The organism is Mesorhizobium sp., from assembly GCF_017306585.1.
Classification (GTDB): Bacteria; Pseudomonadota; Alphaproteobacteria; order Rhizobiales; family Rhizobiaceae; genus Mesorhizobium.
On the sequence record NZ_JAFKIC010000113.1, the window covers coordinates 1 to 55,875 of the forward strand.

General features: G+C 66.0%; 53 protein-coding genes and 1 pseudogene (1 of these 54 only partly in view). 31 read left to right on the plus strand and 23 right to left on the minus strand.

From position 1 onward, the window contains the following. From ligD to xth, 8 genes are all read left to right on the plus strand, one after another. On the plus strand, positions 1-990 hold a 990-nt coding region (gene ligD / locus J0I79_RS06905; RefSeq protein ID WP_292855966.1), incomplete at its 5' end, for a DNA ligase D. Between the two features lie 403 nt (positions 991-1,393). After that, positions 1,394-2,299 carry a Ku protein gene (locus J0I79_RS06910; RefSeq protein WP_292855968.1) on the plus strand — a complete coding sequence of 302 codons (906 nt, stop codon included), beginning with the start codon at positions 1,394-1,396 and terminating at the stop codon, positions 2,297-2,299. Continuing rightward, positions 2,296-3,420 carry a tetratricopeptide repeat protein gene (locus tag J0I79_RS06915; protein WP_292855969.1) on the plus strand — a complete coding sequence of 375 codons (1,125 nt, stop codon included), beginning with the start codon at positions 2,296-2,298 and terminating at the stop codon, positions 3,418-3,420. Before J0I79_RS06910 ends, J0I79_RS06915 begins: the two co-directional genes overlap by 4 nt. A gap of 187 nt (positions 3,421-3,607) precedes the next feature. Then, complete coding sequence (locus tag J0I79_RS06920; protein WP_292855971.1) at positions 3,608-7,123, plus strand: CHAT domain-containing protein; 3,516 nt, start codon at positions 3,608-3,610, stop codon at positions 7,121-7,123. Positions 7,124-7,132: 9 nt separating this feature from the next. After that, entirely contained in the window at positions 7,133-7,822 is a 690-nt protein-coding gene (locus tag J0I79_RS06925) for a peptidoglycan-binding domain-containing protein (RefSeq protein WP_292855973.1), read from the plus strand. 24 nt (positions 7,823-7,846) lie between these two features. Next, entirely contained in the window at positions 7,847-8,188 is a 342-nt protein-coding gene (locus J0I79_RS06930; protein ID WP_292855974.1) for a DUF2147 domain-containing protein, read from the plus strand. Between the two features lie 134 nt (positions 8,189-8,322). After that, positions 8,323-8,964 carry an alpha/beta fold hydrolase gene (locus J0I79_RS06935; protein ID WP_292855976.1) on the plus strand — a complete coding sequence of 214 codons (642 nt, stop codon included), beginning with the start codon at positions 8,323-8,325 and terminating at the stop codon, positions 8,962-8,964. A gap of 302 nt (positions 8,965-9,266) precedes the next feature. Next, positions 9,267-10,037, plus strand: coding sequence for an exodeoxyribonuclease III (gene xth / locus J0I79_RS06940; RefSeq protein WP_292855978.1), 771 nt, complete (start codon positions 9,267-9,269; stop codon positions 10,035-10,037). 48 nt (positions 10,038-10,085) lie between these two features. Here the strand turns inward: xth and J0I79_RS06945 are convergent, their stop codons facing one another. After that, positions 10,086-10,643 (minus strand): GNAT family protein, encoded by a 558-nt coding sequence (locus J0I79_RS06945; protein WP_292855980.1) that lies wholly within the window; start codon positions 10,641-10,643, stop codon positions 10,086-10,088. A 194-nt stretch (positions 10,644-10,837) separates the two neighbouring features. On the opposite strand from J0I79_RS06945, the gene J0I79_RS06950 reads away from it, so the two are divergent. The 3 genes from J0I79_RS06950 (at position 10,838) to J0I79_RS06960 (ending at position 14,902) form a co-directional block, all read left to right on the plus strand. Next, the gene (locus J0I79_RS06950; RefSeq protein WP_292855982.1) at positions 10,838-12,418 is read left to right on the plus strand and encodes a WD40 repeat domain-containing protein; all 1,581 of its coding nucleotides are present in this window, start codon (positions 10,838-10,840) and stop codon (positions 12,416-12,418) included. Between the two features lie 460 nt (positions 12,419-12,878). Next, the gene (locus tag J0I79_RS06955) at positions 12,879-14,078 is read left to right on the plus strand and encodes an amidohydrolase family protein (protein WP_292855984.1); all 1,200 of its coding nucleotides are present in this window, start codon (positions 12,879-12,881) and stop codon (positions 14,076-14,078) included. A 104-nt stretch (positions 14,079-14,182) separates the two neighbouring features. Beyond that, the gene (locus J0I79_RS06960) at positions 14,183-14,902 is read left to right on the plus strand and encodes a GNAT family protein (protein WP_292855985.1); all 720 of its coding nucleotides are present in this window, start codon (positions 14,183-14,185) and stop codon (positions 14,900-14,902) included. A gap of 12 nt (positions 14,903-14,914) precedes the next feature. On the opposite strand, the gene J0I79_RS06965 is transcribed toward J0I79_RS06960, so the two are convergent. Then, positions 14,915-15,853 carry a DUF535 family protein gene (locus tag J0I79_RS06965; protein ID WP_292855986.1) on the minus strand — a complete coding sequence of 313 codons (939 nt, stop codon included), beginning with the start codon at positions 15,851-15,853 and terminating at the stop codon, positions 14,915-14,917. A 55-nt stretch (positions 15,854-15,908) separates the two neighbouring features. Here J0I79_RS06965 and J0I79_RS06970 point away from each other — a divergent pair, with 55 nt between their 5' ends. Then, complete coding sequence (locus tag J0I79_RS06970) at positions 15,909-16,172, plus strand: hypothetical protein (protein ID WP_292855987.1); 264 nt, start codon at positions 15,909-15,911, stop codon at positions 16,170-16,172. Between the two features lie 23 nt (positions 16,173-16,195). On the opposite strand, the gene J0I79_RS06975 is transcribed toward J0I79_RS06970, so the two are convergent. Further along, positions 16,196-17,332: a helix-turn-helix transcriptional regulator gene (locus J0I79_RS06975; protein ID WP_292855989.1), complete on the minus strand. Its 1,137-nt coding sequence runs from the start codon at positions 17,330-17,332 to the stop codon at positions 16,196-16,198. 223 nt (positions 17,333-17,555) lie between these two features. Here J0I79_RS06975 and J0I79_RS06980 point away from each other — a divergent pair, with 223 nt between their 5' ends. Together J0I79_RS06980 and J0I79_RS06985 are read left to right on the plus strand one after the other, a co-directional pair. Then, positions 17,556-18,719 (plus strand): YadA-like family protein, encoded by a 1,164-nt coding sequence (locus J0I79_RS06980; RefSeq protein ID WP_292855990.1) that lies wholly within the window; start codon positions 17,556-17,558, stop codon positions 18,717-18,719. 25 nt (positions 18,720-18,744) lie between these two features. Beyond that, entirely contained in the window at positions 18,745-19,374 is a 630-nt protein-coding gene (locus J0I79_RS06985) for a hypothetical protein (RefSeq protein ID WP_292855992.1), read from the plus strand. Positions 19,375-20,262: 888 nt separating this feature from the next. On the opposite strand, the gene yghU is transcribed toward J0I79_RS06985, so the two are convergent. Next, positions 20,263-21,132 carry a glutathione-dependent disulfide-bond oxidoreductase gene (gene yghU / locus J0I79_RS06990; RefSeq protein ID WP_292855994.1) on the minus strand — a complete coding sequence of 290 codons (870 nt, stop codon included), beginning with the start codon at positions 21,130-21,132 and terminating at the stop codon, positions 20,263-20,265. 371 nt (positions 21,133-21,503) lie between these two features. Between yghU and J0I79_RS06995 the strand changes: the two genes are divergently transcribed. Together J0I79_RS06995 and J0I79_RS07000 are read left to right on the plus strand one after the other, a co-directional pair. Continuing rightward, positions 21,504-22,409 (plus strand): S1C family serine protease, encoded by a 906-nt coding sequence (locus J0I79_RS06995; RefSeq protein ID WP_292855996.1) that lies wholly within the window; start codon positions 21,504-21,506, stop codon positions 22,407-22,409. Between the two features lie 18 nt (positions 22,410-22,427). Further along, positions 22,428-23,396, plus strand: coding sequence for a LysR family transcriptional regulator (locus tag J0I79_RS07000; RefSeq protein WP_292855998.1), 969 nt, complete (start codon positions 22,428-22,430; stop codon positions 23,394-23,396). Between the two features lie 10 nt (positions 23,397-23,406). Here the strand turns inward: J0I79_RS07000 and J0I79_RS07005 are convergent, their stop codons facing one another. Together J0I79_RS07005 and J0I79_RS07010 are read right to left on the minus strand one after the other, a co-directional pair. Continuing rightward, entirely contained in the window at positions 23,407-24,135 is a 729-nt protein-coding gene (locus tag J0I79_RS07005; RefSeq protein WP_292856000.1) for an SDR family oxidoreductase, read from the minus strand. Between the two features lie 323 nt (positions 24,136-24,458). After that, positions 24,459-24,803 (minus strand): VOC family protein, encoded by a 345-nt coding sequence (locus J0I79_RS07010; protein WP_292856002.1) that lies wholly within the window; start codon positions 24,801-24,803, stop codon positions 24,459-24,461. Between the two features lie 193 nt (positions 24,804-24,996). On the opposite strand from J0I79_RS07010, the gene J0I79_RS07015 reads away from it, so the two are divergent. Then, complete coding sequence (locus J0I79_RS07015; RefSeq protein WP_292856004.1) at positions 24,997-25,596, plus strand: YdeI/OmpD-associated family protein; 600 nt, start codon at positions 24,997-24,999, stop codon at positions 25,594-25,596. Between the two features lie 155 nt (positions 25,597-25,751). On the opposite strand, the gene J0I79_RS07020 is transcribed toward J0I79_RS07015, so the two are convergent. Together J0I79_RS07020 and J0I79_RS07025 are read right to left on the minus strand one after the other, a co-directional pair. Next, complete coding sequence (locus J0I79_RS07020; RefSeq protein WP_292856006.1) at positions 25,752-26,126, minus strand: hypothetical protein; 375 nt, start codon at positions 26,124-26,126, stop codon at positions 25,752-25,754. A 28-nt stretch (positions 26,127-26,154) separates the two neighbouring features. Further along, a complete protein-coding gene (locus J0I79_RS07025; RefSeq protein ID WP_292856008.1) occupies positions 26,155-26,442 on the minus strand; it encodes a hypothetical protein in 288 nt (95 codons plus the stop codon). A gap of 414 nt (positions 26,443-26,856) precedes the next feature. On the opposite strand from J0I79_RS07025, the gene J0I79_RS07030 reads away from it, so the two are divergent. Beyond that, a complete protein-coding gene (locus J0I79_RS07030) occupies positions 26,857-28,479 on the plus strand; it encodes an ABC-F family ATP-binding cassette domain-containing protein (RefSeq protein ID WP_292856010.1) in 1,623 nt (540 codons plus the stop codon). 65 nt (positions 28,480-28,544) lie between these two features. Here the strand turns inward: J0I79_RS07030 and J0I79_RS07035 are convergent, their stop codons facing one another. Next, complete coding sequence (locus tag J0I79_RS07035; protein ID WP_292856012.1) at positions 28,545-28,985, minus strand: hypothetical protein; 441 nt, start codon at positions 28,983-28,985, stop codon at positions 28,545-28,547. A gap of 226 nt (positions 28,986-29,211) precedes the next feature. Between J0I79_RS07035 and J0I79_RS07040 the strand changes: the two genes are divergently transcribed. Beyond that, positions 29,212-29,574, plus strand: coding sequence for a hypothetical protein (locus J0I79_RS07040; RefSeq protein WP_292856086.1), 363 nt, complete (start codon positions 29,212-29,214; stop codon positions 29,572-29,574). A 104-nt stretch (positions 29,575-29,678) separates the two neighbouring features. Here the strand turns inward: J0I79_RS07040 and J0I79_RS07045 are convergent, their stop codons facing one another. Then, entirely contained in the window at positions 29,679-30,020 is a 342-nt protein-coding gene (locus J0I79_RS07045; RefSeq protein WP_292856014.1) for a hypothetical protein, read from the minus strand. Positions 30,021-30,320: 300 nt separating this feature from the next. Between J0I79_RS07045 and J0I79_RS07050 the strand changes: the two genes are divergently transcribed. Next, the gene (locus J0I79_RS07050) at positions 30,321-30,491 is read left to right on the plus strand and encodes a hypothetical protein (protein WP_292856015.1); all 171 of its coding nucleotides are present in this window, start codon (positions 30,321-30,323) and stop codon (positions 30,489-30,491) included. Positions 30,492-30,516: 25 nt separating this feature from the next. Here J0I79_RS07050 and J0I79_RS07055 read toward each other — a convergent pair whose 3' ends face one another. Both J0I79_RS07055 and J0I79_RS07060 read right to left on the minus strand, forming a co-directional pair. Then, positions 30,517-31,158, minus strand: a complete 642-nt coding sequence (locus tag J0I79_RS07055; protein ID WP_292856016.1) for a glutathione S-transferase family protein — start codon at positions 31,156-31,158, stop codon at positions 30,517-30,519. Positions 31,159-31,475: 317 nt separating this feature from the next. Beyond that, positions 31,476-32,993: an FAD-dependent monooxygenase gene (locus J0I79_RS07060; RefSeq protein ID WP_292856018.1), complete on the minus strand. Its 1,518-nt coding sequence runs from the start codon at positions 32,991-32,993 to the stop codon at positions 31,476-31,478. A 227-nt stretch (positions 32,994-33,220) separates the two neighbouring features. Here J0I79_RS07060 and plsY point away from each other — a divergent pair, with 227 nt between their 5' ends. From plsY to J0I79_RS07075, 3 genes are all read left to right on the plus strand, one after another. After that, positions 33,221-33,904 carry a glycerol-3-phosphate 1-O-acyltransferase PlsY gene (plsY, locus tag J0I79_RS07065; protein ID WP_292856020.1) on the plus strand — a complete coding sequence of 228 codons (684 nt, stop codon included), beginning with the start codon at positions 33,221-33,223 and terminating at the stop codon, positions 33,902-33,904. After that, the gene (locus J0I79_RS07070) at positions 33,897-34,871 is read left to right on the plus strand and encodes a GlxA family transcriptional regulator (RefSeq protein WP_292856022.1); all 975 of its coding nucleotides are present in this window, start codon (positions 33,897-33,899) and stop codon (positions 34,869-34,871) included. The genes plsY and J0I79_RS07070 overlap by 8 nt, the downstream gene beginning before the upstream one ends. Before the next feature lie 415 nt (positions 34,872-35,286). Continuing rightward, the gene (locus J0I79_RS07075) at positions 35,287-35,532 is read left to right on the plus strand and encodes a hypothetical protein (protein ID WP_292856024.1); all 246 of its coding nucleotides are present in this window, start codon (positions 35,287-35,289) and stop codon (positions 35,530-35,532) included. 33 nt (positions 35,533-35,565) lie between these two features. Here the strand turns inward: J0I79_RS07075 and J0I79_RS07080 are convergent, their stop codons facing one another. From J0I79_RS07080 to J0I79_RS07110, 7 genes are all read right to left on the minus strand, one after another. Then, a complete protein-coding gene (locus J0I79_RS07080) occupies positions 35,566-36,723 on the minus strand; it encodes an ABC transporter ATP-binding protein (protein ID WP_292856026.1) in 1,158 nt (385 codons plus the stop codon). After that, a complete protein-coding gene (locus J0I79_RS07085) occupies positions 36,716-37,858 on the minus strand; it encodes an ABC transporter substrate-binding protein (protein ID WP_292856028.1) in 1,143 nt (380 codons plus the stop codon). Before J0I79_RS07085 ends, J0I79_RS07080 begins: the two co-directional genes overlap by 8 nt. Next, the gene (locus tag J0I79_RS07090; RefSeq protein ID WP_292856030.1) at positions 37,855-38,694 is read right to left on the minus strand and encodes an ABC transporter permease; all 840 of its coding nucleotides are present in this window, start codon (positions 38,692-38,694) and stop codon (positions 37,855-37,857) included. The genes J0I79_RS07085 and J0I79_RS07090 overlap by 4 nt, the downstream gene beginning before the upstream one ends. A gap of 31 nt (positions 38,695-38,725) precedes the next feature. Beyond that, positions 38,726-39,604 (minus strand): ABC transporter permease, encoded by an 879-nt coding sequence (locus J0I79_RS07095; RefSeq protein ID WP_292856032.1) that lies wholly within the window; start codon positions 39,602-39,604, stop codon positions 38,726-38,728. A 197-nt stretch (positions 39,605-39,801) separates the two neighbouring features. Further along, on the minus strand, positions 39,802-39,972 hold the full coding sequence (locus J0I79_RS07100) for a hypothetical protein (RefSeq protein WP_292856034.1): 171 nt from the start codon (positions 39,970-39,972) through the stop codon (positions 39,802-39,804). Between the two features lie 70 nt (positions 39,973-40,042). Further along, complete coding sequence (htpG, locus tag J0I79_RS07105; protein ID WP_292856036.1) at positions 40,043-41,929, minus strand: molecular chaperone HtpG; 1,887 nt, start codon at positions 41,927-41,929, stop codon at positions 40,043-40,045. 377 nt (positions 41,930-42,306) lie between these two features. Then, positions 42,307-43,191, minus strand: a complete 885-nt coding sequence (locus tag J0I79_RS07110) for a hypothetical protein (RefSeq protein ID WP_292856037.1) — start codon at positions 43,189-43,191, stop codon at positions 42,307-42,309. A 247-nt stretch (positions 43,192-43,438) separates the two neighbouring features. Here J0I79_RS07110 and J0I79_RS07115 point away from each other — a divergent pair, with 247 nt between their 5' ends. Beyond that, entirely contained in the window at positions 43,439-43,717 is a 279-nt protein-coding gene (locus tag J0I79_RS07115; protein ID WP_292856038.1) for a hypothetical protein, read from the plus strand. A gap of 104 nt (positions 43,718-43,821) precedes the next feature. Here the strand turns inward: J0I79_RS07115 and J0I79_RS07120 are convergent, their stop codons facing one another. Both J0I79_RS07120 and J0I79_RS07125 read right to left on the minus strand, forming a co-directional pair. Further along, on the minus strand, positions 43,822-45,480 hold the full coding sequence (locus J0I79_RS07120; protein WP_292856039.1) for an acyl-CoA synthetase: 1,659 nt from the start codon (positions 45,478-45,480) through the stop codon (positions 43,822-43,824). A gap of 100 nt (positions 45,481-45,580) precedes the next feature. Beyond that, a complete protein-coding gene (locus tag J0I79_RS07125; protein ID WP_292856041.1) occupies positions 45,581-46,474 on the minus strand; it encodes a LysR family transcriptional regulator in 894 nt (297 codons plus the stop codon). Positions 46,475-46,577: 103 nt separating this feature from the next. Between J0I79_RS07125 and J0I79_RS07130 the strand changes: the two genes are divergently transcribed. The 7 genes and pseudogenes from J0I79_RS07130 to J0I79_RS07160 all read left to right on the plus strand — a co-directional run bounded on the left by J0I79_RS07130 (position 46,578) and on the right by J0I79_RS07160 (position 54,740). Continuing rightward, positions 46,578-47,336 carry an SDR family oxidoreductase gene (locus tag J0I79_RS07130; protein WP_292856043.1) on the plus strand — a complete coding sequence of 253 codons (759 nt, stop codon included), beginning with the start codon at positions 46,578-46,580 and terminating at the stop codon, positions 47,334-47,336. A gap of 11 nt (positions 47,337-47,347) precedes the next feature. Further along, positions 47,348-48,242: pseudogene (locus J0I79_RS07135) on the plus strand (SDR family oxidoreductase). A gap of 27 nt (positions 48,243-48,269) precedes the next feature. Beyond that, on the plus strand, positions 48,270-48,482 hold the full coding sequence (locus tag J0I79_RS07140) for a 4-oxalocrotonate tautomerase family protein (protein WP_292856045.1): 213 nt from the start codon (positions 48,270-48,272) through the stop codon (positions 48,480-48,482). 573 nt (positions 48,483-49,055) lie between these two features. Continuing rightward, positions 49,056-49,562: an RNA polymerase sigma factor gene (locus tag J0I79_RS07145; RefSeq protein ID WP_292856046.1), complete on the plus strand. Its 507-nt coding sequence runs from the start codon at positions 49,056-49,058 to the stop codon at positions 49,560-49,562. After that, positions 49,549-50,610 (plus strand): FecR domain-containing protein, encoded by a 1,062-nt coding sequence (locus tag J0I79_RS07150; protein WP_366013946.1) that lies wholly within the window; start codon positions 49,549-49,551, stop codon positions 50,608-50,610. Before J0I79_RS07145 ends, J0I79_RS07150 begins: the two co-directional genes overlap by 14 nt. A 144-nt stretch (positions 50,611-50,754) precedes the next feature. After that, on the plus strand, positions 50,755-53,457 hold the full coding sequence (locus J0I79_RS07155) for a TonB-dependent receptor (protein WP_292856048.1): 2,703 nt from the start codon (positions 50,755-50,757) through the stop codon (positions 53,455-53,457). A 149-nt stretch (positions 53,458-53,606) separates the two neighbouring features. Continuing rightward, positions 53,607-54,740 carry a KamA family radical SAM protein gene (locus J0I79_RS07160; RefSeq protein WP_292856050.1) on the plus strand — a complete coding sequence of 378 codons (1,134 nt, stop codon included), beginning with the start codon at positions 53,607-53,609 and terminating at the stop codon, positions 54,738-54,740. Between the two features lie 263 nt (positions 54,741-55,003). On the opposite strand, the gene J0I79_RS07165 is transcribed toward J0I79_RS07160, so the two are convergent. Both J0I79_RS07165 and J0I79_RS07170 read right to left on the minus strand, forming a co-directional pair. Beyond that, entirely contained in the window at positions 55,004-55,657 is a 654-nt protein-coding gene (locus J0I79_RS07165) for a 4'-phosphopantetheinyl transferase superfamily protein (protein WP_292856052.1), read from the minus strand. Beyond that, positions 55,654-55,875: the 3' end of a GNAT family N-acetyltransferase gene (locus J0I79_RS07170; RefSeq protein WP_292856054.1), read on the minus strand. 261 nt of this gene lie beyond the right edge of the window; the window shows 222 of its 483 coding nt (coding positions 262-483); the start codon falls outside the window, past its right edge — the gene reads right to left on this strand; it ends in the stop codon at positions 55,654-55,656. Before J0I79_RS07170 ends, J0I79_RS07165 begins: the two co-directional genes overlap by 4 nt.

The window sequence follows — 55,875 nt, forward strand, 5'->3', positions numbered from 1 at the left end:
CGAACCGCCGACAACGCGCTGCGCCACGCAGTGTTCAAGGGGCTCAGGGATGTCGGCCTGTCGACGCCCGTTTCGGCCAAGCGCAAGCGGCTGATCTCGGAGGCCGATCTCGCCACCATCTGGGTGACCAATCCGGAGCGGCGTCTGTTCGGCAAGACCGGGCCGACCAAGCTCGACATCGCCGTCTACTACGCGCTGGTCGGTGATTTCATGCTGCCGCATATCCTTGGCCGGCCGGTGTCGCTGGTGCGCTGCCCGACCGGCCTGCCCAAGGACTGCTTCTTCCAGCGCCACGCCTTCACCGGCATGCCGCCCTCGGTGGTGACATTCCAGGCGACCAATTCGGAGGGCGAGACCAAATCCTATCTCTCGGTCGAAGGCGCCAAGGGCTATCTGGCGCTGGCGCAGTTCGGCGTCGTGGAATTCCACACCTGGGGCACGCACCGCACCAGCCTCGACAAGCCCGACCAGATCGTCTTCGACCTCGACCCGGGCGAGGGGATTTCGTGGCGCGAAGTGGTGGAGGCCGCCGTCCACATCAAGGGCGAGCTGGAGGGGCTGGGCCTTGTGCCCTTCGCCAAGACATCGGGCGGCAGCGGCATCCACATCACCGTGCCGGTCACATCAAAGCAGAACTGGAAGAAGCTGCACCAGGCGACGAGCGCCATCGCCACGCAGCTGGCGGCGGGCGCGCCCGACACCTTCACCACCACCATGGGCAAGGACAACCGCAAGAAGCGCATCTTCATCGACTATCACCGCAACGCGCGCGGCCACACCTACGCCGCGCCCTATTCGCTGCGGGCGCGCACCAACCTGCCGGCCTCGACGCCGGTAAGCTGGGCCGATCTGGAGGCGATCGATGCGCCGCAGGACCTGAACTATTCGTCGCTGCCGGGATTGCTGGAGACATCGGGCGATCCCTGGGCGGAGATCGATGATTTCGCGCGGGATTTGCCCTTTCAGAACCTGGGTTCCTCGCCCCCGTGAAACGGGGGAGAGGTGGCCGCGAAGCGGACGGAGAGGGGGCCAGCGCCAGCGTTTGGAAGGGTGGCTCCTTGGGCCGTCCAAGGATATGTTGGCGCCATTCCCCCTCTCCGTCTCGGCTTCGCCGAGCCACCTCTCCCCCGCTTTGCGGGGGCGAGGAACTGGCGCCTCACCATCGACGCTTCCGACAATTTGAATTATCTTCCTCTCGACCCCAAAAAAACCGCCGGAAGATTTCGTCAGCAATTTGCCTTTATCATCGGGGGTCGGTGTAGGATTTGCGCAGGCTCGTTCGTCCTTCGGACGAAAGCGCTGCAAAGAGCATGGTCCCGAAAAGTGGGAACCGGTTTTCGGACAGGACCATGCTCCAAGACAATGTCAGTGCATGGCCGCGTAGGAGTGTATCATGGCGCCCAGGGCAAGTTGGAAGGGTTATCTCAAGCTCAGTCTCGTCAGCTGTCCGGTCCGGCTCTATCCGGCGACGACGACCAGCGAGCGCATCTCGTTCAATCAGCTGCACAAGAAGACGCACAATCGCATCAACATGAAGCCGGTCGATCCGGAACTGGGGCTGGTGGAGCGCTCGGACCTGGTCAAGGGCTACGAGTACGAGGACAAGCAGTACATCATCATCGATGACGCCGACCTCGACGCGGTGCGCATCGAGTCCAACCACACGATGAACATCGAGGCCTTCGTCGACGAGGGCGAGGTGGATGTCATCTACCAGGACGCGCCCTATTACCTGGCGCCGGATGGCGCCATCGCGGAGGAAACCTTCGCGGTGCTGCGCGAAGCCATGCGCAAGTCCGGCAAACTCGCCATTGCGCGGCTGGTGCTGTCCAGCCGCGAGCGCGTGGTGACGATCGGCGCGCGCGAGAACGGCATGTTCGTGTGCACGTTGAGGAACCCGAACGAAGTGCGCGGCACGGCGGAGTATTTCGGCAACATCCCGGCCGGCAAGCCGGACGCCGAAATGCTGGAGCTCGCCGAAGCGCTGATCAAGCAGAAGGAAACCACTTTCGACCCGAAGAACTACGAGGACCGCTACGAGATCGCGCTGATGGCGATGATCCGCGAGAAGCTCAAGGGTCACAAGCCGATCATCGCGGCGGCGCCCGAGCGCGGCAATGTCATCAACCTGATGGATGCGCTGAAGGCAAGCCTCTCGCAGTCGAAGCCGCCGGCCAAGTCGAAGAGCAAGGCCGAGGAGGCGCCGGCCAAGCCCGCCAGGAAGGCGGCAGCGGGCGGCGCGGCTGAAAATCCGCTGAAGGCCAGTCTGCTGAAGGCGGTCTCCAAGAGCAAGAAATGACGGCACCGGCGGTCTCGGTCGCGGGGGCCATATTCGGCACGATCGGCGCGCTGGCGGCGTTTCCGCTCAGGCTCGCCGCGCGCGAGGTGGAGCGCCGGCACGGCCAGATCAGGCGCGGCGTCACCAGGCGCACGACCCATGTCGTGTTCGGCCGGACACTTCTGGTCAAGGCGGCGCTGATCAGGAACGGCGACTCCGAGATCGAGCGCCGCGTTGCCGCCGAGCGCGCCGCCGGGCGTGTGCTGACCAGCGAGAACGGCTTCCTGCGCCTGCTCGGGCTGATGAAGGCGCCGGAGGCGTCCTCGCTGTCGCGGCAGTCGCTCATCGAGCAGTCGCGGCTGTCTGGCGCCGACCTCGACCTGCTCAGCCTGTTCGACGCCTTCGAGCATGACCGCGAACCCTATTCCTTCCGCGACCTGATCCTGGCGCGCAAATATGCCGGGCTGGTGGCCGGCGGCGCGACATGGGGTGCGATCGCGCGCTCCGTGCACCGCTCCGGCCCGGTCGCCTCGCTCACCGCCAAGTCGCTCAATGTGGGGTCCCAGCATGGCAGGCCCGACGCCATCTATCTGGAAGGCGGCCAGAGCGAACTCGACGGGCAGTTGCTGTTCGACCTCGGCGCGGCCACCAGCGGCGACGACACGCTGGAGGACTTGTTCGCCGAGGCGGAAGCGGCGGAGGAGGGCGGCGATCATGACGGAGCCGCCGCGCTCTACCTGCGCTGCCTAGCCATCGACCCGACCGACGCCATCGCCGCCTTCAACCGCGCCAACTGCCTGCGCGCCGGCGGCCACGCCGCCGATGCCGCGCATGACTATGCCAGGGCGATCAAGCTCGACCCGTCCTTTGTCGAGGCCTGGTTCAATCTGGCCGGACTGATGAGCGAACAGGGCCGCGACGCCTCGGCGCGGCGACACCTACAGAAGGCGATCGCGCTGGACAGGAACTACGCCGATCCGGTGTTCAACCTGGCGCGGCTGGAATTCGACGCCGGTAACCTGCCGGAAGCGCGGCGGCTCTGGCTGCGCTATCTCGAACTCGACGCGGATTCGGAGTGGGCCGGGGTGGCGGCGAAGGGCGTGCAGTTCGTGGACATGCAACTGGCGCGGACGGCGGGGTGAGGGCGTGGCGCCCGTACACGCCTCGGGTCACGATGGGCCTGCATTTTGATCAGCGCTTCAACGTTACTGTTGACCGGCAGTCAGGCCGGCCGGACTGCCTTGAAATTGTCGCAAGCCCTCAGATATGTTGCACCTGGGTGGGTCAATAGCAGCTTGCGTGGGCAGCAATATGCGTTTGAGGGGTGTTATGCTGGCGCCGTTTTTGGCGCTGTGCTGGATATGTGCGTCGCAGGCTCAAAGCGATGCGGTCGAAGATTTTTCGGCGCCGCTCGCCTCTGACATTTTCTACAAGCGCTACCTGGAAGCATTGGACAAGCCGGATACGGCCGCCGATGCTGTCACATTCTTCGTGCGCGGCGAGGTCGCTGCCGGAAAATGGATGCCGCCGGCCAAAGGCAAGAAGCAGGAGTCGGGCGCCGCCAGCCCCGAAGACGCGGATGCGGAACTCGGCGCGGCCGGCCCTTTCGTAACCCATCCCTGGGAACAGGTCAGCGTCGGCGACATCGCCACGCTCACCCGCGTCGCCACGCTGGCCGGGCGCTACGAGGCCGCGATGCAGGCGTTGCGCCCCGCCCCGGCGGCGTTGCAGGTCGCCGTGGCGGAACGCCTGCTCGAAGGGACGATCGACGGGCGCAATGCTTCCGCCGCCGCACGCCTTTTCGAAATGGCGGCCGAGGCCGGCAGTCCCCTGGCGCAATCGCGCCTGGCCTTCCTGTACCTGGAGGGCCTCGGAGTCCCGAAGGACGCGGCCGCCGCCAGGCGGTGGGCCAAGCTTGCCGCCGATGCCGGCGATGGTTTCGCCATCTACCAGCTCGCGCGCATGGAAGAAGCGGACAAGACGCCCGCGGGCGTTTCGGCGGCGCTTGCCCTCTATCAGCGGTTCCTGTCGGAGCCCGCGCGTTTTCGAGGTTCGGAAGGACCAACGGCCGCGGCGCTGCTGATGGCGAACAGGATGATGTCGCCGGGAGCGGCGCTGTCATCGGAGGCAGCGGCCACCGCGATTATGAACGTGGCGGAAGTGGCGCCCGACTTCGCGCTGGCTTTGGCGCGGGTCAATCTGTGCACCGGATGCGGCGGCATCATCGATGTCAACAAGGCCGCGGAATGGCTTCGGCTGGCGCATGATTTCGGCAACCAGGACGCCGGCTACGAGCTCTATCTTCTGCTGCGGGCCCGGCCCGATCTTGCGCAGGAGCCCAATGAAGGACTGGAGCGCCTGCGCGCGGGTGGCACGGACCACATCTATTCCTTCGTCGCCGCCGCACTCGAGGAAGCCCGCGAGAAGGATGGCGAGAAGGCGGTCGCAGGCGCGGCCCGCACCTTGCTCGACCGCGTCTGCGGGGGCGACGCGGGCCCTTGCGAGGACGCCGCGCGGGTCATGGCTTCCGGCCGGCTCGATCTGGCGGCGGTGGCTCCCGGATTGGCCAAGCTCACCGAGCTCGATTCGATCCAGCTGGTCGACATACTGGCCGCGTATGGCGATTTCGACGGCGCGTTGGCGCGGGCCCGCCGGATCGCCCCGACCAGCTATGACATGCTCGTCGTGACCGGTCCGAGCGACCAGCGTGCCCGCACGCCTACCTTCCGGCGCCTCGTCGCCTCCCGCGACGCCGGCAATCTCAAGGCTCTGCCCGAGGGGTTCGTGCCGCTTCTGACCTTCCTGGCCGACAATGGCGACGAAGAGGCCAGATCCTTCCTCGATACGCTGACGCAGCGCGGTGCGGTCGGCAAGCCGGAGCCGGCGGTGCTTCCGCTCGACGAAGCCCGCGCTGCCTTCGGGCGCGTCGCCGCCAAGGGCGGCCTGTCGCGCGCCTTCGTCAATGCCGCACGCGACCTTTCGGGCGCGCTCAAGCAGGCGGATCAGCCGAAAGAGGCGCTGCGCATGGAGTTGACCGCGCTTTCGGCCGACCTTCAACTCAACGAGATCGCGGGGCTTTCCGAGGGCGCCCTGCAGCGCGACCTCACGCGCGTCTGCCTGCTGTCCAAGGCCAGCGAGCGGACGCTGGCCCTGGGCTCGAATGACGTCGCCATGGTGCTGGCCAAGGACGCGGTCAACACGCTGCAGACGGTGCGCGCCGGGCTTTCGAGCCTGCCCGAGCATCTGCAGACCTGTTTCAGCGACCTTGTCTCCGACAATTATCGCTGGCTGGCGGACTTCTTCGTGCGCCAGAACCGTCTCGCCGAAGCCGAGTCCGTGCTTGCGATGCTGAAGGATTTCGAGGCCTTCCAGTTCGTCGACCGCGATGCCGATTTCCGGGGCCGTTCCTATGACACGCTGCCGCTGTCCGAGCCGGAGCGCGGACTGAAGGCTGCGATCGATACGCTGCGTCCGCCGACGACGCAGGATGCGAGGCGCTCCGAGGAACTGATCGTCAAGCGCGGCCAGGGCGGCCTCGACGACGCGGAGACGAAAGAGCTCGATATGCTTCAGGCAAGGCTCGCGGAGGCGGACGCCGCCTATGACAAGGCGCTCGATGCCATCGTGGAAAAAGCCGAGGCGCTGGGACGCGGCGAGGAGGTCGCGCGGATCGACGCGCTCGGATCGCTGCAGGGTTATCTCAGGGATGAGCCGGAGCAGCCGGCGGTGCTGCACTATCTGGTTCTTCCCGACAGGCTGAACATCATCCTGACCACCGCCTATGACCGCAAGAGCGTGACGATCGACCAATGGGACGGGCAGCCTTTTTCGGAGGCGCATCTCAATGAAGAGATCCAGAAGCTGCACGTCGCGATGACGTCGCCATCGCTTGACCCCAAACCCCAGGCGCGCAAACTCTACGACCTGCTCATCGCCCCGTTCAGGGCCGATCTCGACGCGGTCCAGACCAAGCTCGTGCTGCTGTCGCCGGACCGGCGCCTGCGCTACATCCCCTTCGCCGCGCTTTATGACGGCAAGGGCTACGCGGTCGAGCATTTCGAGTTCGCCATGCTGTCGGACGCCGGCTACGAGATCGCCGGCAGGAAGACCACCGGCATACCGTTCGCCGCACTCGGGATGACGCGCGCCGCCGAGGGGTTCAAGGCGCTTCCGGGCGTCAAGGTGGAGATCGACGGCATTATCAAGGGCAAGGACGGATACGGCCTTTTCGAGGGGCGCGCGCTCTTCGATGCCGCGTTCAACAAGGATGCGCTGGCCGATGCGTTGCGGATCGGCGCGCGCTCGCCCGCCGGCGTCGGCGTCGTGCACATCTCGTCGCATTTCAATCTGGCGGGGAGCGATGGATCGTCCTTCCTGCTGCTGGGCACGGGCGAAAGACTGTCGCTGCGCGAGATCAAGAAGGAGCGGCGGGCCTTCGATTTCGGCCGCGTCGACCTTCTGACACTCTCTGCCTGCGAGACCGGCTATGTTGATCCCAGCCTCGACGGGCGCGAACTCGAAAGCCTCTCGACGCTGACCGGCAGCCGCGGCGCACGCGCCATACTGGCGAGCCTGTGGCCGGTCGACGATGTCTCGACGGCGCTCAGCATGCAGCGCTTCTACGAGATCCGCGAGCGGGGCAATATGTCGAAAGCCATGGCGCTGGCGCTGACGCAGCGGGAATTCATCGCCGGCAAGATCGGCTCGACGGACATCGCCGCGGGGCCGAGCATCGTCACCGAGACCGCGGCGCGGGGCGCCATTTCGCTGGCGCCGAAGGCCCAGGGCGGACTCTCGCATCCCTACTTCTGGGCCCCCTTCCTGCTGACCGGCAACTGGCGTTGAGAGATGAGCATGACGCGTATCTTTTCCATGATGCTGGCGATGGCCCTGCTGGGCCTGGTTCCGGAAATCGCGCGGGCGGCGGACAAGTTCGAGTCCGGGCAATGCATGACGCTGCACAATGACCGCAAGGACGGCCCTGTGAAGGACATGGCCGTGCAGCTGCAAGACGACATCATCAGCATTTCGTTCACCGAATGGGACGTACCCAACACCGAGTTCCAGACCAGCGCCAAGTGCTATCCCCAGAAGGGTAAGCTGGAATGCCAAATCGACTGCGACGGCGGCCACGTCACGGTTTCGGCGGCGCCGGACGGGGCATGGGAACTGGATAGCTCATTGCTCTATTCGATGACCGGTTCCGAAAGCCTGTTCGCGGTGCAGGGAGTGTCCGATACTGCCTTCCTGCTGGGAAAGTTCCGGGTCGCCAGGGATACGCAGAACAAGCTGTGCCGCATGAGTCCCGACCGTGTTTTCGTCGGACTTGCGCCGGGCGACATCTCGCCGCGCGTAGAACGCGCCGAAAAGCTGCTGAGCCGGCTCGGCCTGCTGCTGGAGTTTCCCGATACGGTCTACGACGAGGCCACGGCCGAGGCGGTTCGCCGCTTCCAGCGGCAATACGGCCTGGCGCAAAGCGGGATCATCGACGAGCCGACATCGCAAGCGCTGGTCTCCGCGGGCTTTGTCGGCACGGGCTGCTGAAATCTTGCAAGAGGAAAATGCTTCATGAAATTGTTGCGACTGTCCGTTCTGCTCGCCATGGTCCTGGCGCCCGCCATGGCATGGGCCGATCCGATCGAGGGGGAATGGAAGACGGCCGATACCTCGCTCGCTACGATCAAAGGCTGCGGCGACCAGTTCTGCATCGTCATGAAGACCGGCGACTGGCCCGGCAAGCAGATCGGCCAGCTCAAGGCGGCCGGCAAGGGCACATATGCCGGCACGGTCACCGATCCGCGCGACGAGAAGACCTATTCGGGCCGCGCCACGCTGAACGGCAACACGTTGAAGCTCACCGGCTGCGCGCTCAAGATCTTCTGCCAGACTGAAGTCTGGCAGCGCCATTGAGGCGCTGACATTCCGGACGGGAAGGCGCGGCGCTGCGCCTTTCGTCGCCGTGGTCGAGCCCGGCGGACGAATGGGCGGCCATGTGGTATAGGGCCGTGGAGGGACCGTCTTTTCTCGCCGGGAGTTCGCGCCTGATGTCCACCACCTTCCTCTTCGACGGCTTCGACACCGCTCCGGTCACCATCCTGCTCGCCCACGGCGCCGGCGCGTCCATGGATTCGCCCTCGATGACCGCCACCGCGAAGGCTCTTGCCGCCGCCGGGTTCCAGGTCGCGCGCTTCGAGTTCCACTATATGGCGGCGCGGCGCTACGGCCAGCGCAAGCCGCCGCCGCGCGCCGAGACGGTCAACCCCGAATATGTCAAGGCGATCGCCGATCTGCGCGCCCGGGGCGTGACCGGCAAGCTGATCATCGGCGGCAAGTCGATGGGCGGCCGCGTCGCCTCGATGGTGGCGGACGAGATGTCGGCCAAGGGTGAGATTTCGGGGCTGGTGTGCCTGGGCTATCCCTTCCATCCGCCCGGCAAGCCCGAGCAGTGGCGGACCAGGCATCTCGTCGGATTGAAAACGCCGGCGCTGATTTTCCAGGGCACGCGCGACGAGTTCGGCACCAGGGATGAGGTGGCGGGCTATGGGCTTTCCCCGGCGATCGAGGTGATCTGGCTCGAGGATGGTGACCATGATCTCAAGCCACGCAAGAGCGTGTCAGGGTTTTCGGCGGGCGATCATCTGAAGACCATGGCGGAGACGGTGAGGGATTGGGCGGAGAGGATTTAGGGCCGTAGCTTTAGGTGGGTCGCTAACTTTCGACGTCGGCGGCGCCCCTCATTGCCCTGCCGGGCATTTCTCCCCGTATAGTGACGGGGAGAAAGATGCTGTCATCGCTGATTTCGCCAATCGCCAACGTTACAGGAGGGGCGGGGCGTTGCGGTCAGCTTTCTTCTCCCCGTCACTATACGGGGAGAAGGTGCCGGCAGGCGGATGAGGGGCGGCGCTGACGTTGGCTATTGGCCAATATCCGGGCGCGGCACTCGACCACCCCTTGCCCCTCGCTTCCCCTTCCTGCTTCATACCCCCAGATGAAACTCGCGACCTTCAACATCAACAACATCAACAGCCGGCTGGAAAACCTTTTGGCCTGGCTCGCCACCGCCAAACCCGATGTGGTCTGCCTGCAGGAACTGAAGGCGCGCGACACGCAGTTTCCGCTGACCAGCCTCGCCAGGGCCGGCTACGGCGCGGTGTGGAAGGGCGAGCCGACCTGGAACGGCGTCGCCATTCTGGCGCGTGGCGCCGAGCCGGTGCTGACCCGCGACGCCTTGCCCGGCGACGATGAGGACAGGCAAAGCCGCTACATCGAGGCGGCGGTGGACGGCGTCGTCATCGCCTGTCTCTACGCGCCGAACGGCAACCCGCAGCCGGGGCCGAAATTCCAGTACAAGCTTGCCTGGCATGCGCGGCTGGAGACGCATGCGGCAGCACTTCTCGATACCGGCCTGCCCATTGTGCTGGCCGGCGACTACAACATCGTGCCCGAGCCGCGCGACATCTACGCCACGCGCTCCTATGACGATAACGCGCTGGTGCAGCCGCAAAGCCGCGCCGCCTTCGCGGCGTTGCTGGAACAGGGCTGGACGGATGCGCTGAGGAAGAAGCATCCGAAGGAAACGCTCTACACCTTCTGGGATTATCGCCGGAACCGCTGGCCGCGCGATGCGGGCCTCAGGCTCGACCATATCCTGCTGTCGAAGACGCTGGCGCGCCGGCTGAAAGGCGCCGGCATCGATCGCGAGGTGCGCGGCGAAGACGGCGCCAGCGACCACGCGCCGGTCTGGGTGGAGTTGGGCTAGGGCATGCCGGCCGTCGCCGGGCAGGTGGCGATGACCGTGGGTGGATGTTCATCCGGCCCTTGGCTGTTCCCCTGAATATTCGCGCCTGAGCAGGCTCATAATGTGGGCGTCGACGGGTTCGCCATCCCAGATCAACGCTTCCCGCCTTGTGCCTTCGAGCCGGAAGCCGAGCTTTTCGTACACCCGTCTGGCGCGCGGGTTGAACGCATAGACCTCCAGCTCGATACGGTTGAGCTCCAGCGTCTCGAAACCGTGACGCAGCAGCAGCGCGGCGGCCTCGGTGCCGTACCCTCTGTCGCGGCCGGCCGCGTCCCAGATGACGATGCGGAACGATCCCGTCCTGTTTGTCCAGTCGATGCCGTTCAGCACGGCTTCGCCGATCAGGGCGCCGCCGGCGAGGATGCCGTAGTCGCAGCGGTCGCTTGCCGTTTCGGCCCGGGCGTAGTGCGCCTCCACCTCAGCCAGGGTGAATTGCGCGTGCGTGCCCGTCAGCCGCTTCGATTCCGGTTCTTCCAGTCCCGCATGGATCGCCGGCGCGTCAAGCCACGTCAGCGGCCTCAGTGTTACCGTCCTGCCGGCCAGCACCGGTTTGGCAGCCTGCATCATGGACGCTCCCTCGATTGGCCCGGCCTTGTCTTCCGAAGGGCAGGCAATGTCCAGCCGGCTTGCACACGCATACCCGCACGGCATTCGCACCGGCGGCCATCGCTGCTCTGCGTTTTGCGCTCGCTCCGCAGCGCTGATAATCTGTACGTATTCGCGCCTTTGGAGCGGCAGCTGGTATCGCGGGGGAAGGGCCGATGAACAGACTGGCGGACAGATTGCCGGCGCTTGTGCTTGGCGTGGTCGCAGCGGTGTGCACGGTGCGGACCTATCCGCTGATCGATGCCGTCACCCTGCAAGGTTTTTCGATGACGGACGCGGCCTCGCTGCGGCTGGTGGCGTATTCGGCGGGCGCGCTTGCCTGTTTCATCGGCGCGCTGCTGTTCGTGGCCGGGCTGCTGCCGGGCCGGGCCGTGCATGCGGCCGGAGCGCCGCTGTTCGGCCGGGACGCCGAGGTTGAGCCGCAAGGCCGCCCGGGCCTGCGCCGCGCCTTCCTCGTGCTGCCGGCGCTTGTTGTGCTGGCGCTGCTTGGCGATCAGGCCGGCTCGTGGTGGCACCGGGGCCAGGAGGTTGCCAGCGCGCCGCCGGTCGAGCCGGCGCCCAAGCCGGAGCCTGTGGCGCCGCCCGCGCCACCCCTGACAGCGAAGCCGCCGGAACCGTCGCCGGTCGCTCCAGTGCCGCCCCCTCTGTCGCGGCCCCCTCTGTCGCCACCCCCTCTGGCGTCACCCGCTCCGCCGCCGGCGCAGGCCGCTCCTCCGCCGCAGGTTGCGCTGACGCCGCCAACACCGCCTGAAGTCCTGCCCGCGCCGCCGGCCGTCGCGCCGCCCGTCACCGTGGCGCCATTGCCGCCCGCGCCGCCGGCCCTGCCGACAGAGCCCGACGGTCATCGCGACGCAGTCGTCTGGCTGGCGGTGGCGAATGACGGCCGCGAGATCATGAGCGCCAGCACCGACCATACGATCAAGCTCTGGGACATTGGCGGCAAGCGCCTGATCCGCACGCTGGGCATGCACAGGGACATGGCCCGCACGGCGCTGTTCATGCCCGACGGCGTCACCGCGCTGACGGCCGGCGACGATGGCGAGATCGTGCAGCGCAAACTGTCGGACGGCACCGTGCTGCATGTCTTTTCCTCGGGCGCCAATGGTGGCGTCAACAAGCTCGCCATCAGCCCGGACGGCAGACGGGCCGTCAGCGGGCACGACACGGGCAATGTCATCGTCTGGGACCTGGAGAAGGGCAGCGTGCTGCATGTCTTGACCGGTCACGACTGGTCGATCAGCTCGGTCGCCGTGTCGCCTGACGGCAGGCAGGCGCTGAGCGCCAGCATCGACGGCACGCTGAAACTCTGGGACATCGAGAGCGGCAGGCAGCTGCGCAGCTGGCATGGCCACGACCAGGGCGCCTATGGCGCGGTGTTCACCGCCGACAGCCATCATCTCGTCACCGGCAGCGGCGACCTGACGATCAAGGTCTGGGACCTCGACAGCGGCCGCGAGGTGAGGCGCTTCGAGGGCCATGAGGGCACGGTCTACGCGCTGGCTTTGTCTGGAGACGGCAAGCGCCTGTTGTCCGGCTCGCTCGACGGCACGGCGCGGCTCTGGGACATGGAAAGCGGCAACCAGATGGCCATGTTCGACAGCCGCACCGGCCCGATCTACGCGGTGGCCTTCGCCGCGGACGGCACGGTGCTGACCGGCGGCTACGACCGCACCATCAGGGACTGGCCGGCTGCGGGCGGGGATGGCGTGGTTCTGTTCGCGGGCGCGCCGCAGTGAGGGGCGGACAGAGGTGCAAAGCCCCCCGTCGCGCGATCTGAGCTGCCATGGTCGACGCGGACGAGGGGGCGCATTGTTGGGGATGGCTTGGGCGCCCGCGTCAACCAGGGCGGCTCGTACCGCCGCGATCAAACCATCGCACATTGCCGGGCGGCCGGAACTTCCGCGAAAGCGGAATAGCCGGGAAGCGGCTTGCCCTCCGGCGCTTCCGTGTCATCGCGCCGGGCGGCGGCATGCAGGTCGCCGGCCACTGGCGTATCGCAGGCGGAGGCGAGCGGTCGCGGCCTGACCGGAAGGGCTTGCGGTCAGATTCATCCGTTCGCTGCATCTCGTTGTTCAGGCAGGGCTTTCGGCGTTCCATGGCGGTTTGTCCTGAAACACTTTCCACCGGCATCGGTGTTGACGCTCTCGCGCCGCGCATGATTAGCCCGGGGTGACGACCCCAACGATGGTGATAGCCTTGACGACCCACACCCGCTTTGCCAATGCCAGACTTGCCGACGGCTCGCTGGTTGATCTCACGGTCACCGATGGGCGTTTCAGCGCCATCACGCCAGCCGGTAAGACGGCTGAAGACACCGCCGCCATCGTCGATCTCGTCGGCCAGCTCGTCGTGCCGGCCTTTGTCGAGGGGCACATCCATCTCGACACCTCGTTTTATGGCGACGCCTGGCGGCCGCATATTCCGTGCACCAACGGTTTCGACGTGCGCGAGCGGGTTGCCTTCCAGGCGCGCAACCTTGCCGCCGCCGCGCCGATGGCGGAGCGGGCGCGAAACCAGCTCGAACTCTGTGTCGGCAATGGCAGCCTCGCCATGCGCAGCCATGTCATGGTCGACGCTTCGGTCGGGCTGAAACATGTCGAGACCATCCTGGCGGTGCGCGAGAAATACCGCGACCTGATCGACATCCAGCTCGTCGCCTTCCCGCAGGGCGGCATCCTGTCCTCGCCCGGCACGGCGGAGCTTCTGGACGAGGCGCTGAAGCTTGGCTGTGAGCTGATCGGCGGGCTTGACCCCGCGAGCTTCGACCGCGACGTGAACGGTCATCTCGACGTGGTGTTCGGCCTGGCGCAGAAGCGTGGCGCCGGCGTCGACATTCACCTGCATGATGGCGGCACGCTCGGCCTGTTCCAGGTCGAGGAGATCGCGGCGCGGACGAAGGCGCTCGGCATGCAGGGCAATGTCGCGGTCAGCCATGCCTACGGGCTCGGCGATATCCAGGCCGATGCGCTTGAGAAGGCCGGCGATATGCTGGCGGCGGCCGGCGTCGCCATCATGACCAATGCGCCGGGCAATCATGCCTTCCCGCCGGTGGCGGCGCTGAGGCGCGCCGGCGTCACCGTGTTCAGCGGTTCCGACAACATCCGCGATTCCTGGTGGCCCTATGGCGACGGCGACATGCTGAACCGGGCCAACATGATCGGCTACCGCTCCGGCTTCTATGAGGACCACGAGCTCGAAGCCGCCTTCGACGTCGTCACCCATGCCGGCGCGAAAGCACTGCGGCTGGATGGTTACGGGATCGCGGCCGGCGCCAGGGCGGATTTCGTCGTCATGCCGGCGGAGCATGTGCCGGAGGCTGTGGTGGCGGTGCCGAAGGGGCGCACCGTATACCGGGCTGGCGGTGCGGTGGCCAAGGATGGCAAGATGCTGCGCTGAGGCGGCGTCTCGCCTTGGATGGAATTGCCGGTCCGACAGGGACCGCGGTGGTTTGGAGCAAGCAAAGGCAGGCTGACACGGATATCGACGCGGGGGGCGGGCGAATGACAGGGCAGGAGACCTGGAAAAAACTGTCGCATGAGGCGGGGAGTGCAAGCAGGCCGGGGGCGGTGAGGCTTGCCGGAAGCCATGTCGGGCTTTCGCCGCTGCGGCTCGAAGACGCCGAGGGCATTTTCGAGCTTACCCATGCCAGCGGGCGCGACGAGATCTGGGCCGAGATGAAAATAGGACCCTTCGACGGGATCGAGTCTTTCCAGGCCCATGTCGGCGAACTTCTGAACGACCAGTCCCGCACGATACTGACGTTGCGCACGATCGCGGACGGACCGCCGGCAGGCTGGCTGTGCCTGATGGAGGCCAGGCCCGCGCATCGGGTTATCGAACTGGGCTATGTGCTGTTCGCGCCGCCGCTGCAGCGGACCATCGCCGCCAGCGAGGCGCTGTTCCTGATCATGCGGCACATCTTCGACGATCTCGGCTACAGGCGTCTGGAATGGACCTGCACCACGGACAACGCAAAATCCCGGCGGGCGGCCGACCGGCTGGGCTTCGCCTTCGAAGGCATATTGCGCGACGGCCTCGTTCTGAAAGGCCGCACGCGCGACATCTGCATGTATTCGATGCTGGCGCGCGAATGGGCGCTTGTCGGGCCGGCCTTCCGGGCGTGGCTGTCGCCGGACAATTTCTCCGAGGGCCGCCAGATCAGGTCCTTGCTGGAGATTAGAGGAACCTCGATGCATGTCGCGCAAAGCGACCCCGGCTAGGCCGGCGTCGCTTCACCGCGTGCCCCCACGCATGGCCGGATCGCCCACTCGCGCGAACAGGCGTTTGCCCATCTCCAGGAATTCCACCTTGTAGAAGTCGCGGCGGCTCAACGGTTCGGCGATGTCGCGGTTGCGCACCGGCAGCACAAAGCCGAATTCTCCGCCTTTTTGCCCGCCGCGATCGGTCCAGTATTCGTCCATGTCGGCGCGCTTGCGGGCGCGTTTGACCGACGCGCGGAAATTGATGGTGTGCCTGGTGTCGGAGACGCCGAGGAAATAATGGGCGCCGCCGCCAATCGCAATGCCTTCCATGATGAGCAATGCCGCATCCTTCGGCCTCAGCCCGCACATGTCGCGCGTGGCGTCGATGACGGCGCGCTTGGCCGCCGGCTTCGAGCTGCCCTGCAGTCCGCCGATCGCCACGGTGTAGCGGTCGGCGCCCAGGGGATAGAGAATGAAGCTCAGCCTGACCAGGTCGAGCCGGTCGCTCTGCCGCGTCAGCTTGATCGAGAAGGCGCCCTCGTGGCTGGTGCCGGAATGGACCGACAGTCGCATGGTGAGCGCATAGGCGTCGCGCCGCCCGCGAACCAGGCCGATATCCATCGGCCTTCCCAACCAGGCGGCCTCCAGCATGCCGCGCGGCAGGCCTGCCGCGGCGAGCTCGAAATGGCCGGCCAGCAGATCGAAGCCACGCAGGTCCGGCAGGCCGAGCGCGAAGAACTTGTAGGGCTTCTTGCGCAACAGGTCGTCATGGGGCCGGCTGAGCCCGTGCCGGCGCCGGTAGTCGATGACGAAGCGGAACCATTTGAAGGAGCTGACCGGCTTGCAGGCGAAGCGGCTGAGGAAAATTCGGGATTGGCGCGGCCCCAGCCGCCCGCACAGGCTCATGACCTGACCAGCCACGGCGGCGGTTTCCCGCAGCCGGTCGCGCCCGTTCGTTTCAGTCGTCAAGATATGTCCCACGGCGATTGCGCGGCGGAGTTAGCCTCGAAGCATTACGCGGACATTGCGCGAGTGGGCTTCGTCAGACGGCTTCCGCGCCCTGTTTGCGTGTCAGGCGGGCAACGCGGCATTGCCAAATGCTGTCCCGCCGGCGTTGCGCGCCAGAAACGGATTGACACCGCAACGCATCGAGGCGGATGTGGCGCGGTTACTGCTGCAAGGGGCTGAAATGAAGAAAACCTATCAGAAGCCGGCGTTCGCTCGCCGGCAGAAACTGTCCGCCATCACGGCGGCTCCCGCGCTGTCGAACGGCAAGAAGCCTGTCTAATCCAGGCCCGGCAAGCATCCGGCCTAACCCGGCAAGGTGATTTCCCGGCTGAGCTTGACCAGGTCGCCGCGCGTGTGGCGGCCTGTCTTCTCGAACACTTTCAACAGATGGCTTCGCACCGTGCTTGGCGCCACGCCCAACGTGCGTGCGATGTCCGCGGTCTTTTCGCCAGCCACCACCAGTTCGAACACGCGCTGTTCCGCCGGCGTCAGTTCGTAGAGCAGGCGCATGGCGTCGGCCGGCATTTCCAGCGGCGCGGCGGCATCGCCGATGAACACGGCGACGGCCGCGCGGCGGTCGAGCCCGCCGCGCAGCGAGCGGTTTTCGAGCGGCATCACCTGCACGGCGAGCGCCGTGCCGTCGCGCGACTTCGCGGCGATGCCGATGCCGCGCCGGCCGAGTTCCTGCTCGGCGTGCGCCGCCGCCTGCACCGCGGCTTGCAGCCGGTTCGGCACGAGTTCGCGCGCCAGCGTGAGCTTGCCGCGCACCGACGATATCGGATCGCCATTGGCCAGCATGGCGCGGGCGGCGGAATTGGCATGCACGATCGCCATGTCCTGGGCGACCAGCACAACGGCCGAGCGCGTCGCGTCGAGCGCGGCCTCGAAGGTGGTGGCGGCCGACGTCGCGACGTCGAGGATCCGGCTGATGGTGACGGCGCGGCGCAGATGCGGCGCCAGCAGGCGCAGGCCCTCCATCTCGCGCTCGGTCAGCGGCGGGGCGGATTCGTGGCGGCCAAGCCCGAGATTGCCGACCATCGTGCGGTCCCGCGCCAGTATGATGCCGATCTGGTCGACGAGGCCGAGCGGCCGCACCCATTCCTCGTAGAAACGGTTTCCATTCCAGATCTCGGGGCCGGTGACCGTCGACTGGAGGACCGGCTCCTCCAGCGGGAATTCGGCCATCCGGGCCAAACCGCCCCAAAGCTGGATGACGTCGTCATTATAGGCGCTCATCCCGGCGAGGTATCCGTCGGGAATGTTGGTGGTCACCTGTACCACCCCGGTGCCGGTTGGCAACGCGATCACAGAGAGGGCGCCCAGATGGAAGCCGAAATGGCTCCGCATGTCGTCGAGCGCCTTCTGCCAGAGATCGGGTTCGATGACGGCGTCATAGAATGTGCCGATCATGCCGGCGAGTTCGGAAAATTCATCTGTCAAGATCTGCTCTCCCCCGAAAGCGCCAACTCATGGAAATACAGCATAGTGCGGGTGTCTTGGCTAGGTTGCTTAATCAAGCCATCGAGTTAATCGCGCGGGCGCCGGCGATAGATTGAAACAAACGTCGCCGTATCCACCAGTTGGTGGATGCCGTCACCGAATGCCGTCGCTAGCTTCTTGCCGAATTGCGAATCTTGCGTTCGATCGGGCGGGGGCTTTACGGATGGGAAATTGGTGCGGCAGGACGGGTGATCTTTTGTCGGGTGGCGGCCTGGGTCGGTCTGGCCTGGTGGGGCTTGTCCGGCCGGGTGGGCTCGCCAGAGTCTCGACGATCGTGTTCGGCATGGCCATGTGTTCGACGACGTGGGCCTTCGCCGATGATTGCGGCGACGGGTCGGGCCTGGACGGCGCGTATGCCTGCGGTTCGGGCGCCATCGCCAGCGACAGCCCGGCCAACAGCGCATTCGGCAACAATGCCTTTGCCTTTAGCGACGGCGGCAACACCGCGGTCGGGGCGGCTTCGACTGCCGGCATTGGTGCCAACAACACGGCTCTCGGCTACAATGCGGCAGCATATGGCAATGGCGCCACCGCAATCGGACAAGGTGCCAATGCCACCTTTGACGGGTCCACCGCTTTGGGCCAAGGCGTTGCCACCACGCGAGCAAACCAGGTTGCCATCGGCACCGGCCAGTCGACCTACACGCTGGCCGGCCTTCCCTCGGCCGCCAGCACCAGCGCCCAGTCCGGCACCACCTACATCGTAACGACAGACAGCGCGGGCAATCTGGCGGCCTCGACATTCGACCTGGCCACGCTGTCGGCCCTGCCCGCGGCGGTGGCGCAGAACAGTTCCGATATCACCGCCCTGCAAGGCACGGTTAGCGGCCACACAACCGAGTTGGCCGACCATGAAACGCGCATCACCAACAATGAGAGCGACATTGCGCAGCACACCACCCAGATCGCGTCGCTCGACACGCGCGTGACCACCAACACCACCGACATTGCGACCAATACCGGCAACATAGCCATCAACACAGCCAACATCGCCACAAACACGGCCAACATCGCCACGAATACCACCAACATCGCGTTGCTAGATGGCCGGGTCGGAAGCCTGGAGAGCGGGCTCAACGCCGTGAACGGCCGGATCGACAAGGCGTTTGAGGGAACCGCCATGGCGCTGGCGATGGCCGGCAGCGGCCTTCCCGGCGACAAGAACTACGCCGTCTCGCTCAACTGGGGCACGTTCCAGGGCGAGAACGCCTTCGCCGGCAGCGCGCAGGCCCGCATCAGCGAGAATGTCATCCTGAGCGGCGGCATCGGCGTGGGCGCCAGCAATCACACCGTTGGCGGCCGCGCCGGCGTCACCGTCGCCTGGTAGCTGCGGCGCCAACGAGATACGCGGCATGCGATCCAGTCAGCGAACCGCCCTGTATCGGGTCTGGCGGCGAGGGGCAGTCGTCGCGGGGTGGCTCGCGCTCGCCACCCTTGCCAGCCCGCTTGCACCGCCGGCGCTGGCGCAGGCCAGGACGTCCGACAAGGGGCAGGCCAAGCCGGCGCAGATCGACCGCAACGCCGTGCTGATCCTGACACGCAGCACGCTGCTGGCGCTCGACCATGCCAACAAGACCGGCAATTACACGGTGCTGCGCGATCTCGGCTCGCCGAATTTCCAGGCCAACAGCGCCGCGCAACTCGGCGAGATCTTCGCCGCCCAGCGCAAGCAGGCGCTCGATTTCAGCGCCATAGCGGTGCTGGAGCCGCAACTCACCCTCTTGCCGCAGATCGAGCCGGGCGGCATGCTGCATATGGCGGGGTTCTTTCCCTCGGCGCCGATGCAGATCGATTTCGAGCTTCTGTTCGAGCCGGTGGACCGGCAATGGAAGATCTTCGGCGTGTCGGTCAACCTCACGCCCGGCGGTCCGCAAGCCCCGGACAAGCCCGCGGGCGACCGGCCCAAACCGGCGCCGGCCGCGGCGCCACCAGAGGCGCCATCGATTTCGGTCGGCAAGAAACCCAAGCCGTCCAAGCCCTGATATCCAGGCTTCGGGCTGGACCCGCAAGGTCAGGGATCATCGCCTTGCGTCTGCAACGGGCCAGCCGGGGCGATGAAGCGCAAGGTCGCCCCAAGGGAGCGCAACGGAACGGACCGATCTTGCCAGGGCGGGCATGTCGGCCATTGCGGCCGGCGCGGCTTGCTGTATGGTTTGGCGAACGCCAGCTTGCCCGGCATCGAACCGCCCCGGTTTGCTTGTAGGACCAAGGTCTTGGGTGATGGTGTGCAAAGGTCCTGCCGGCCACGTTCGGTTCCGGCAATGTCCATTGGACGTTCCCTTATTTTAGTCAATTGAGATATACGGATGGGGGCGCGTTGGGTGAGGCGCGAGCGGGTAGGGCGCAGCTTCGATGGTCCCTGCGTCGCCGTCGATAACCGGCTACCAGCCCATCCATTCACGGGTGCGCCAAGCCAGACCCGCAAAGGGCGCCATAAGCACAATCACCACGAACATCAGCGTGAAGGGATGCTTGGTCACGGAGGGTCTGGGAGCCATAATGGTCTTCGTCCTTGCTGAAATCCATTTGCCTGAAGGCTGCTTGCCTGTGGACAATGCCTCCGGGATCACGCCGACAACGTCGCCTGACGCACATGGTTGCATCGTCAGCCGACATCAATTCGCGACACCGGAACCGGGCGTCGGGCCCGGCGTTGTTGCCCCGTGAACGGCGAGGCTGCCACCTCCGCCGTCATGTTTGAAGGTTCGTCCTGCTCCCGGCAGGACGAACCTTTTCGGTGCCTCGCAAAGGCGTGAAAACGAGCGCCCTGGCTGTATGTAGATTTACGTCCGACCATGCCGCCAGAATGAGAAAAAGCCCGCCGTGGCATTGCGGCCATGACGGGCTTTTCCGTGGTTGGTCGCGAAAGCCTATTCGGCGGCGGCCAGCTTGTCCTGCGTCTTCGTCTCGAAATCGCTGGCGTCGTGGCGTTCGTGCAACTGCATGGCCGGCTCGCCGAAGGCGCGGTTGACCATGCGGCCGCGCTTGACCGCCGGGCGCTCGTCGATGGCCTTGGCCCAGCGCTGGACATGCTTGTATTCCTGCACCGACAGGAACTCGGCGGAATCATTGTACATGCGGCCGAGCGCCAGCCCGCCATACCAGGGCCACACCGCCATGTCGGCGATCGAATAGTCCTTGCCGCCGAGATAGTCCGTTTCGGCCAGCCGGCGGTCGAGCACGTCCATCTGGCGCTTTACCTCCATCGAGAAGCGGTCGATGGCGTATTCGAATTTTTCCGGCGCATAGGCGTAGAAATGGCCGAAGCCGCCGCCGAGATAGGGGGCTGAGCCCATCTGCCAGAACAGCCAGGACAGCACTTCGGCGCGCGCCGGCTGTTCGGTGGGCAGGAAGGCGCCGAATTTCTCGGCCAGATAGACCAGGATCGAGCCGGATTCGAAGATGCGCACCGGCGTCTTGCCACTGCGGTCCATCAAGGCGGGGATCTTGGAGTTGGGATTGACCTCGACGAAGCCGCTGCCGAACTGGTCGCCATCGTTGATGCGGATGATCCAGGCGTCGTATTCCGCGCCCTTGTGGCCAAGCGCCAGCAGTTCCTCCAGCATCACCGTCACCTTGACGCCGTTGGGCGTCGCCAGCGAATAGAGCTGCAGCGGGTGCTTGCCGACGGGCAGTTCCTTCTCGTGCGTCGGCCCGGCGATCGGCCGGTTGATGCTGGCGAAAGCGCCGCCGCTCGGCTTGTTCCAGGTCCATACTTTCGGCGGGGTGTAGTCGGTCATGTCGGGCCTCGGGTGGTGGGAAGGATGGGTTTCCGACCTAAACCTAGGGCCGTAGATGAAGAAGTTCAACTTGCGTTGAACTATTGGTAGCGGTTGCGCTGCCCCTCATTGCCCTGCCGGGCATTTCTCCCCGTATAGTGACGGGGAGAAAGACGCTGTGTCAGGCGATTTCGCCAATCACCGGCGTCGCAAGAAAAAGGCGCCGAGGTTGGGGCCAGCTTCCTTCTCCCCGTCACTATACGGGGAGAAGGTGCCGGCAGGCGGATGAGGGGCGGCGCGGCCCTTCGCGATTGGACTGCTGCTTGCCCTTGCGCCATCCTCTCCAAGGCATACCTATAAGGCAAAGCATTCGCATTCGCAGGACAAGCAGCATGACCGTCAATCCCAATCCGCGCTCCGTCGTCGCCGTGCGGGCCACCATTCCCGAAGACGCCTTCACCGCCGGCGCGCTGGGCACGCTCAGGGAAGGCAGCGGCGTCGTCATCCGCGACGACGGGCTGGTGCTGACCATCGGCTATCTCATCACCGAGGCGGACGAGGTGTGGCTGACCGCGCATGATGGCCGGGTTATCCCCGCGCACGCGCTGGCCTATGACCAGGAATCGGGCTTCGGGCTGGTCCAGGCGCTGGCGCCGACCGGCCTGCCGGCGGTGGCGCTGGGCGATGCCGGCAAGGCCAGGATCGGCGATCAGGTCGTGCTCGCCGACGGCATCGGCAGGGCGGTCGAGGCCAAGATCGTCACCAAGCAGGAGTTCGCCGGTTATTGGGAGTATCTGCTCGACGAGGCGATCTTCATCGCCCCGGCGCATCCGTCCTGGGGCGGGGCGCCGCTGTTCAATGCCGACGGCGCGCTGATCGGCATCGGCTCGCTGCGCCTGCAGATGAGCCGCGCCGGCGAGGTCGCCGACATCAACATGATCGTACCGATCGACCTGTTGCCGCCGATCCTCGACGATCTCCTCACGCGCGGCCGGGTGGCCAAGCCGCCGCGCCCGTGGCTCGGCGCGCTCTCGGCCGAAAGCGACGGCAAGGTGGTGGTGATGAGCGTGACCGAGGGCGGCCCGGCCGCCAAGGCCGGGTTGCGCGAGGGCGATGTCATCTCCGAGGTGCGCGACGGCGCGGTCGACGGGCTCGCTGATTTCTACCGCAAGCTGTGGGAAAGCGGTTCGGCCGGCGCCGAAATCCCGATGCGGGTGGTGCGCGACGGCCGCGAGACCTGGCTGCGCGTCAAATCCGCTGATCGCGGCAGTTTCTTGAAGAAGCCGCAGCTGCAGTAGCCTGACGTCGGCCGGGCCATGCACCCCAGATTGCTGCGCACCTTCCTTGCCGTGGCGCGCAGCCGCAACATCACGCGCGCCGCCGAGGCGGTGCATCTCGCGCAATCCAGCGTCAGCGACCAGGTCCAGGCGCTGGAGGCCGAACTGGGCGCCGCGCTATTCACCCGTTCGAAGTCCGGGCTCGAGCTGACGCCGGCAGGGTTGGCGCTGAAGCCGATCGCAGAGAACCTGCTGCGGCTTGATGGCGAGGCGCGCGCCGCGGTGCAGGCGGCGTCCGGCACAAGCGGCGGCGAGGTTGCCATCGGCGCGCTGGAGACCATTGCCTCATCTCGGCTGGCGCCCTGGCTGCCGGGGTTTCAGGCCCGCCACCCCGACATTACCGTGCGCATGAAAGTGGCCGACAGCGGCACCCTGCTGCGCCAGCTGGAGGACGGCGAGATCGATGCCGCCTTCTGCTTTGACCGCCGTGACGGCGCAAAATCCGCCGCCAGCGAACGCCTGGCTACGCGCACGATCGGCAACGAACCGCTGGTGCTGGTCTCGGCTCCCGCGCAGGAGACGGCGCCACGCGACCTCGCGGCGCTTGCCGGGCTGCGCTTCGTGGCGACCGAGCCCGGATGCGTCTACCGGCATATGTTGGACGCTGCTTTCGCCGGCGCGGGCGTGGCGACGCCGGACCTTGCGGCCGAAGTCGGCAGCATCGGCGCCATTGCGCGGCTGGTGGCGGCCGGGGCAGGGCTTGGACTGGTGCCGAAGCTTGCCGTGGGCGGCGCGCTGGCACGCGGCGAACTCGCCGAACTGCCCTGGCCCGGCGAGATGCCGACGGCGCTGCTGGTGATGATCTGGCGGCGGCGGCGCGTCCAGACGCCGGCGCTGCGCCAGTTGCTCGCCGCCATGCGCGCCGTGCCGGTGGCGCAACGCCCCGAAGCCGCTTCAGGCGATGAATCGTCAGGCCGCCGCAAGCTGTTGTTCGCGCAGGAATCCTGACGGCCTCCGGCTAGACCAGCCGGTGCCCGCCTTCGACATGCAGCGTCGTGCCCGTGGTGAATCCATTGCCGATGAGGAAGGCAATGGCGTCGGCGATGTCGTCGGGCTGACCGACCCGGCCGACCGGCAGCCGCCCGGCCATCGCGGCCAGGGTCTCCGCTTTCCTGTCGCCGGCAACCTGGGCCCAGATTTCGGTGTCGACCCAGCCGAGCGAAACGGCGTTGACGCGGATCGGCGCCAGTTCGACGGCAAGCGCGCGCACCAGCCCTTCGAGCGCGGCATTGACGGCGGCGACGACCGAGCCGCGCGCAGCCGGCCGATAGGCGGCGATGCCGGAAACGAAGGTCATCGAGCCGCTCGCGGCCAATCGTGGCGCGCCATGCTTGGCCAGAAGCAGCGGACCGAAGAGCTTGCTGTCGACCACGCGCTGCGCCGCCTTCAGGTCGAGGTCCGGCAGCAGCCTGTAGGCGCCCTCTATGTCGGCGGCCGTGCTGACGATGTGATCCAGCCCGCCGATCCCGGCGAACAGCGCCGCGACCTCGTCCTCCCGCGCGATGTCGGCGACGGTGACTTCCAGGCAGGCGGGATTGCCCAGCGCCTTGCGCGCCTGCTGCAACCTGTCCTCGCTGCGCCCGGCGATGATGACCGAGGCGCTGGCTTCCACGCAACGCCGGGCGAGTGCCAGGCCCATGCCGGAGCCGCCGCCGAGGATCAGGATCTTCTGGTTCGAAATGCTCATATGTCTCTGCCTTTGTTTTGAAGGGACAAGGGCAGGGAATTGGCAGGCCGACGCGGCGAGGGGAAACGGAAGAAACCGATAGTGTCATCGGAGATGCCGATGGTGTGGGACGCGGCCGGAAGCCTGGCCAGGTCGAGCTTGAGCGCCCCCCTCTGTCCTGCCGGACATCTCCCCCACATGGGGGGAGATTGGCAGCTTGGGCGCCCGCGCGTTTTGAAATCCGCTGACGATTGGCGAAGGCCTGGACGAGACTAATCTCCCCCCTCGTGGGGGAGATGTCCGGCAGGACAGAGGGGGGCGCGAAGGAGCGCCTGCCTGCGTTCTTAATCCCGCTCGGCGCTCGCGAACACCACTAGGTTCCCGTCGGGATCACGCATGCGCATGATCCAGAAATCGTCGGCTTTCTCGATCGGTCCGGGTTCGAGTCCGGCGTCCACCAGCCGCCGCCGCTCCGGCGCCAGCGGCAGCACGCCGAGCGTCAGCGTCGAGGTGCCGGCTTTCTCCTTGTCCTCGAACAACTGAATCTCGGCGCTGTCGGTGAATTGCCATTCGGCCAGTCCGGGCATCGGCCGGCGCAGCGGCGGCTTGCCAAAAAGCTTTTCGTACCAGCCAATGCTGGCTTCGAGGTCGGAGCAACTGACATGGGCGAAAATGGTTTCGATTGCCATTGGAGACCTCCACTGGACGGTGCACTCTTGCCGCAACGCAGCACTAGGTGGCACGTTCCGGTGCTTCCTGGCAGCGCGCTCCATTGCTGGCGAAAACTGACAGTGGATCATGCCATGATGCGGAATCGCATGATAACGGAGGCAAGATGTCAGTGACGCCAGAGATAACAGCACCGAACAGGGAGGTCTCCTGATGGCGCCGGTCAAGGTCGATCCGGACAAGGTCCGCGAATTCCCGGATTCGGCGAGTTTTCATGCCTGGCTCGCTGGGCACCACGCCACGGAAACCGAAGTGTGGATCAAGGTGCACAAGGTAGGCTCAGGGCTGAAGTCGATCACGCCCAAGGAGGCGATCGACGTGGTGCTGTGCTTCGGCTGGATCGACGCGGTGCGCAAGGGGCTGGACGACAAGAGCTTCCTGCAGCGCTACACGCCGCGCGGCAGGAAGAGCATCTGGAGCAAGATCAACATCGACAATGTCGCGCGGCTGGTGGAGGAGGGCCGCATGACCGCCCATGGGCTGAAGGAGGTCGATGCCGCCAAGGCGGATGGTCGCTGGGCGCGCGCCTATGCCAGCGGCAAGGAGATGAAGATCCCCGACGATTTGCAGGCGGCGATCGACGCCGAGCCGGCGGCGAAGGCGATGCTGGAAACGCTCAGCGCGCAAAACCGCTTCTCGCTCGCCTTCCGCACACACAACATGAAGACCGAGGCGGGACGCAAGAAGAAGATCGAGACCTTCGTCGCCATGCTGAAGCGCGGCGAGACGATCTATCCGCAGGGTAAGAAATAGGTTTTCAGGCTGCCCGTGAGGCGGTTCGCGGCTTGAATCGCCAGATCGCTTCAAGCAGCTGTTTTCGAACAAGAAAAAGCCGCCCCGCTTTCGCGGATGGCGGCCTTTTCCCGGGAGGAAGTCAGAAGAGGGAGGAAGTCAGAAGTAGGTGGATATCAAGCGGCCTTGGCGGGCTTCTTGTGGGTGTGCTTGTGGTGATGCTTCTTGGCGACGTGCCGGTGGCCGTGCTTCTTGCCCATGTGATGACGGTGGCCGTGCTTGTGCATATGCCTGTGGTGCTTCCTGTGGTGGCGGTGATGCTTCCGGTGATGCTTGTGCGCGGCCTTGACCGGTGCCTTCGCCGCGTCCGCGGCAGCGGGAGCCGCCGGAGCGGTCGTGGTGGCAGGAGCAGTCGTGGTGGCCGGAGCGGTCGTCGTCGCCGGAGCGGTCGTCGTGGTGGTGGTCGAGTCCGCATAGGCGGTGCCGACAACAGGCATTGCCAGACCGAGAGCGATGGCCAGGCCGAGCGCGGAGAGGATGGGCTTGTTCATGATAGGCTTTCCTTGTTGAGGGTTGCTGTCACTGGTCGAGATCTACCGGCGTCACGCCGAGGAGTTTCAGGGCGTTGGCGTAGGTGCGGATGCCTTGCGCCTGCTTGCGCTCGGCGCAGAACCGGCTCGCCTTGTCCTGGAGTTCCGTTGCCTCTGCGATCTGGCTCGCACTGGCCCCGGGTTTGGCCCTGGTCTGGATGGCTCCGTCGAGTTGAAGACCGAGCCGGCTGCAGTATTCGCTCCGGGTGACCGCCGCTTCCGCGTCCGACTGCGCGACCGCCAGCATGGCGAGCGAAATGCCTGCGAGGGCACCCATCCATCCGGTCGAACGTCGTTGCATTGTCGGGACCATCCCTTTGCGTTTTGTGGCCGCTGCTGTTTGGCTGCCATGGGGATGGTTATGACAGGCGATTTTTTCGCCAGTTTTTCCCGGATGTTGAATCTTGTTTCTGGATTGTGTCTGAGAGCTGCCTCTTCCTTCTCCCCTTGTGGGATAAGGTGGCCTCGCGAAGCGAGGTCGGATGAGGGGTGTTCCAGGGAACGCCAACGTCTCACTTCGCTGGAACACCCCTCATCCGTCTCGGCGCTATCGCGCCGATCCACCTTCTCCCTCAAGGGGAGAAGGAAGAGCGCCGCGTCCGCTGCGGCGCTTCTGCCTCTTCCCCCGGCACCGTCCTTCGCGTAAGGCCCCGGGGAAATCCTCCCAAGTTTCAATTCCCCTGGACTGCACATGATCAGACTGGAAAACATCGGCAAGCAGAACGGCCGTCAGCTTGTCTTCATCGAGGCGTCGGCCGCCTTGCAGAAGGGTGAGAAGGTCGGCCTTGTCGGTCCCAACGGCGCCGGCAAGACGACGCTGTTTCGCATGATCACCGGGCAGGAACTGCCCGATGAAGGCCAGGTGCAGGTCGATCGCGGCGTCACCATCGGCTATTTCAGCCAGGATGTCGGCGACATGGCGGGCCATAGCGCCGTCGCCGAGGTGATGAACGGCGCCGGGCCGGTCAGCGAGGTGGCGGCCGAGATGGCGGAACTGGAAGCCGCCATGGCCGACCCCGACCAGGCCGACCGCATGGACGAGATCATCGAGAAGTATGGCGAGGCGCAGCACCGTTTCGAGGAACTCGACGGCTATGCGCTCGACGGCCGCGCCCGCGAGGTGCTCGATGGTCTGGGTTTTTCGCAAGAGATGATGGACGGCGATGTCGGCAAGCTGTCCGGCGGCTGGAAGATGCGTGTGGCGCTGGCCCGCATCCTTCTGATGCGGCCCGACGTGATGCTGCTCGACGAACCGTCCAACCATCTCGACCTCGAAAGCCTGATCTGGCTGGAGCAGTTCCTGAAGGGCTATGACGGCGCTTTGCTGATGACCTCGCACGACCGCGAATTCATGAACCGCATCGTCAACAAGATCGTCGAGATCGACGCCGGCTCGCTCACCGCCTATTCCGGCAATTACGAATTCTACCAGCAGCAGCGCGCCATCGCCGACAAGCAGCAGCAGGCGCAGTTCGAGCGCCAGCAGGCGATGCTGGCCAAGGAGATCGCCTTCATCGAGCGCTTCAAGGCGCGCGCTTCCCATGCCGCGCAGGTGCAGAGCCGGGTGAAGAAGCTCGACAAGATCGACCGCGTCGAGCCGCCCAAGCGCCGCCAGGTGGTGAATTTCGAGTTCCAGCCGGCGCCGCGCTGCGGCGAGGACGTCGTGACCCTGAAGAACGTGCACAAGGCCTATGGCAGCCGCACCATCTATGAAGGGCTGGACTTCCAGGTCCGCCGGCGCGAGCGCTGGTGCATCATGGGCGTCAACGGCGCCGGCAAGTCGACGCTGCTGAAGCTGGTGGCCGGCGCTTCAGACCCCGACACCGGCACGGTGGCGCGGGGGCCGAGCGTGAAGATGGGCTATTTCGCCCAGCACGCCATGGAACTGCTGGAGGGCGAGCGCACCGTGTTCCAGACGCTCGAGGACAATTTCCCGCAGGCAGGGCAGGCGCCGCTCAGGGCGCTCGCCGGCTGCTTCGGCTTTTCCGGCGACGAGATCGAAAAGAAATGCCGGGTGCTGTCGGGCGGCGAGAAGGCGCGGCTGGTGATGGCGCTGATGCTGTTCGACCCGCCCAATCTTCTGGTACTCGACGAGCCGACCAACCATCTCGACATCGCAACCAAGCAGATGCTGATCGAGGCGCTGTCGCAATATGAGGGCACGATGCTGTTCGTCTCGCACGACCGGCATTTTCTCGCCGCGCTGTCGAACCGCGTTCTGGAACTGACGCCCGAAGGCATCCACACCTATGGCGGCGGCTATACCGAATATGTCGAGCGCACCGGGCACGAGGCGCCGGGGCTGCGCAGTTAAGCTTTCGGGACTATGGCACGAAGCGCGCCGCATGATTTTCGGCGACGCGCTTCAGTGTGTTGTCGCTATCTCAGTGAGATGGCCAAGCCGCTGAGATCGGCGTTGACCTGCAGCCCCACCTGCTTGCCGGTGAGTTCGAGCTGGGCGCCCCTGTCGTTGGTCATCACGATCACCTGCGCGCCCTTGCCGAGCGCGCCGCCGCCGCCGGCCGCGCCGTAGACGCCGGTCACGTCGCGCACGTTGCGGATGTGGCGCACAGTGCCCCGGTAATAGGTCTTGGAAACGCCGAAGGCGAGGCCGCCCGAGACGCCGCCGATCGAGATCGGATAGGTCTTGCCGCGGAAGGTGAACGTGCCATCGCCGCCGGAGCCGCCGACGAAGAACGCCGCCTTGTAGACGGAAAAGCGGATCGTGCCGCTGTCGGCATGCGCGGCGCTGGCAAAGCCGAGACTGGCGGTGGCGATTGCGGCAACCGCGAGGGAACGAAATCCGGTCGAAAGATTCATGGTGAGAGCTCCTGGAGAGTCGCCGCCTTGCCCGTCGGCCAAGATGTCAGCGTCGCATTGAAGTTTCAACTGAACAGTCTCGCCCGCCATTTGGTTCCAAGGCCCGGGGCCTGAATCTGGCGGGAAAGGCCAGCGCGAAGCAGGGTGGGGCGGTTTCATGGCGGCCGACTGCTTGTGGCAGGAGGAATTCCCTGTACTCTCGGAAATGGCTGGCAAGGGCTTCGGGATGAGAATTGCACTGGAAATTGCAATGTCCGCACTGGCGGCGGCATTGGCCGGATGCGCGACCTCTCCGGTCGACTATGGAGCGTCGCTTTCGGCGCAGGACCCCAAATGGGCATCGCCGCAATGCCTTCAGGCCCGCAAGGCGGCCGCGGACTACGCGGCGCGCGAACAGACGCACCCCGGCTGGGAATTCGCGGCGCTCGGCCCATACGGGCTGGGCATCATCGCCGCCACCAAGGAGGCCGAGCAGAAGCAGCGCAGGCTCCACGCCCGTGACGTGCATCTGCAGTGCTCGAGCCTGCCGCTGCCGAAGGAGTTGCAGGGCGATATGAGTCCGGCGGGCGAGAAGGCGAAATATCCGTAGTAATCCCTCTTCATGGCTGCAGGTTTGCCGCCGCTTATCTCATGTCTCGGATGTTACCGCCGCCGATGGGCGCCGTCACAACAAAGGCAGTCCGTGTCGAGGCACTAGCGTCGAGGTATGTTCGTCTTGGTGAAGACCGCTTCTGCTTTATCAGCTTCACTGGATGTCTCTACAATTTCGTAGGCCGACGACGACACTGAATGAGCGGGCGGCAGCACCAGAGGCGGGAAGATCTGATTAATTCTATTTATGACCCATGCCACAGCAGACATCGCCGCCACGTGGCCTACGATGCACACGAGCAGGATTTTCGGCCCTTCAGTGCGCTCGATCCAATGCGCTATTCTCAACCATACCGGTGCAATTGCGAAGCCTGCAAAGAACAAACAGTAAAGAAGGACGAGGGTAATCCTCGATACCCGGTAGACGCGCGAGTTGTTGGTCATGTGGGAATTGTGATTGGTCGATATTTAGAATCCCTAAAACAGTGAGGTTGGAATTGACCTATCCATCTGAGGTATTACCGATAATCCTTTAGCGAGTGTGCCTAGCAGTCAGCTTAGGCCGTTGGATCGGCTTAACCCCATCGACATCGGCGGACGGAACGGCTTGCTCACGCACATCGGGTTGCCGGTAGCGACGTTAATCAGTCCGAGGCGGTGGACGCGTGTTTATGTCAGCAGCCCTTGGAACGGAAACGCAGCGGCGAAGTTCTTAGCGTCAGGACAAGCGAAGGGACATCGCACATGCTGACCGCCGTTCGAGCCATGATTGGCCAGGCCCGCACCACCGCCGCCAAGAGCGAGCCGGAAGCACCGGCAATCCGACCGCTGCCGATCTCCAGGGAAATCGATACCCTGACAGCGATCCGGCTGATCGATATGGCCGGTCTGGGCGCCTGGTCGCAGGACCGTTGACCGGTTTGGATCTTACGGCTCGAGCTCACGAGGGCGAGTTGACCGCGAATTGCGCGGCGAACGCCCTGGCATAGGCGGGCCGGGCTTCTCCGCGCGCCACATAGGCCGCGAGGTTCGGATACTCATCCAGTATGCCCGACATTCTCAGGCGAAGCAGCACCGAGACCATCAATAGGTCGCCCGCGCTGAACGCACCGTCCAGCCATTCGGCAGCGCCGAGGTAAGCCGAGAGCTGGGCCATGCGGGCGCGAACGCGGTCCTTCACCAGGGGCAGGCGCTCCGCGCTCCAGGGCTTGTCGGCTTCGAATATTCTTGCCGTCGTCAAGTCGAGGATCGGCGGCTCGATGGTGTTGACCGCGGCGAACATCCAGCTGATCGCGCGGGCGCGGGCGTCGCTATCCCCGGGCAGCAGGCCCGCATGCCGCTCGGCCAGATGAAGGACGATCGAGCCGGTCTCGAACAGGCAGAGCGAACCCTCCTCATAGGTGGGAATCTGGCCGAACGGGTGGATGGCCAGATGATCCGGCGCCTTCATTGCGGCGGAGGAAAGGTAACGAACCTCATAAGCTTGCCCCACTTCCTCCAGCGCCCAGCGAACGCGCGTATCGCGCGCCAGTCCGCGACCCTGGTCGGGAGATCGGTCGAAGGCTGTGATGGTGGGCATCATGCGCTGGGCTCCGGTTGGTTGGTTCGATACACAAAGGACGAACGGCGCCAGCGGTTCCCGACAGGAGGCTTCGTTTTTTCCAGGGAGTGGCGACGGTGAAGCTGCCAATCTCCCCCCTTGAGGGGGAGATGTCCGACAGGACAGAGGGGGGCGCTGTCCCGCCGTCCTTCTCCATTGGCCACCTATGGCTGCGTGCGTCCTTCGAATGTCCCGGCAAGGAAAGATGGCATTGAGAGGCTGGCATTCCTTCGCGCCCCCCTCTGGCCTGCCGGCCATCTCCCCCACGAGGGGGGAGATCGAACGTCACCGTGTTCGCTCTATTGGGGCTCGCCAAACCATCGTGATGCGGCCTGGGCGGCTTCCTCCGGATCAGGCTCGGCATCGCTGGCCCACGCGACCACGCCGTCGGGGCGCACCAGCAGGGCGGTCAGGCCGAGCCGTTCGCTGGCGTCGCCGGCGACATAGGTGATCCTGCCCGGCCAGCGCTCGGCAAGCGCCTGAAGCGGGGCGCCCGCGCCGAAATCCAGCAGCAGGCCGTGTCCGGACCGCATGAGTTCGCCGAGCCTCGTGCCGTCGGCCAGCGCGAAATCGGGCGCGCTGCGGCCGACGAGGTCGTGGCCGCCGCCGAGATCGTAGCGCAGTTCGACGCCCCAGACGCGGCCGGCGAAATAGGTCGCGCCGTCGCGCGTGGCGATGAGATCGCGGATGATGGCTTCGAGCGCGCGCGAACTGGGGCTCGGCCGCATCAGCGCGACCTGCGCCCGCGACCAGTCGAGCACCTGCGCCGCCACCGGATGCCGCTCGGCGAAATAGCTGTCGAGCAGGCCGGCCGGCGCGTGGCGGGGTGTGGTCGGGGCGGGCTTCCAGCCGGGGTTCATGGCGTCGCCGAGGCCGAGGTTGAGCCCCTGGCCGCCAAGCGGCGAGTGGATGTGCGCGGCGTCACCGGCAAGCAGCACGCGGCCCCGGCGGTAGGTTGTGGCGAGATAGGCGCGGTCCGTCCAGGTGGTGGCGAGTTTCAGCGCCGTCAGCGTGACGTCGGTGCCGGAGACGCGGCGCAGAACCTGCTGCACATGTTCCAACGTGATCGGCTGGCTGCGGTGGAAGGCGCCGCCGTCGAAATCGACCATGCCGATGGTGCCGGGCCGGGCAAAGGTATACATGCCCGCCGCCGTGTAGTGGCGGCCGAGGCTGAGCTTGTCCGGATCGGCCAGCTCGACTTCGACGGAATAGCCGGTGAATTCGGCATCGGTGCCGGTGAATCCAAAGCCGCCAAGCTTGCGCACCGTGCTGCGGCCGCCATCGCAGCCGACCAGCCAGCGCGCGCCAAACGTCTCGCCGCCGGCGCGGACGGTCACGTCCTCGCCGGACTGGGTGAAACCCTCGACGCCGAGGCCGCGCCTGATCTCGACGCCCATCGCGCTCGCGCGGGCGGCGAGCATGGCTTCGAGCTCTTCCATCTCGACGGCCAGATTGGTGATGGCGGGTCCGGGAAGGCGATGGGGCCATTTCGAGGTGTCGACCACGTCGAGATAGAACTGGATGCCGGCGAAATGGCCGCCCGGGCGGCGCTGCTGCTGGCTCCAGTGCGCGCCGCCGTCCTTGCCCGGCGCCGCCGCGATCTCGCTGAGCAGGTTGCGGCGATGGAAGGCTTCGATGGTGGGCACTGACAGGCCGCGCATGCCGAAGGGCAGCCGCTTCAGGGGAGAGCGCGGATCCGGCGCTTGTTCCAGCACCAGGACGGAGATGCCCGCAAGGCGCAGCTCGCAGGCGAGGAAGAGACCGACCGGGCCGGCGCCGGCAATGATGACATTATGGGAAATCGGATGGCTTTGCATGAACTACTCCTGTGGCCGATGTTCGACCGGAGCGTTCCTCGCCTTGAGAGCCACGGACGAACCATTGAACGCTTCCTGAGCGTCCGATGTTCGTCGCGGGGATCTCTGCACGAAGCCAAAGACCAGAGCTTTCGTTACCGAAAGGAGTTGGGCTTACCAAACCAACCCTGCCTTTTCCGACAGAGGCCATATAAGGGTATGGCGATTGGCGCGCAACAGGGGGCACGATGATTTTCTGGATAGCGGGCGTGGCCGGACTGGCGGTCGCCTATCTCCTCGGCTCCATTCCGACCGGCTATCTCTTGGGGAGACTGCTGAAGGGGATCGACATACGCGAGCATGGCTCGAGGTCCACGGGTGCGACCAATGTGCTGCGAACCCTGGGCAAATGGCCGGCCTTGGCCGTGCTGCTGGTCGATGTGCTGAAAGGGGCCGCGGCGATCGTATTCGCCCGCTGGTTCTATGCGCTGCCCGCACCGCCGGCAGGGCTCGATCCGCAAGGCGTGGTGCCGTGGGCCGTCTGTCTTGCCGGGCTTGCCGTGCTCTTAGGTCATGGCCGTTCGGTCTGGCTGAACTTCACCGGCGGCAAGTCGGCGGCGACGGGGCTCGGCGTGCTGCTCGCCATGTCCTGGCCGATCGGTCTCGGCGCGGCAGTGGTCTTCTGCGCCGTGCTGGCCATTTCCAGGATCGTGTCGCTAAGCTCGATGCTGGCGGCGTCGACCGCGATCGTGCTGGTCTGCGCCCTGGATCAGCCTCTGGCCTACCGGCTGCTGGTGATCGCCGGCGGGCTCTATGTCATCGCGCGGCATCGCGCCAATATCGGGCGGCTCCTGGCTGGAACCGAGCCGCGTGTCGGGCAAGGCAGTCCGCGGTCGGCGTCCGGAGGCGAGGGGACGTTTCCGAATGGCTAGGCGGTTTGCGTTTCTCCTGGTTCGCGACTTCACGCTGTCGCCGCTGTCGCTGTTCATCGACACGCTGCGGCTGGCGGGCGACGAGGGCGACCGCAGCCGGCGCATCGAGTTCGACTGGGAGATCGTCGGCGAGCGCGGCCTGCCGATCCGGGCCAGCTGCGGCGTCGAACTGCTGCCGACCAAAGGCATCGGCAATCCCGAGGATTTCGACAACATCGTCGTGGTCGGAGGGCTGCTCGACACCAACCGCGCCTTGAGTTCCGACAAGGAGGCGTTCCTGCTGCGCGCCGCCGAGAAGGGCGTGCCGCTGACGGCGCTGTGCACGGGCAGCTTCGTGCTGGCGCGCTACGGCCTGCTCGACGGTTACGCCGCCGCCGTCAGCTGGTTCCACATCAAGGATTTCCGCGCCGAGTTTCCCGACGTGAACGCCCATGCCGACAGCCTCTTTTCGGTCGACCGTGGCCGCGCGACCTGCGCCGGCGGCACGGGTGCCGCCGACCTTGCCGGCTATTTCGTGTCGCAGTTCATCGGCCAGAAGGCGGCGGAGAAGGCCGCCAAGATCCTGGTGCTCGACCGCATCAGGAGCAGCCGCGACGTGCAGCCGGTCGGCGACCTCTTCCCGGCGGCGTCGAGCCGCGCGGTCAAGCGCGCTCTGTTGCTGATGGAGAGCAATTTGCAGGAGACGCTGTCGGTGGCCGAGATCGCCAGCCGGCTGAACTCGTCGCGCCGCCAGCTCGAACGCCTGTTCGGGGCCGAACTCGGCATCGGCCCGATGGCGGCCTACCTGGCGCTCAGGGTGCATCACGCGAAGTCGCTGCTGGAAGGCAGCGACCTGCCGGTCGGCGACATCGCCTATCGCTGCGGCTTCACCAATGCCGGGCATTTCAGCCGGGTGTTTCGCCAGCAGACCGGCATCACGCCGACGCATTTGCGGCATCCGAACCGGATGGTGGCGGGAGGCAGGTGAAGGTTTCAACGGGTAGGGGGCGCGCAGCCGACACGATGATACGCTGGCGCGAGGCACCCCTCTCTGCCCTGCCGGGCATCTCCCCCTCAAGGGGGGAGATTGGCTGTCTCGTTCGCCGCACCTCCCTTGCAGCGTTGGTGATTAGCGAAGCCCACGACGAGAATAATCTCCCCCCTTGAGGGGGAGATGTCCGGCAGGACAGAGGGGGGCGCTGTCCCGCCGGCCTCGCCGAGATGGCATCACTTCGCTCAGCAGCGCGAGGCCGGTCTGCAGGGCTTCCAGGTTCCCGCGCGTCGCCTGGTCCGGCACGCAAGCCCCACAAAGCTGCGGATAGCGCGGCTGGCCTCATCAACAGATGTGACTGTCGCTCCCGTCGGGTCTACCTATCCCTCGGCAACGGTGGGAGATTCGGAAATTGGATAGCGTCGACAGGCTGGAGGCGTTGATCGCGGAGGGCGGGCCGGATGCCGCCGCGCAGGCGCGCGCCTTGCTGGAGGGCGTCAAGAGCGCCTCGCGGCTCGGCTTCGACGCGGTCGAGGAATTCCTGATCGAGCTGATGACGCTGGCCTTCGCGGTCGAGGCCGGGCTGGAAGGTTTTCAGGATTCGGCGCGCCGCCTTGCGCGCATGCGGCTCTACCGGTTGAAGCTCCTGCTGGCCTGAGCTGCGGGCGGAAAGCCGGTCAGCGCACTCCCTTCACGATATACGCTGCCCGCCTTCATCCAGCAGCACGCAGCCTTCGGGATCGAAGCCGACCTCGATAGCCTCGCCTTCGCGGAAGACGCGGCCGCTGATCGGCGTGTTGGCGCGGATGGTCATGCCGCCGCCTATGTCGATCTCGTAAATGGCGCTGCCGCCGAGATAGGACGCCGAGACGACGCGGCCCGACAGTCTGTTGGCGCCCGCCGCGCCGACCGACAGTTTCTGCGGCCGCACCACGACCGTGACCTTGCCGCCTTGCGCCAGCGGCTTTGGCGCAACGACATTGACCGTCTGGCCGGCGGCCAGCGTCACCGCCGTCGGCCCGCTGGACCTGCTCACCGTGCCGGCCAGCATGTTGGCCTTGCCGAGGAAGTCGGCGACGAAGGCGGTGGCCGGTGTCTCGTAAACCTCCTGCGGGGTACCGATCTGCTCCACCCGTCCGGCGTTCATCACCACGATGCGGTCGGACATCGAAAGCGCTTCTTCCTGGTCGTGAGTGACGAAGATGGCGGTGATGCCGGTCTCCTTCTGGATCTTCTTGATCTCGACGCGCATCTCCTCGCGCATATTGGCGTCGAGCGCCGACAGCGGCTCGTCGAGCAACAGCACCTGCGGCTCGAAGACGATGGCCCGCGCCAGCGCGATGCGCTGTTGCTGGCCGCCCGACAGCTGCGAGGGCAGCTTCTTTTCGGTGCCCGGCAACCGCACCATCTCCAGCGCCTTGCCGACCCTGCGCACGATCTCGGGCTTGGGCACGTTGCGGTATTTCAGGCCGAAGGCGACATTGTCGAATACGTTCTTGTGCGGAAACAGCGCGTAGCTCTGGAAGACCAGGCCGATGTTGCGCTTGTAGATCGGCACGTCGTCGACGCGGCGCCCGTCGATCATGATCTGGCCGCCGGAAATATCGACCAGGCCCGCTATGGAGCGCAGGATCGTCGTCTTGCCGCAGCCGGAGGGCCCGAGCAGGGTGACGAAGCTGCCCTTGCGGATCGACAGCGAGAAATCGCGCACGGCGACGAACTTGCCATAGGCGATGTCGATGTCGCGGAACTCGACAGCCGGGCTGTCCGTCCCGGCGGCCGCGCCCGCTATGGTCGCCCCGGCCGAGGCCGGCCGGGGGCTGGATATCGTGTCCTGGCTGTCAGGCACCTTTCGAGATCCTGTTCCACTGCTTGGTCCAGGCGTCCTCGTTGGTCGCCCAGTAGACCGGATCGGCGAAGGTCAGCGACTTCATGGTGCCGGTCTTGTCGAAGGCCGGCAGCTTCTCGATCTTCTCGGTCAGCTTGACCTTGGTCGGATCGAGCGAGGGCGGATAGCTCTGGCCCTCGGCGACGGCGATCGAGGTCGCGGGGTCGAGCATGAAGTTGATCAGCTCCTCGCACTCGGCCATCGGCGAGCCCTTCAGGATCAGCATGTCCTCCATCCAGGCATAGGAGCCGGCCGGATCGAGATAGCCGATCGGCTGGCCCTGGTCCTGCAGGGCGGCGACGCGGCCCGACCAGGCGTCGGTCACGACGATCTCGCCCTTGGAGAGCAGATCCATCAGTTCGGCGCCGGAACTCCAGAACTTCTTGGCGAGGTCGCGGGTCTCGCGCACCTTGGCCCAGATCGTGTCCATGTCCTTGATGTTGTTGGGGTCCTGGCCGGTGGCCAGCGCCGCGTACCAGACGCGCGTGGTCATGTCGTCATAGCCGCCGACCTTGCCGGCATATTTCTTGTCGAGCAGGAGGGCTGCGCCCTTTTCCTTGGCCTCTTCCGGCGAGATCACCTTGGTGTTGTAGGCGATGCCCGTCGTGCCGTAGTCGTAGGGCACGGCCGACAGCTTCGGCGTCAGCTTGCGGAACGGCTCGATCATCGGCTGCAGCACATTCACCATGTTGGGAATGTTGGCCTCGTTGATCTCCGAGGTCAGGCCGCCATTGACGTATTTGATGTAGTAGTTGACGCCGGACGAGTGGATGACCTGGTAGTCGCCGGGCTTGGCGGTCTTGATCTTGGTGATGATCTCGTCCTCGTCGCCGAACGTGCCCTGGACAACCTTGATCTTGGTCTTGGCCGTGTAGGGCTGGAAGGCGTATTTGTCGATCGCGTCCTGCACCGTGCCGCCCCAGCCGTCGAAGCGGACCTGCTCCACCGCGGCCATCGCCTGGCGCATCCAGGGCATGTCGAGGCCGGCTGCGGCTGCGGCGGCAGCGGTCAGCGTCAGGAACGTGCGGCGACTGAGATCGCCATTGGCATATCGGTCGTGCAGCCTTTCCAGCCGCTTGGTCGTTGTCAGTTTCATCGTGCTTCCTCCGTTGGTTGGCCGCGTCTTTTCAATCGGGTCAGGCTTTGCAGGATCAGGCCGCCGACGAGCGGGATGCCGACGGTCACCAGTATCATCACGGTGCCGAGCGCGTTGATCTCCGGGCTGATCGAAATCTTGAGCATGGACAGGATCTGGGTGGGCATGGTCTCGACGCCCGCCGGCCGCCAGAACAGGCTGGCCGAGGTGTTGTCGAAGGAGATGGTGAAGGCGAGCAGGGCGCCGCCGACCACCGCCGGGACGAGCAGCGGCAGCGTGATCTCGCGGAAGGAGGAGAAGCGCGAGGCGCCGAGCGAAAGGGCCGCCTCCTCATAGACGCGCCTGATGCCGGCCATGCGCGCCTGCGTGATCAGCACGACATAGGGCACGGCGAGCAGGATATGGCCGAGAACCAGCAGCAGCATGGTGCGCGGCTGGTCGATGGACTTGATCAGCACCAGAAGCCCGACGCCGAGGATGGTTTCCGGCACCAGCGCGGGCAGGATCACCAGCGTGCTCAGCGCCTGTTTGCCGGGGAAGTCGAAGCGCACCAGCGCGAACGCCGTCACCACGCCAACCGCCGTGGTGACCATGGCTGTGACCAGCGCGATCCACAGCGAGGTGCGGAAGGCGGCAAGCACGGCATCATTGGCCATCAGCTTGTAGTACCATTGCAGCGAGAAGCCCGTCATCGGGAAGCCGCCGAACATGGAGGCGTTGAACGACAGGATGACCGTCGCCACGATCGGCGCGAACATGAAGATGTAGACGCAGACGGTGATGAAACCGGTCAGCCGCCAGGCCCATCTGCCTTCTTCCCTGCGTCTTGTCTTCATGCGCCCGATCCCATCGTCCACCTTGATCCGGTCATCCGCCAAGCCCCTTCACGATCTGCGACATGCCCATGTAGCGGGTGTAGACGGCGGCGAAGAAGCCGAGCACGACGAACAGCACGATGGACAGGGTCGCGCCCATCGGCCAGTTCAGCTCGCCCATGATGGTGTCGTAGATCAGATTGCCGAACAGCGCGTCGCGGCCGGAGCCGAGCAATTGCGGCGTGACATAACTGCCGGCGGCCAGCACGAAGCACAGCAGCAGGCCCGCCGCGAGGCCGGGCAGGGACAGAGGCAGCGTCACTTCGCGGAACGCCTGCGCGCTGGTGCAGCCCATGGAGCGCGCCGCCGAGATCAGCGTACGGTCGATGCCCTCGAGGCTGACATAGACGTTGAGGATCATGTAGGGCATCAGGAAGTGCAGCATGCCGAGGATGACCGCGCCTTCATTGTAGAGCATCGGCAAGGGATCGTTGATGATGCCGAGCTTGATGAGCGCGACGTTGATGACGCCCTGTTCGCCCAGGATGTTGATCCAGGAAAAGGTGCGGATGGTGAAGCTGATCCAGAACGGCACGATGAGCAGCAGAAGCAGCAGCCATTTGTGCCTGAAGGTCGTCGCCCAGATGAAATAGGCGGGGAAATAGCCGAGCACGCCGCACAGCAGCGCGGTGATCGCGCCGACCCTGAGCGTCTTCAAGAGGAAGCCGGAATAATAGCTGTCGGTGAAGAACTCATGCCAGTTCGCCGTCGTCAGCGCGCTGGTTTCGACACCGGCGGTGACGAAGGTGAAGAAGGTATAGGCGGCCATCACGGCGATCGGCAGCACCAGGAAGAAGATCAGGAGCAGCAGCACCGGCGCGACCAGCATCCAGGCCAGCCGTGGATCATACAATGTCCATCGTCGTTTCATGACCACCCGGTGCGCCTTCTTTGAAGCGCCTGTTTTGTTCCCGGGGCCAAGATTGGGTGATTGGAGGCCCAATGTCTACAGCGGGCGATTAAGCCAGCGGAAATCGGCGCCACAGCGACTGCCTCGAAGCTCAAACGCCGTCGCGATCGCGCACGACATTTCATTGCTGCCCGGCAAGGTCGCCGGCAAATCGCTTCTCAGCTACCCCTTGCCTGTCCCTTCAGCAGCCGCGCCTCACGCACGAGCGAACACCAGTTCAGGCCAAGCAGATAGATCAGTTCGAGGGCGTCCGCCTCGCTGATGCCGGTCTCGTCGACCAATCGCTTGACGACGTCGTCGAGTGTTTCGTTCCTGCCGTCGTGTTCCATCGAACTTCCCCCTTGGGAAGCTCAACGACTAACAAATGTTAATGTTCCCGCTCGACGTGCGGTGCGCGGCTCAGCCTTTCGGCAGGCCGCGCGCGATCAGCCGCGCGAGGCGCTCCGAGAAGGCCCTGGCGTCCGCCGGCTTGTCGCCGTCGAGCACGCGGGCCTCGTCGTAGAGCAGGTGGGCCGCGTCGTCCTTGAAGGCCTGCTCGTCGTCGCCGAGCCTGGCCAGGGCGAGCACGCGTTCATGGCGCGGGTTGATTTCGAGGATCGGTTTGGCCGCCTGGTCGAGGCGGCCGGCGGCGTTCATCAGCCGCTCGAACTGCCGGTCCGGTCCGTGCTCGGGCGCGACAAGGCAGACCGCGCTTTCGGTCAGCCGGTCGGAGGCCTTCACGTCGGAGACGGCGTCGCCAAGGGCGGCCTTGACGAAGGCGAGGAAGCCGTCGACCTCGGGCGCCGCCGCCGTCTCGGTCTTCTTCTCGGCGTCGAGCAGCGGGATTTCGGAAAGCTCGGCCACGCCCTGCGTCACCGACTTGAACGGCTTGCCGTCGAAATCAGGCGCCATCGTCACCCAGAAGCTGTCGACCGGATCGGTGAGCAGCAGCACCTCGATGCCGCGCGCCCTGAAGCCTTCGAGCTGCGGCGAGGCTTCGAGCCGGGCGCGGTCGTCGCCTGCCATGAAGAAGATCGCCTTCTGGCCTTCCTTCATCGCGGCGACATAGTCGGTGAGGCCGCGCCAGCCGTCGCCGGACGCGGTCGAGCGGAAGCGGGCGAGCTTCAGCAATTGCTCGCGCCGCTCGTAATCCTCGTAGAGCCCTTCCTTGAGGACGACGCCGAAATTGTCCCAGATCTTCGCATAGGTCTCGGCGTCGTTCTCGGCCAGCTTGGCGAGGTCGCCGAGCACGCGGTTGGTCAGGCCCTTGCGGATCGAGGCCAGCAGCGGGCTTTCCTGGATCATTTCGCGCGAGACGTTGAGCGGCAGGTCGGCGGAATCGACCAGGCCGCGCACGAAGCGCAGATAGCGCGGCAGAAGCTCGGCGTCGTCGGTGATGAAGACGCGGCGCACATAGAGCTTCATGCGGCCCTTGCGGTCCTGGTCGAACAGGTCGAACGGGCGCGATCCCGGCACGAAGGCCAGCACGGAATATTCCTGCCGCCCCTCGGCACGGAAATGGATGGTGGCGGCCGGCTCGTCATACTGGCCCGACAGGCCACGGTAGAAGTCGGTGTATTCCTCGGGCTTGATCTCGCTTTTCGGCCGCACCCAGAGCGCGGTGCCGTCGGCGATGTCGCGCGCCTCGGCGCCTGGCTTCTCGACCAGCGTGATCGGCACCGGAACATGGCCCGACTGCGACTTGGCCAGGCCTTCGAGCCGGTATGGCGTGGTGTAGGAGGCGGCGTCCTCCATCAGGTGCAGCACGACGCGGGTGCCGCGTGCGGGGGCGGCTTCGAGCGGGGTAGGGGCGATCTCGTAGGAGCCCTTGCCGTCGGACGACCAGCGCCAGGCCTCGTCGCTTCCGGCGAGCCGGCTGATGACGTCGACATGGTCGGCCACCATGAAGGCGGAATAGAAGCCGACGCCGAACTGGCCGATGAGCTGCGTGTCCTCGCTGCCCGAGCCGACGCGCTCGATGAAGGCGCGGGTGCCGGAGCGGGCGATGGTGCCCAGCGCCTCGGCCATGTCGTCGCGGCTCATGCCGATGCCGTTGTCCTCGACGGTGATCCGCCTGTTGTCGGCATCGGCCGCAATGGTGATGCGGGGCTTGGGATCGTCGCCCAGCAGTTCGGGGCGGCTGACGGCTTCGAAGCGCAATTTCTCGCAGGCATCGGCGGCGTTGGAAATCAGCTCGCGCAGGAAGACGTCCTTATCGGAATAGACCGAATGCACCATCATGTGCAGCAGGCGCGAAACATCCGCCTCGAACGCCCTGGTTTCCGTCGCTTTCGTATCAGTCGTCATCAAGCTCTTCCCACGCTGTTCATCCGCCCGCCGCGCTAGGCGCGATCCGGGTCCGAGGTTCAACAGTTTTCAGTTGCGATGCGGCCGGGTGAGGGGCCGCGCGACCGGCAATATCGTGATGCGATGCGAAGGCGACAAGGGGGCGACCTCTCAAGACATGGGTTCCTCGCCCCCGCGAAGCGGGGGAGAGGTGGCCGCGAAGCGGTCGGAGAGGGGGTAGCGCCGACGGTTGGAAACTTCCTACGGAAGCTACGCACTGCCGCGCTTGATTCTCAGTCGGCTATGGCATCCCGCAGGGCGTCCCCCGCTCCGTCTCGGCTTCGCCGAGCCACCTCTCCCCCACTTCCGTGGGGGCGAGGAACCCTGGCTGGATTACCCTACTTCCCCGCCATCTGGTCGGCGAGCGTCTGCGCCTGGGTGAGCAAGGCGGAGTATTCCGAACTGCCCGGCAGTTTCTTGCCCATGCAGGCGCGGAAGTCGTTGTCGCCCTTGGCCCAGGCGGCGTTGGCGGCATCGGAGCCGCCTTCGTCGCTCTCGTCGGTGGCCTGCTTGGTGAGCTTCTGGGCGGCGGTGTCGGCGGCGGTCCACACAGCGTCGCAGGCGGCGATCTTCGGGATGGCGGGGCTCGCCGGCGCCTCGGCGATTAGGACGCTGTTGCCCTTGACCACCGTGACGACAACCTCCTGGTCGTAGTTCGGCCCGATATCCTGCGCCCAGCCGCCCAGGCGCGCGATCGCCATGTCGGCGCCTTCGGGCTTCTTCAGCGGAAAATCGAGCGTGGCGGTGAAGGCGGCGTCGCTGCCGATGGCCTGGGTGTAGAAGGCGTCGAGTTTCAGCGCCGCGTCGAAACTGGTCGGCAGTTTGAGGTCGGCGTCCGTCTCGGCCGCGCGCGACTTCAGCCAGCGGTCGACCAGTCCGCGCGTCGAGGCCACGATGCTGGGGCCGTCATCCGTGCCATGGCGCAATCCGTCCAGCATGCCGAAGCCGACATCGGACGAACTCAGGCTTTCGATGTTGATCGTGCCGGCGGCGGGGAAACCCTTGACCGTGAAGGGACCGAGAAGATCGGAAAGGCGCTTTTCCAAGTCGGCGCGGGCCTTTTCATTGGCCGCATCCAGCGTTTCCACGGGATTGTTGGCGCTTTCCATCGCCGCGATCGAGGCGATCGCCTTGTCGCGCGCCGCGATATAGTCGTCCTCGGGCGACGCCGCCAAAGCCGTGCCGCTCGCCAGCGCGAACAGAAGCGTCCAGACCAGCCGCATGACAGACCCTTTCCTTGTCGTGATTCACAGGCCAGCCAGCCATCGGGCAGCTTTGCGGCGATTGCGCGGCAAGGGGGCGGGCCTGTGCATTAACCATCAATTAACTATCCGTTCGCCTTTGAATCAAATCCGAGGGATAGTGTTGGTGTCCGGGCGGGACGGCCCGGCGAGACCAGAAAAAACAAGCGACGGACCACCGTCGGCCTGCGGGGAGGCGTCATCATCCTTGTCGATGAGGAGCGCCGGAATGAAGATCGAAGACGCGGTTATGCAAGCGACGGCCGGGGCGAGCACGCTGGCGTCATGCCTCGGCCAGCCGGTAATTGCCTACCATGTGACGGCAATCATGCGCGAGGCGGACCTTGGGCACGCCAGGCAGATGCAACTCGCCCTGATGCGGCGCAGCGTGGAGGCGCTGGTCGATGACGGGCTGGAGGATGACGCCGCGATGCGTTTTGCCTCGCAGTTCCAGGGGCGGGTCGATCTGACATGGCAGATGCTGCATGCCAACGGCACGGCCCACTGAGTTCTCCCAGGGCGGGCGCATTCTTCGAAGAGCTCGATATCCGGGAAGAGCCGCGCGGGTGAAGTGCGATCCAGAATTAATCGAGTCGGGGCCCCGAGACCCGGCTAGCCCTTCCGCTTCTCCACCTCGGCCTTGCGCAGCAGGAAGCGCTGGATCTTGCCGCTCGGGGTCTTCGGCAATTCGCTGACGAAATCGATCTCGCGCGGATAGGAATGGGCCGAGAGCCGCTTGCGGACGTGCCGCGCCAGTTCCTCGGCCAGTTCCGGGCTGCCCTTGAAGGAAGGCGCCAGGATGACGAAGGCCTTGACGATCTCGGTGCGCTGCGGGTCGGGCACGCCGACGACCGCGGCCTCGTTGACGGCGGGGTGTTCGATGAGCGCGCTTTCGACGTCGAACGGGCCGATCCGATAACCGGATGATGTGATGACGTCGTCGGCGCGGCCGATGAAGGAGACCGAGCCGTCGGGCTCGTATTCGACCGTGTCGCCGGTGCGATAGTAGCCGCCCTCGATCGCCGGCGTGTCGGCCTGGTGATAGCCGTCGAACCAGCGCAGCGGCGACCTGGCGATGTCGACGGCAAGCACGCCGGGCTGGTTGGGGCCGAGCTCGTTGCCGGCTTCGTCCAGCACCACGACGCGGTAGCCCGGCATGGCGAAGCCCGCCGAGCCGGTGCGCACCGTGTGCGCCAGTCCATGGTGATTGTTGACCATCATGCCGTTTTCGGTCTGGCCATAATGGTCATGGATGGGCGCGGCGAGATGGGCGTCGAACCAGCGGATGACTTCGGGGTTGAGAGGCTCGCCGGCGCTGCTCACCACGCGCAGGCGGCCCTTGACGGCAGCGGCCGCCTCAGGGCCTTCCGCCAGCAGCAGGCGGAAGGCGGTGGGCGAGCCGGCAAGGCTGGTGACGCCGAGCCGCTCGATGAGATCATAGGTGCTTCTGGCGGTGAAGGGGCCTTCGTTGAAGGTCGTGGCGATGCCGAGCAGCAGCGGCCCGGTGATGCCGTAGTAGAGCCCGTAGGCCCAGCCAGGATCGGCGATGTTCCAGAAGATATCGTCGCGGCGCAGCCCGATCGCGTCGCGCATATAGGCGCCGAAGGCAAGCAGCGCGCGCAATGGCACCGGCACGCCCTTGGGCAGGCCCGTGGTGCCCGAGGTCGACATCATCATGAACAGGTCGTGGCCCCTGCGCATCACCGGCGCGCAGTCGGGCGAAGCAGCGGCCAGCGCTGCACGGAAATCGATGTCGCCGCCGGCCAGCGTGTCGCCGGCGCCGAGGATCGTGGCGACCGGCGGATGGCTGGCGATCTCGTCGAGCTTGCCGCGATTGGCCGGATTGGTGACCACCAGCTTCGCGCCGGAGTAACCTAGCCGGTGCTCGATGGCCTTGGGGCCGAAGGCGGTGAACAGCGGCTGGTAGACGGCGCCGATGCGCCATGTGCCGAGGATCAGCCCCACCAGTTCGGGAATGCGTGGCAAAAGGCCCGCCACGACATCGCCGGGGCCGACGCCCTTCGCCTTGAGCAGGTTGGCGACGCGGCCCGACATGGCGTCGAGGTCCTCGAACGTGAATTCCCTGAGGTCGCCTGTCGCCGAGATCGCGCGCAGCGCCAGCCGGTTCTCTCCGGTGTGGCGGGCGCAGCATTCGACATAGGCGTTGATGCCGGTCGCCGGATCGCCCTCCAGCCTGGCGATCTCGTCCTCGATGCGAAAGCGCGCGGCGGCGTCGTCATAGCGCGGCAGGCCGGCGTCTGTCGTGGTCATGGCAATCCTCCCTGGCGGTGCGCCATCTCCCCATGGCGCGCTGTCGGACGGACAATGACATCAGAAGGCGGCGATGGGCAACGCGGGGACCGTGACGAGCCTAAAGGTTCGCCTCGGCGAAGATGCGCGCGGCCCAGTCGAGGAAGACGCGCAGGCGTGGCGAGAGCTGCCGGTTTTGCGGGTAGAGCGCCGACAGCGGCGTCGGCGAGGGCGGATAATCGGCCAGCACCTCGACCAGCATGCCCTGGGCAAGATCCTTCTCGAAGCGGTAGCGCGGCGCCTGGATGAGGCCGAGGCCGAGCCGGGCAAGATCGGCGGCGGTGTCTGAATTGTTGGCGGCGACCCGGCCGGGCAGCCTGACCTCGCGGGTCTTGCCGGCGACGGTGAATTCGAAAGGCAGCACCTCGCCGGTGCGCGAGGAGACGAAGCCGATCGCCTGGTGGCCGTCCAGCGCATCGGGGGAGGCGGGCATGCCGTGGCGCGCGAGATAGGCTGGGCTGGCGCAGGTCATCTCGCGGATAAGGCCGAGGCGGCGCATGATCATGCCGGAATCCGGCGGCTCGCCGACGCGGATGACGCAATCGACGCCTTCGCGCACGAGGTCGACCAGTCGGTCGCTCTGGCCGATCTGCAGGTCGATGCGCGGGTAGCGCTCGAGGAATTGCGGCAGGCGCGGCAACAGGAAGGTGCGGGTGAGCAGCGTGCTGGCGTCGATGCGCAGCAGGCCGAAGGGCTCGGCGTCGCGGAAGGCGGCTTCGGCATCCTCTATCTCGGCCAGGATCGACAGGCAGCGCCGGTAATAGGCCTCGCCGTCCTGCGTGGCGTTCACCTGCCGTGTCGTGCGCTCCAGCAGCCGCGCGCCGAGATGTTCCTCCAGCCGCCGCACCGCCTCCGTCGCGGTCGAGCGGGGCAGGCCGAGATCGGCGGCGGCAGCGGTGAAGCTGCGCCGCTCCAGCACGCGCACGAAGAGCCGCATCGTGTCCAGACGGTCCATGGCCTTTGTTCGCAGTTTCCGAATAGTGATGTCAAGATAAGGCTGATTATCCGGGAAATTATATCGCCTATCTCAGCGTCACCAACAACGCGGAGAGACTTCCATGACATCTCATGAAACAAATACGGACACCCAAACCAGAACGGCGATCGTGACCGGCGCTTCAAAAGGCATCGGCGCGGCGATCGCCCAGCGGCTCGCCCGCGACGGCATTGCCGTCGTCGTCAACTATGCGCGCGGCCGCGCCGAGGCCGAAGCACTCGTCCAGGCCATCGAAGCCAAGGGCGGCAAGGCGATCGCCGTGCAGGCCGATATCGCCGATCCCGCAGGCATGGCCACGCTGTTTAATGCCGGCGAAAAGGCGTTCGGCGGCGTCGACATCCTCGTCAACAATGCCGGCGTCATGAAGCTGTCGCCGCTGGCCGAGACCGACGACGCCGCCTTCGACAATCAGGTGGCGATCAATCTCGGCGGCGTCTTCCGCGGCATGCGGGAGGCCGCGCGCCGGCTTCGCGAGGGCGGCCGCATCGTCAATTTCTCCTCCAGCGTCGTCGGCCTCTACCAGCCGGGCTACGGCGTCTATGCCGCCACCAAGGCGGCCGTCGAGGCGATGACGCACATCCTGGCCAAGGAGCTCGGCCCGCGCCGCGTCACCGTCAATGCGGTGGCGCCCGGACCGATCGAAACGGCGCTGTTCACCGACGGCAAGAGCGCGGCGCAGATCGAGGCGATCTCCAGAATGATCCCGCTCGGCAGGCTCGGCCAGCCCGACGATATTGCCGGCGTGGTCTCGTTCCTGGCCGGCCCGGACAGTTTCTGGGTCAACGGGCAAATCATCCGCGCCAATGGCGGCGTGATCTGAAGGAGGCCGACATGCAGCAGACAATCCTGATCACCGGCGCCTCCAGCGGCTTCGGCGCGATGACCGCGCGGGCGCTCGCCCGGGCCGGCCACACCGTCTATGCCTCGATGCGCGATCCCAAGGCGCGCGGCGGCGTCGCCGCCAGCGAGATGGAGGCGTTGGCCCGCAACGAGGGCCTGGCGCTGAGGCCGATCGCCCTCGACGTCACCTCCGACGCGTCGGCCGAGGCGGCGGTGGCCCATATCGTCGGCGAGGCGGGCCGGCTCGACGTGCTGATCCACAATGCCGGGCATATGGGCTTCGGCCCGACGGAGGCATTCTCGCCCGAACAGCTGGCGCAACTCTACGACGTCAATGTCGTCGGCACGCAGCGCGTCAACCGCGCGGCGCTGCCGCATATGCGGTCCCTCGGCCGCGCCCAGATGATCTGGGTCGGCTCCAGCAGCACGCGCGGCGGCACGCCGCCATTCCTGGCGGCCTATTTCGCGGCCAAGGCCGGCATGGACGCGCTGGCGCAGAGCTATGCGCTGGAACTCGCCCGCTTCGGCATCGAGACGACGATCGTGGTGCCCGGCGCCTTCACCAAAGGGCACGGAGCATTTCCACCACGCGGCCCAGCCGGCGGACGCGGCGCGCGCCGGGCTCTACTGGGCCGGTCCCTATGCCGGCGTCGACCAGCAGGTGCTGAAGGGGCTGGCGGCACTGGAACCGGGGGATGCCGATCCGGCTGATGTCGCGGCGGCGATCGTCGACCTCGTGGCGATGCCGCATGGCAGCCGCCCGCTGCGCGTCCATGTCGACCCCTCGCAGGACGGCGCCGAGATCGTCAACGGTGTCGCCGACCGCGTGCGGGCGCAGCTCATCGAGCGGATCGGCCTTGCCGACCTGCTGCACCCCAAAGCCTGAAACCAAACACAAGACAAGGAAACGACCATGCCATTCGCCAACATCAAGATGCCGCAGGCGGCCCTCTCCAAAGCGCAGAAGGAAGACCTCATCCACCGCACCACGGCCATGTTCGTCGACTTCTTCGGCGAAGGCGTGCGGCCTTACACGATGGTGCTTGTCGAGGAGGTGGCCGATGGCGGCTATGGCCGCGCCGACGAGGTTTTCATCGTGCCGGAGGCCTATCGAGCCAGGGAGTAGCTCGAGGAATGGCGGCGGCGCCGGAGCGAGGCGCCGCACTTCTTCGCGCATAGTCGTCATATGACGACTGGCCGGTATCGCCGCCAGCGTTCACTCTGCATGCCGGTATCCATGCTTGCCGCATGTCTGGTCCCGAAAACCGATGCCCCCTTTGGGCGACATGCAAGAGCGGCGGGGGCCGGGTGGGCGCCACGGGCTGCCCACCCGTCTCGGCTGCCCGGCGGCGACGCGCTACCTGAGGCATTTGCGCAACAGATTGGCGGTAAATTCCCGGTGGCGGCATCACGGCGCGATGATGGTCGGCCATGGTGTCGGGACGCTATCACCGTGAAAAACATGATTAAAACAGTCATCTATTAAAGCGAAGCGCGCCACGCTCGGGAAAATCATTCTAACCCTTTGCCATTGCGACAGAATTTCAGAAGCCATAGGGGATGGATATCAGCGGCTTGCGTGGTGACAGCATGGAGCCGGCCCACGGTTCGCAGTCCCAATGGTCCGTCGTCCTTTCCATTTCCTGTCGGCGCGCTGTCCCGGCCCATCCTTGTCGGGCAAAGATCCCGGACGCGCCGCGTGAGGTGGGACCTGCACGGCCTGTTCGTGCGTCATGCGCGCGAGATCGACCGGTTCCTGCGCCGCCGTGGCCACACGCCGGAAACCGCGGCCGACCTGACCCAGGATACGTTCGTGCGGATGATGGCGGCGGCCCCGGGCAGGGCGGAGGAAAACCCGCGCGCCTATCTGTGGCGCGTCGCGCGCAACCTCTCGATCGATCTGAGACGGCGCGAGCGCGTCGTCGAGCACGTGCATCTGGCCGACGAGGCGTTCCAGCGCATCGCCGACGGCGCGCCTTCGCCCGAAACCGTCGTCTATGACCGGCAGCGGCTGGCGATCGTGGAGAAGGCTCTGCTGGAACTGCCCGCGCGCACCCGCAGCGCCTTCGAGATGCACAGGATGGGCGAGAAGACGATGAGCGAGGTCGCCGTCGAACTCGGCCTGTCGACATCGCGGACCTGGACGCTGATCCGCCGTGCCTACCAGCACCTGCGCGCACGTCTCAACGAGGATGAAGCGTCATGAACCGCGCGCGCAATTCACGCCGTGGCAGGAAATCGGCGCCGTCCGTTCGTTTCAGTCGGTACCGGACCATCTCGGCTCCGGCACCAGGGGCGCCAGCATGACCGGGGACGAAAACGACGAAGACAGGCTTTTCGAGGAAGCGGCCGACCTTGCCATCCGGCTGCAGAACGAGCCGGCCAGCCCGGTCGCCCACGAGCTTGTCCAGCAATGGCGCGCGCGCGGCCCGGCCCATGAGGCGGCCTGGGCGGAAGTCGCCGAAATCCGCGGCATGGCCGGGAAGGTGTTCCAGGATCGGCGCGACGCCGCGGCCGGGGAGGGCATGTCACGGCGCAAGGTCATCCTGACGGGCCTTGCCGGCTTCGCCGCGCTCGGCGCGGGCGCGATCTACGGGCCGGACCTGCTTCTGCGCCTCAGGGCCGACCAGGTGACCACGACGGCCGAGTTGCGCAAGGTCACGCTCGCCGACGGCAGCGTCGTCACGCTCGGCCCCGACAGCGCCATGCGAAGCACCTTCACGCCTGCCTTCAGGCATGTGGAACTGCTGGCCGGCATGGCCTTCTTCGAGGTCGCGCCCGATGCCGCGCGGCCTTTCCGGGTCGAGGTCGAAACCCTGACCGCGACGGCCCTCGGCACCGCCTTCGATGTCAGCCGCGACGCCGGATCCCTGACGGTGTCGGTCGCGCATGGGCTGGTCGAGGTGGCGATGCCGGAATCGCCGCTGGCGCAGGCGCAGCGTCTTGCCGAGGGCGACTGGCTGGCGCTCGATGACGGCGAGATCGAACTGGGAAAGCGCGACGCCAGCCAGATCGCGGCATGGCGCGACGGATTTATCGTCGCCGACCGCGAAACGGTATCGTCGGTCGTGGCCAGGATCGCGCGCTGGAAATCCGGCCGCGTCGTCATCGCCGATGCCGGCCTCGGCGCGGGACGCATCAGCGGCGTCTTCGACCTCACCGATCCGCTCGCCGCGCTCGAAGCGGTCGTCCAGCCCTATCAGGGCAAGGTGCGGCGGATATCGCCCTGGCTGACCGTCATTTCATCGATCTGAAAAAATACGGGTCATCGATCTGAAAAAAATGCGGGACAGGGGGAGAAAATCCCGAACCCCTGTTCGTTTCACGAGACAGGGATGCCGTCAGCCGCTGCCAACAGGTCCTCCCTCCCACAAAAATCAAAACGGAGCGGCTGAGCCATGGGGCTGGGGCAAAAGAGATATGGAACAGGAACATTCGGCGCGCGGCTGCTGACAGCGGCGCTGCTGTCGTCGGCGGCCGTTACCGCCACGGTGATCGGGCAGGGGCCGGCGCACGGGCAATCCGCGCAACAGACGGCCTTCAACATTCCCGCCGGGCCGCTGCCGGGCGCGCTGGCAAGCTTCGGCAGGCAGGCCAGGCTGCAGGTCACCTATCTGCCGCAGATCGCGGCGGGCAAGCGCTCGCCGGGTGTTTCCGGGGCCGCGACGCCCGGCGCGGCGCTGGCACGGATACTCCAGGGCACCGGCCTGACCTATGCCTTCACCGGGGCCGGCACGGTGACGATCAGCGACCGCGTCGCCGCCGCGCACGCGCCCGGCGTGGCCGGCGGGGACGGCACGACGCTCGATCAGATCAGCGTCATCGCCGGCGGCGGCAATCCGGCCGACGAGCCCTACAAGACGGCGGCGCCCACCTCATACATTTCCGGCGAAACCATCGAGCGGTTCCGCGGCTCCAGTCCGGCCGACATCTTTCGCGGCACGCCCGGCGTGATGTCGGGCGAGGCGCGCAACGGCGCCGGCTCCATCGACGTCAACGTGCGCGGCATGCAGGGCATGGGCCGCGTCAACGTCACCGTCGACGGCGCCGAGAATTCGCTGCAGGTCTACCAGGGCTATCAGGGCATCTCGAACCGGTCCTATGTCGATCCCGACCTTCTGGGCGGCGTCGACATCACCAAGGGTTCGGACGCCGCCTCCTACGGCATCGCCGGCACCGTGGCCATGCGCACGCTGAACGCCTCCGACATCGTGGACGAAGGCAAGCGTTTCGGCCTGCGGCTCAAGGGCGGCTTCGGCACCAACACATCCAGCCCGGTCGCCGGCGCCACCTCCGGCTACGCGATTTCGAACGATTGGGGGGGCTGGCCGACCGTCAAGGAAGCCGCCACCGGCCTGAACCGCCCTTCATTCCTCACGCCGACCAGCGGCTCGGGCAGCGTTGTCGCGGCCGTGCAGGAGGAGGACTTCGACCTCATCGCCGGCTACGCCTACCGCAAGCAGGGCAATTATCACGCCGGCAAATATGGTCCGGTGGCCAATCCGGTGCATCTGGGCCCGACCCCGTTCTGTTATAGTAACGGCACATGCGTGCCTTCCTTTGACTACAAGGACTATGTCGAGAATGCCGGCCTCGCCAACTACCGCGCCGGCGAGGAGGTGCTGAACACACAGCTCGAAACCCAGTCCTGGATCGCCAAGGGCACGTGGCGTTTCGGTGATGGCCAGAGCCTGGAGTTCGGCTATACGGGTTTTCGCAGCGAGGCCGGCGACAAGCTGGCCTCGGCGCTCGCAAGCGTTGCCTCGCCGGCGACGCAGGCGGCGCAGACGAGCGGCACCAGGCTCGATACCGGTACGCTGCGCTATCGTCTCAATCCGGAGGACAACGACCTCCTGAATCTCAGCGCGAATTTATGGATGACCAACCTTCAACTGCGCAATCCCGCGCGCAATGCCTATGGGAACAGGCCAGTGTGGCTTTCAAAGGATTTTCGGCCGGGTTCCAACACGATCATGTGGGGCGGAGAGATTTCCAACAAGTCGAAATTCGTCACCGACTATGGGCAGCTCGACTTCACCTACGGGATGACCTACCGGAAGGAGGACACGAACCCCAGCGCATACACCGAGGAGATCGAGGGCTGGCTCAACCTGCGCGATGCCGAGCGGCAGGAAGCCGCGGGTTATATCAAGACGGCATACAAGCCGGTGGACTGGCTGACGCTGAACGCCGGCCTGCGTTACTCCCAGTTCTGGCTGCATGATCGGCGCAAGACGGCAAACAGCCCCTTCCAGCTCAACACCAAGCCAGATCGCAACGATGGTGGGATGAGCCCCTCGATCGGCGTCACGGTCGAGCCGTTCGACGGCACGCAGTTCTACGTCAACTACTCCAATGCGCTGCGCTTCCCGAGCACGTTCGAGTCCGTGTCGGCCTTCACCATCATCCCCAATCCCAACCTCGGCCCCGAACGGTCCAGCAACTGGGAACTGGGCATGAACTTCCACCGCAACGGTCTGCTGAGCGAGACGGATGCGGGCATGGTCAAGTTCGGCTACTTCAACTGGGATGTGAAGAACTATATCGCGCGCGCGTATCGCTCCTTCCAGGGTGATGGCTACGTCTGGCAAGGGATGCAGGTCTACAATATCGACCGCGCCCGGTTCTCGGGGCTGGAGTTCTCCGGCCGCTACGAGACGGGCGGTTTCACCGCCGACCTCGCGGCGAACTACTATCTCGACGTGGAATTCTGCCAGCTGAACAGCGCGTGCGACGCCAAGTCCATGTATGGCGACTACGCCACCAACCAGGTGCCGCCGAAATATTCGGTCGACCTGACGCTGACGCAGAAGTTCATCGAGGACAAGCTGACGCTGGGCGGCCGGGTGTCCTATATCGGGCCGCGCGCCATCGGCCACGGCCAGGTGACCACACAAGGGCTCGGCCAGTTCATCTCGCAGGTGAAGTGGGACCCCTACACGCTGGTCGACGTCTTCGCCGACTACAAGCTGACCGAGAACCTGACCGCGACCGCGCGCATCGAGAACCTGTTCGACCGCTACTATGTCGACCCGCTCGGCCTGGTGACGGAGCCAGGGCCGGGACGCACGTTCTACGGGTCGCTGACGGCGAAGTTCTAAGGCGCGGCGGGGGGCACGTATCTGGAGACGTTTGGCAGGACAGAGGGGGGCGCCGTAGAGTAGCGGCGGGTGCAATTGGCTTCGCGCCGCTGTTGACCCGTCAGGCCATCCAGCCGATAGGTCCCGGCAAAACAGCCGCCGAGACTTCCATGACGACAATCCTCCACGACGAAACCGACGCCGCCTGGCAGGACGATGTCCGCCAGGGCGTGCGCCATGTGCGCGATCTCGAACGCCTGCCGCTGTCGGCGGCGGAGCGAGGCGCCGCGCAGCAAGCCGCCGCCAACCACAAGGTGCGCGCGCCAAAGGCCTATCTCGACCTCATCGACTGGAACGATCCGGCCGATCCGATCCGGGCGCAGGTCATCCCTTCGCCCGAAGAACTCGACGAGGCCGAGGGCGAACTCGACGATCCGATCGGCGACCATGCGTTCAGCCCGGTGCCGCGCCTGACGCATCGCCATGCCGACCGGGTGCTGTTGTTCCCGACCTATCAATGCGCGGTCTATTGTCGGTTCTGCTTCCGCAAGGAATCGCTGACTTCGATCGGGCGCGGCTATACGCGCGCGGCGCTGGAGCCGGCGCTCGACTATATCGCGGCGCATCCCGAGATCCGCGAGGTGATCCTGACCGGCGGCGATCCGCTGTCGCTGCCGGATGCGGCACTCACCGAAATCCGCGCCCGCATCGAGGCCATCGCCCATGTGCGGCTGCTGCGCATCCACACCCGCGTGCCGGTGGCGCTGCCGTCGCGCGTCACGCCGGGGCTGGTCGAGGCGCTGCAGGGGAGGCTGATGGTGACGGTCGTCACCCATTTCAACCATGCACGCGAGATCACCGATGCGACCGAAGCGGCCTGCGCCATGCTGCGGCGGGCGGGCTTCGTGCTGCTCAACCAGACTGTGCTGCTGAAAGGTGTCAACGACAGCGTCGAGGCGCTGGAAGAGCTGTGCCGCGAACTGATGTACCGGCTCGGTGTTAAACCCTATTACCTCCACCACGGCGATCTGGCGCGCGGCATGGCGCACCGGCGCACCACGATCGCGCAGGGCCAGGCGCTGGTGGAGGTGCTGCGGGCGCGGCTCTCGGGCATCTGCAACCCGGTCTATGTCATCGACCTGCCCCAGGGCGGCGGCAAGGTGCCGCTCGGGCCATGCCATGTCGAGGCGCATGAGGGCGCCAACTGGCGCCTGCGCGGGCTGGACGGGAAGGTGAGGGAATATACCGAGGTGGTTGGCGAACTGGACGAAGGCGGTTCGAGGAAGTCGGCCGCCGGCTTGTGAGGTAGGGCTGCTTCAACTGGTGTAAGCCGTGGCGACTGTTGACAGTGGCCAATGTCGGCGCCGCCCCTCACTGTCCTGCCGGACATCTCTCCCCGTGTAGTGACGGGGAGAGAGGACTGGTTGCAACGCCTGCCCATTCTTTCAAGGTTGACGGTTGGCGAAATCAGCGATGACAGCGCCCCTCTCCCCGTCGCTATACGGGGAGAGGATGCCGGCAGGCAGGTGAGGGGCAGCGCCAACGTCGAGGATTACGGCGTCGGACCCTAAGCCTCATCACCGCCGATAAACGCCAACACCACGATGCGCGGATCCACGCACCAGGTCAGCCTCGCGCTCCGTCCCGTCCTCGTCGTCGCGTGGCCCGCGCCGAGATCGACGGCGATATCCTCGTAGCCCAGCACCCGATGATCGAGCGGATAGGCGGCCTTGTAGACGGCTTCCTTGGCGGCGAAGAGCAAGCGGCCGGCAAGCCGTTCCTCGACCGCGCCGATCCGGTCGGCCGGCGTCGCGACGAGCGGCAGCAAGTCGTCGGGCAGGGGCAGCGCCGGCTCGACATCGATGCCGAGCGAGCCGACATCGCCGATGGCGGCAACCGCGGCAACGGCCATGTCGTCGTCATGGGCGAGCGAGCCCGTCATACCCTCCGGCCAGGCGGGAGCGCCGGAGGGCGTACGCAAAACGGCGAAGCCGTCGAAGCCGGCATCCGCCAGCAGCCGGTGCGCGAGAAAGCGCGCCGCACCGCTGGCGCGGCGCATGGTGGGCTGGCGGGCGGGCATCGAGCGCGCTTCGTCGGGCAACAGATGCGCCTCATCGCCTTCGCGGATCAGTCTGCATCCGGTGCGCACGTGAGCGGGCGCCATGGCGGCCATCGCGCGGGCGAGGGCGATCTCCCCGGTTGCGAGGATGGCTGTTGTCATGGCTTTTCGGCCGCTGTGCCCAGCACCAGATCGGCGATCATTTCGCCATCCTCGTCGAGCCCTTCTTCCACGAAACCGGCGGCGCGGTAGAGTTGCCGCGCAGCCTCGTTCTCCGGTTCATAGCAGATCGAGACGTGGCTGACGTGGCCGAGCCCGCGGATTTCGTCCAGCACGGCCCGCAGCGCCGCCTTGCCGTAGCCTCGTCCCTGCCGGGCGCG

Excerpts from the sequence above, each read along its gene's own strand:
- J0I79_RS07085 (WP_292856028.1), bottom strand. The coding sequence starts at position 37,858 with ATGAAACTGACAACGACCAAGCGGCTGGAAAGGCTGCACGACCGATAT.
- J0I79_RS07030 (WP_292856010.1), top strand. The coding sequence starts at position 26,857 with ATGATCAGACTGGAAAACATCGGCAAGCAGAACGGCCGTCAGCTTGTC.
- J0I79_RS07005 (WP_292856000.1), bottom strand. The coding sequence starts at position 24,135 with ATGAGCATTTCGAACCAGAAGATCCTGATCCTCGGCGGCGGCTCCGGC.
- J0I79_RS06995 (WP_292855996.1), top strand. The coding sequence starts at position 21,504 with ATGACCGTCAATCCCAATCCGCGCTCCGTCGTCGCCGTGCGGGCCACC.
- J0I79_RS06935 (WP_292855976.1), top strand. The coding sequence starts at position 8,323 with ATGTCCACCACCTTCCTCTTCGACGGCTTCGACACCGCTCCGGTCACC.
- J0I79_RS07070 (WP_292856022.1), top strand. The coding sequence starts at position 33,897 with ATGGCTAGGCGGTTTGCGTTTCTCCTGGTTCGCGACTTCACGCTGTCG.
- yghU (WP_292855994.1), bottom strand. The coding sequence starts at position 21,132 with ATGACCGACTACACCCCGCCGAAAGTATGGACCTGGAACAAGCCGAGC.
- J0I79_RS07055 (WP_292856016.1), bottom strand. The coding sequence starts at position 31,158 with ATGATGCCCACCATCACAGCCTTCGACCGATCTCCCGACCAGGGTCGC.
- J0I79_RS07100 (WP_292856034.1), bottom strand. The coding sequence starts at position 39,972 with ATGGAACACGACGGCAGGAACGAAACACTCGACGACGTCGTCAAGCGA.
- J0I79_RS07020 (WP_292856006.1), bottom strand. The coding sequence starts at position 26,126 with ATGAACAAGCCCATCCTCTCCGCGCTCGGCCTGGCCATCGCTCTCGGT.
- J0I79_RS06960 (WP_292855985.1), top strand. The coding sequence starts at position 14,183 with ATGACAGGGCAGGAGACCTGGAAAAAACTGTCGCATGAGGCGGGGAGT.
- htpG (WP_292856036.1), bottom strand. The coding sequence starts at position 41,929 with ATGACGACTGATACGAAAGCGACGGAAACCAGGGCGTTCGAGGCGGAT.
- J0I79_RS07050 (WP_292856015.1), top strand. The coding sequence starts at position 30,321 with ATGCTGACCGCCGTTCGAGCCATGATTGGCCAGGCCCGCACCACCGCC.
- J0I79_RS06920 (WP_292855971.1), top strand. The coding sequence starts at position 3,608 with ATGCTGGCGCCGTTTTTGGCGCTGTGCTGGATATGTGCGTCGCAGGCT.
- J0I79_RS07035 (WP_292856012.1), bottom strand. The coding sequence starts at position 28,985 with ATGAATCTTTCGACCGGATTTCGTTCCCTCGCGGTTGCCGCAATCGCC.
- J0I79_RS07155 (WP_292856048.1), top strand. The coding sequence starts at position 50,755 with ATGGGGCTGGGGCAAAAGAGATATGGAACAGGAACATTCGGCGCGCGG.
- plsY (WP_292856020.1), top strand. The coding sequence starts at position 33,221 with ATGATTTTCTGGATAGCGGGCGTGGCCGGACTGGCGGTCGCCTATCTC.
- J0I79_RS06915 (WP_292855969.1), top strand. The coding sequence starts at position 2,296 with ATGACGGCACCGGCGGTCTCGGTCGCGGGGGCCATATTCGGCACGATC.
- J0I79_RS07015 (WP_292856004.1), top strand. The coding sequence starts at position 24,997 with ATGGCGCCGGTCAAGGTCGATCCGGACAAGGTCCGCGAATTCCCGGAT.
- J0I79_RS07115 (WP_292856038.1), top strand. The coding sequence starts at position 43,439 with ATGAAGATCGAAGACGCGGTTATGCAAGCGACGGCCGGGGCGAGCACG.
- J0I79_RS07025 (WP_292856008.1), bottom strand. The coding sequence starts at position 26,442 with ATGGGTGCCCTCGCAGGCATTTCGCTCGCCATGCTGGCGGTCGCGCAG.
- J0I79_RS06950 (WP_292855982.1), top strand. The coding sequence starts at position 10,838 with ATGAACAGACTGGCGGACAGATTGCCGGCGCTTGTGCTTGGCGTGGTC.
- J0I79_RS06930 (WP_292855974.1), top strand. The coding sequence starts at position 7,847 with ATGAAATTGTTGCGACTGTCCGTTCTGCTCGCCATGGTCCTGGCGCCC.
- J0I79_RS06980 (WP_292855990.1), top strand. The coding sequence starts at position 17,556 with ATGGGAAATTGGTGCGGCAGGACGGGTGATCTTTTGTCGGGTGGCGGC.
- J0I79_RS07125 (WP_292856041.1), bottom strand. The coding sequence starts at position 46,474 with ATGGACCGTCTGGACACGATGCGGCTCTTCGTGCGCGTGCTGGAGCGG.
- J0I79_RS07165 (WP_292856052.1), bottom strand. The coding sequence starts at position 55,657 with ATGACAACAGCCATCCTCGCAACCGGGGAGATCGCCCTCGCCCGCGCG.
- J0I79_RS07060 (WP_292856018.1), bottom strand. The coding sequence starts at position 32,993 with ATGCAAAGCCATCCGATTTCCCATAATGTCATCATTGCCGGCGCCGGC.
- J0I79_RS07120 (WP_292856039.1), bottom strand. The coding sequence starts at position 45,480 with ATGACCACGACAGACGCCGGCCTGCCGCGCTATGACGACGCCGCCGCG.
- J0I79_RS07110 (WP_292856037.1), bottom strand. The coding sequence starts at position 43,191 with ATGCGGCTGGTCTGGACGCTTCTGTTCGCGCTGGCGAGCGGCACGGCT.
- J0I79_RS07090 (WP_292856030.1), bottom strand. The coding sequence starts at position 38,694 with ATGAAGACAAGACGCAGGGAAGAAGGCAGATGGGCCTGGCGGCTGACC.
- J0I79_RS06925 (WP_292855973.1), top strand. The coding sequence starts at position 7,133 with ATGACGCGTATCTTTTCCATGATGCTGGCGATGGCCCTGCTGGGCCTG.
- J0I79_RS07045 (WP_292856014.1), bottom strand. The coding sequence starts at position 30,020 with ATGACCAACAACTCGCGCGTCTACCGGGTATCGAGGATTACCCTCGTC.
- J0I79_RS07000 (WP_292855998.1), top strand. The coding sequence starts at position 22,428 with ATGCACCCCAGATTGCTGCGCACCTTCCTTGCCGTGGCGCGCAGCCGC.
- J0I79_RS06985 (WP_292855992.1), top strand. The coding sequence starts at position 18,745 with ATGCGATCCAGTCAGCGAACCGCCCTGTATCGGGTCTGGCGGCGAGGG.
- J0I79_RS07140 (WP_292856045.1), top strand. The coding sequence starts at position 48,270 with ATGCCATTCGCCAACATCAAGATGCCGCAGGCGGCCCTCTCCAAAGCG.
- J0I79_RS07010 (WP_292856002.1), bottom strand. The coding sequence starts at position 24,803 with ATGGCAATCGAAACCATTTTCGCCCATGTCAGTTGCTCCGACCTCGAA.
- J0I79_RS07040 (WP_292856086.1), top strand. The coding sequence starts at position 29,212 with ATGAGAATTGCACTGGAAATTGCAATGTCCGCACTGGCGGCGGCATTG.
- J0I79_RS07160 (WP_292856050.1), top strand. The coding sequence starts at position 53,607 with ATGACGACAATCCTCCACGACGAAACCGACGCCGCCTGGCAGGACGAT.
- J0I79_RS06910 (WP_292855968.1), top strand. The coding sequence starts at position 1,394 with ATGGCGCCCAGGGCAAGTTGGAAGGGTTATCTCAAGCTCAGTCTCGTC.
- J0I79_RS07130 (WP_292856043.1), top strand. The coding sequence starts at position 46,578 with ATGACATCTCATGAAACAAATACGGACACCCAAACCAGAACGGCGATC.
- J0I79_RS06945 (WP_292855980.1), bottom strand. The coding sequence starts at position 10,643 with ATGATGCAGGCTGCCAAACCGGTGCTGGCCGGCAGGACGGTAACACTG.
- J0I79_RS07095 (WP_292856032.1), bottom strand. The coding sequence starts at position 39,604 with ATGAAACGACGATGGACATTGTATGATCCACGGCTGGCCTGGATGCTG.
- J0I79_RS07150 (WP_366013946.1), top strand. The coding sequence starts at position 49,549 with ATGAAGCGTCATGAACCGCGCGCGCAATTCACGCCGTGGCAGGAAATC.
- xth (WP_292855978.1), top strand. The coding sequence starts at position 9,267 with ATGAAACTCGCGACCTTCAACATCAACAACATCAACAGCCGGCTGGAA.